This window comes from Acinetobacter sp. NBRC 100985, from assembly GCF_000241225.1.
Taxonomy (GTDB): Bacteria; Pseudomonadota; Gammaproteobacteria; order Pseudomonadales; family Moraxellaceae; genus Acinetobacter; species Acinetobacter venetianus.
Map to the genome: position 1 here is coordinate 1 of NZ_BAEB01000028.1, position 57,671 is coordinate 57,671.

At 38.9% G+C, this 57,671-nt stretch carries 52 protein-coding genes, 1 pseudogene and 1 riboswitch (1 of these 54 running past the window's edge); of the genes and pseudogenes, 18 read left to right on the plus strand and 35 right to left on the minus strand.

The window, feature by feature from the left end; all coding sequences use genetic code 11:
• Window positions 1–13 precede the first annotated feature (13 nt).
• The 12 genes from lpxA to rimO all read right to left on the minus strand — a co-directional run bounded on the left by lpxA (window position 14) and on the right by rimO (window position 12,343).
• On the minus strand, window positions 14–802 hold the full coding sequence (gene lpxA, locus ACT4_RS10835) for an acyl-ACP--UDP-N-acetylglucosamine O-acyltransferase (RefSeq protein ID WP_007482212.1): 789 nt from the start codon (window positions 800–802) through the stop codon (window positions 14–16).
• Entirely contained in the window at window positions 799–1,284 is a 486-nt protein-coding gene (fabZ, locus tag ACT4_RS10840) for a 3-hydroxyacyl-ACP dehydratase FabZ (protein WP_004879353.1), read from the minus strand. The genes lpxA and fabZ overlap by 4 nt, the downstream gene beginning before the upstream one ends.
• A gap of 6 nt (window positions 1,285–1,290) precedes the next feature.
• The gene (gene lpxD, locus ACT4_RS10845) at window positions 1,291–2,361 is read right to left on the minus strand and encodes a UDP-3-O-(3-hydroxymyristoyl)glucosamine N-acyltransferase (protein ID WP_007482215.1); all 1,071 of its coding nucleotides are present in this window, start codon (window positions 2,359–2,361) and stop codon (window positions 1,291–1,293) included.
• A gap of 3 nt (window positions 2,362–2,364) precedes the next feature.
• Entirely contained in the window at window positions 2,365–2,853 is a 489-nt protein-coding gene (locus ACT4_RS10850; protein ID WP_007482218.1) for an OmpH family outer membrane protein, read from the minus strand.
• A gap of 41 nt (window positions 2,854–2,894) precedes the next feature.
• Entirely contained in the window at window positions 2,895–5,405 is a 2,511-nt protein-coding gene (gene bamA, locus ACT4_RS10855; protein ID WP_007482220.1) for an outer membrane protein assembly factor BamA, read from the minus strand.
• A gap of 32 nt (window positions 5,406–5,437) precedes the next feature.
• Window positions 5,438–6,793, minus strand: a complete 1,356-nt coding sequence (gene rseP / locus ACT4_RS10860) for an RIP metalloprotease RseP (protein ID WP_007482222.1) — start codon at window positions 6,791–6,793, stop codon at window positions 5,438–5,440.
• A gap of 5 nt (window positions 6,794–6,798) precedes the next feature.
• Entirely contained in the window at window positions 6,799–7,995 is a 1,197-nt protein-coding gene (gene ispC, locus ACT4_RS10865) for a 1-deoxy-D-xylulose-5-phosphate reductoisomerase (protein ID WP_007482223.1), read from the minus strand.
• A complete protein-coding gene (locus tag ACT4_RS10870; RefSeq protein WP_007482225.1) occupies window positions 7,996–8,820 on the minus strand; it encodes a phosphatidate cytidylyltransferase in 825 nt (274 codons plus the stop codon).
• Window positions 8,821–8,823: 3 nt separating this feature from the next.
• Window positions 8,824–9,573: a polyprenyl diphosphate synthase gene (gene uppS, locus ACT4_RS10875; RefSeq protein WP_007482227.1), complete on the minus strand. Its 750-nt coding sequence runs from the start codon at window positions 9,571–9,573 to the stop codon at window positions 8,824–8,826.
• A 4-nt stretch (window positions 9,574–9,577) separates the two neighbouring features.
• On the minus strand, window positions 9,578–10,132 hold the full coding sequence (gene frr / locus ACT4_RS10880) for a ribosome recycling factor (protein ID WP_007482228.1): 555 nt from the start codon (window positions 10,130–10,132) through the stop codon (window positions 9,578–9,580).
• A 75-nt stretch (window positions 10,133–10,207) separates the two neighbouring features.
• A complete protein-coding gene (pyrH, locus tag ACT4_RS10885) occupies window positions 10,208–10,936 on the minus strand; it encodes a UMP kinase (protein WP_007482231.1) in 729 nt (242 codons plus the stop codon).
• A 63-nt stretch (window positions 10,937–10,999) separates the two neighbouring features.
• Window positions 11,000–12,343: a 30S ribosomal protein S12 methylthiotransferase RimO gene (gene rimO / locus ACT4_RS10890; protein WP_004879334.1), complete on the minus strand. Its 1,344-nt coding sequence runs from the start codon at window positions 12,341–12,343 to the stop codon at window positions 11,000–11,002.
• A 328-nt stretch (window positions 12,344–12,671) separates the two neighbouring features.
• On the opposite strand from rimO, the gene glnL reads away from it, so the two are divergent.
• From glnL to ACT4_RS10915, 5 genes are all read left to right on the plus strand, one after another.
• Window positions 12,672–13,781, plus strand: coding sequence for a nitrogen regulation protein NR(II) (gene glnL / locus ACT4_RS10895; RefSeq protein WP_004879333.1), 1,110 nt, complete (start codon window positions 12,672–12,674; stop codon window positions 13,779–13,781).
• Window positions 13,768–15,264: a nitrogen regulation protein NR(I) gene (gene glnG / locus ACT4_RS10900; RefSeq protein WP_007482233.1), complete on the plus strand. Its 1,497-nt coding sequence runs from the start codon at window positions 13,768–13,770 to the stop codon at window positions 15,262–15,264. The genes glnL and glnG overlap by 14 nt, the downstream gene beginning before the upstream one ends.
• Before the next feature lie 148 nt (window positions 15,265–15,412).
• On the plus strand, window positions 15,413–16,054 hold the full coding sequence (locus ACT4_RS10905) for a TetR/AcrR family transcriptional regulator (protein ID WP_007482236.1): 642 nt from the start codon (window positions 15,413–15,415) through the stop codon (window positions 16,052–16,054).
• Window positions 16,055–16,167: 113 nt separating this feature from the next.
• A complete protein-coding gene (argF, locus tag ACT4_RS10910; RefSeq protein WP_007482237.1) occupies window positions 16,168–17,088 on the plus strand; it encodes an ornithine carbamoyltransferase in 921 nt (306 codons plus the stop codon).
• A 152-nt stretch (window positions 17,089–17,240) separates the two neighbouring features.
• On the plus strand, window positions 17,241–17,765 hold the full coding sequence (locus ACT4_RS10915) for a protein tyrosine phosphatase family protein (protein WP_019384376.1): 525 nt from the start codon (window positions 17,241–17,243) through the stop codon (window positions 17,763–17,765).
• On the opposite strand, the gene ispF is transcribed toward ACT4_RS10915, so the two are convergent.
• Window positions 17,753–18,244 (minus strand): 2-C-methyl-D-erythritol 2,4-cyclodiphosphate synthase, encoded by a 492-nt coding sequence (ispF, locus tag ACT4_RS10920; protein ID WP_007482241.1) that lies wholly within the window; start codon window positions 18,242–18,244, stop codon window positions 17,753–17,755. The genes ACT4_RS10915 and ispF overlap by 13 nt on opposite strands.
• Before the next feature lie 98 nt (window positions 18,245–18,342).
• On the opposite strand from ispF, the gene ACT4_RS10925 reads away from it, so the two are divergent.
• Window positions 18,343–18,990, plus strand: a complete 648-nt coding sequence (locus tag ACT4_RS10925) for a hypothetical protein (protein WP_007482243.1) — start codon at window positions 18,343–18,345, stop codon at window positions 18,988–18,990.
• Between the two features lie 48 nt (window positions 18,991–19,038).
• On the opposite strand, the gene ACT4_RS10930 is transcribed toward ACT4_RS10925, so the two are convergent.
• From ACT4_RS10930 to ACT4_RS10945, 4 genes are all read right to left on the minus strand, one after another.
• The gene (locus ACT4_RS10930; protein ID WP_007482246.1) at window positions 19,039–20,283 is read right to left on the minus strand and encodes a D-amino acid dehydrogenase; all 1,245 of its coding nucleotides are present in this window, start codon (window positions 20,281–20,283) and stop codon (window positions 19,039–19,041) included.
• A 184-nt stretch (window positions 20,284–20,467) separates the two neighbouring features.
• A riboswitch (glycine riboswitch) is annotated at window positions 20,468–20,557 on the minus strand.
• A 135-nt stretch (window positions 20,558–20,692) separates the two neighbouring features.
• Window positions 20,693–21,184, minus strand: coding sequence for a hypothetical protein (locus ACT4_RS10935; RefSeq protein ID WP_026094090.1), 492 nt, complete (start codon window positions 21,182–21,184; stop codon window positions 20,693–20,695).
• Window positions 21,185–21,296: 112 nt separating this feature from the next.
• Entirely contained in the window at window positions 21,297–22,691 is a 1,395-nt protein-coding gene (fumC, locus tag ACT4_RS10940) for a class II fumarate hydratase (RefSeq protein WP_007482250.1), read from the minus strand.
• 153 nt (window positions 22,692–22,844) lie between these two features.
• Entirely contained in the window at window positions 22,845–23,852 is a 1,008-nt protein-coding gene (locus tag ACT4_RS10945) for an SDR family NAD(P)-dependent oxidoreductase (protein ID WP_007482252.1), read from the minus strand.
• 66 nt (window positions 23,853–23,918) lie between these two features.
• On the opposite strand from ACT4_RS10945, the gene tusD reads away from it, so the two are divergent.
• The 4 genes from tusD to ACT4_RS10965 are packed head-to-tail and all read left to right on the plus strand — an operon-like array spanning window position 23,919 to window position 25,326.
• Window positions 23,919–24,287, plus strand: coding sequence for a sulfurtransferase complex subunit TusD (tusD, locus tag ACT4_RS10950; RefSeq protein WP_007482254.1), 369 nt, complete (start codon window positions 23,919–23,921; stop codon window positions 24,285–24,287).
• A 43-nt stretch (window positions 24,288–24,330) separates the two neighbouring features.
• Window positions 24,331–24,681 (plus strand): hypothetical protein, encoded by a 351-nt coding sequence (locus ACT4_RS10955; RefSeq protein ID WP_007482256.1) that lies wholly within the window; start codon window positions 24,331–24,333, stop codon window positions 24,679–24,681.
• Window positions 24,682–24,689: 8 nt separating this feature from the next.
• Window positions 24,690–24,974 carry a hypothetical protein gene (locus tag ACT4_RS10960; RefSeq protein ID WP_034604997.1) on the plus strand — a complete coding sequence of 95 codons (285 nt, stop codon included), beginning with the start codon at window positions 24,690–24,692 and terminating at the stop codon, window positions 24,972–24,974.
• Window positions 24,975–25,014: 40 nt separating this feature from the next.
• On the plus strand, window positions 25,015–25,326 hold the full coding sequence (locus ACT4_RS10965; protein ID WP_007482261.1) for a TusE/DsrC/DsvC family sulfur relay protein: 312 nt from the start codon (window positions 25,015–25,017) through the stop codon (window positions 25,324–25,326).
• A gap of 9 nt (window positions 25,327–25,335) precedes the next feature.
• On the opposite strand, the gene ACT4_RS10970 is transcribed toward ACT4_RS10965, so the two are convergent.
• Entirely contained in the window at window positions 25,336–26,199 is an 864-nt protein-coding gene (locus ACT4_RS10970) for a DMT family transporter (protein WP_007482263.1), read from the minus strand.
• Window positions 26,200–26,319: 120 nt separating this feature from the next.
• On the opposite strand from ACT4_RS10970, the gene ACT4_RS10975 reads away from it, so the two are divergent.
• On the plus strand, window positions 26,320–27,720 hold the full coding sequence (locus ACT4_RS10975) for a PLP-dependent aminotransferase family protein (RefSeq protein ID WP_007482265.1): 1,401 nt from the start codon (window positions 26,320–26,322) through the stop codon (window positions 27,718–27,720).
• A 1-nt stretch (window position 27,721) separates the two neighbouring features.
• On the opposite strand, the gene ACT4_RS10980 is transcribed toward ACT4_RS10975, so the two are convergent.
• From ACT4_RS10980 to ACT4_RS11015, 8 genes are all read right to left on the minus strand, one after another.
• Entirely contained in the window at window positions 27,722–28,204 is a 483-nt protein-coding gene (locus tag ACT4_RS10980) for a helix-turn-helix domain-containing protein (protein ID WP_007482267.1), read from the minus strand.
• Window positions 28,205–28,382: 178 nt separating this feature from the next.
• Window positions 28,383–29,612 carry a molybdopterin molybdotransferase MoeA gene (locus ACT4_RS10985; protein ID WP_007482268.1) on the minus strand — a complete coding sequence of 410 codons (1,230 nt, stop codon included), beginning with the start codon at window positions 29,610–29,612 and terminating at the stop codon, window positions 28,383–28,385.
• Window positions 29,612–30,535 carry a bifunctional molybdenum cofactor biosynthesis protein MoaC/MoaB gene (gene moaCB, locus ACT4_RS10990; RefSeq protein WP_007482269.1) on the minus strand — a complete coding sequence of 308 codons (924 nt, stop codon included), beginning with the start codon at window positions 30,533–30,535 and terminating at the stop codon, window positions 29,612–29,614. Before moaCB ends, ACT4_RS10985 begins: the two co-directional genes overlap by 1 nt.
• Window positions 30,536–30,551: 16 nt before the next feature.
• Window positions 30,552–31,088 (minus strand): molybdenum cofactor biosynthesis protein MoaE, encoded by a 537-nt coding sequence (locus ACT4_RS10995; protein WP_007482270.1) that lies wholly within the window; start codon window positions 31,086–31,088, stop codon window positions 30,552–30,554.
• A gap of 3 nt (window positions 31,089–31,091) precedes the next feature.
• Entirely contained in the window at window positions 31,092–31,343 is a 252-nt protein-coding gene (locus tag ACT4_RS11000; protein ID WP_007482271.1) for a MoaD/ThiS family protein, read from the minus strand.
• A gap of 27 nt (window positions 31,344–31,370) precedes the next feature.
• Complete coding sequence (gene moaA / locus ACT4_RS11005) at window positions 31,371–32,390, minus strand: GTP 3',8-cyclase MoaA (RefSeq protein ID WP_374750108.1); 1,020 nt, start codon at window positions 32,388–32,390, stop codon at window positions 31,371–31,373.
• 269 nt (window positions 32,391–32,659) lie between these two features.
• Window positions 32,660–34,936, minus strand: a complete 2,277-nt coding sequence (locus ACT4_RS11010; protein WP_007482276.1) for a molybdopterin-dependent oxidoreductase — start codon at window positions 34,934–34,936, stop codon at window positions 32,660–32,662.
• 18 nt (window positions 34,937–34,954) lie between these two features.
• Window positions 34,955–35,830 carry a MaoC/PaaZ C-terminal domain-containing protein gene (locus tag ACT4_RS11015; protein WP_007482278.1) on the minus strand — a complete coding sequence of 292 codons (876 nt, stop codon included), beginning with the start codon at window positions 35,828–35,830 and terminating at the stop codon, window positions 34,955–34,957.
• Between the two features lie 324 nt (window positions 35,831–36,154).
• On the opposite strand from ACT4_RS11015, the pseudogene ACT4_RS11020 reads away from it, so the two are divergent.
• Window positions 36,155–37,485: pseudogene (locus ACT4_RS11020) on the plus strand (D-serine ammonia-lyase).
• Window positions 37,486–37,491: 6 nt separating this feature from the next.
• Here ACT4_RS11020 and ACT4_RS11025 read toward each other — a convergent pair.
• The 5 genes from ACT4_RS11025 to ACT4_RS11045 all read right to left on the minus strand — a co-directional run bounded on the left by ACT4_RS11025 (window position 37,492) and on the right by ACT4_RS11045 (window position 46,538).
• On the minus strand, window positions 37,492–38,118 hold the full coding sequence (locus ACT4_RS11025) for a molybdenum cofactor guanylyltransferase (RefSeq protein ID WP_007482284.1): 627 nt from the start codon (window positions 38,116–38,118) through the stop codon (window positions 37,492–37,494).
• Window positions 38,115–40,895 (minus strand): nitrate reductase, encoded by a 2,781-nt coding sequence (locus ACT4_RS11030; RefSeq protein WP_007482286.1) that lies wholly within the window; start codon window positions 40,893–40,895, stop codon window positions 38,115–38,117. Before ACT4_RS11030 ends, ACT4_RS11025 begins: the two co-directional genes overlap by 4 nt.
• A gap of 85 nt (window positions 40,896–40,980) precedes the next feature.
• Window positions 40,981–42,600, minus strand: a complete 1,620-nt coding sequence (gene nirD, locus ACT4_RS11035) for a nitrite reductase small subunit NirD (RefSeq protein ID WP_007482289.1) — start codon at window positions 42,598–42,600, stop codon at window positions 40,981–40,983.
• Between the two features lie 11 nt (window positions 42,601–42,611).
• Window positions 42,612–45,158 carry a nitrite reductase large subunit NirB gene (nirB, locus tag ACT4_RS11040; RefSeq protein WP_007482290.1) on the minus strand — a complete coding sequence of 849 codons (2,547 nt, stop codon included), beginning with the start codon at window positions 45,156–45,158 and terminating at the stop codon, window positions 42,612–42,614.
• A gap of 27 nt (window positions 45,159–45,185) precedes the next feature.
• The gene (locus ACT4_RS11045) at window positions 45,186–46,538 is read right to left on the minus strand and encodes an MFS transporter (RefSeq protein ID WP_007482292.1); all 1,353 of its coding nucleotides are present in this window, start codon (window positions 46,536–46,538) and stop codon (window positions 45,186–45,188) included.
• Window positions 46,539–47,057: 519 nt separating this feature from the next.
• Here ACT4_RS11045 and ACT4_RS11050 point away from each other — a divergent pair.
• The 5 genes from ACT4_RS11050 (at window position 47,058) to accC (ending at window position 51,704) form a co-directional block, all read left to right on the plus strand.
• Window positions 47,058–47,648 carry an ANTAR domain-containing response regulator gene (locus tag ACT4_RS11050; RefSeq protein ID WP_004879286.1) on the plus strand — a complete coding sequence of 197 codons (591 nt, stop codon included), beginning with the start codon at window positions 47,058–47,060 and terminating at the stop codon, window positions 47,646–47,648.
• Window positions 47,649–48,686: an ABC transporter substrate-binding protein gene (locus tag ACT4_RS11055; protein WP_007482294.1), complete on the plus strand. Its 1,038-nt coding sequence runs from the start codon at window positions 47,649–47,651 to the stop codon at window positions 48,684–48,686. It begins immediately after the preceding gene.
• A 739-nt stretch (window positions 48,687–49,425) separates the two neighbouring features.
• Entirely contained in the window at window positions 49,426–49,875 is a 450-nt protein-coding gene (gene aroQ, locus ACT4_RS11065; protein ID WP_004879281.1) for a type II 3-dehydroquinate dehydratase, read from the plus strand.
• A gap of 27 nt (window positions 49,876–49,902) precedes the next feature.
• Window positions 49,903–50,322 carry an acetyl-CoA carboxylase biotin carboxyl carrier protein gene (gene accB / locus ACT4_RS11070; RefSeq protein WP_004879279.1) on the plus strand — a complete coding sequence of 140 codons (420 nt, stop codon included), beginning with the start codon at window positions 49,903–49,905 and terminating at the stop codon, window positions 50,320–50,322.
• Window positions 50,323–50,339: 17 nt separating this feature from the next.
• The gene (gene accC, locus ACT4_RS11075) at window positions 50,340–51,704 is read left to right on the plus strand and encodes an acetyl-CoA carboxylase biotin carboxylase subunit (protein WP_004879277.1); all 1,365 of its coding nucleotides are present in this window, start codon (window positions 50,340–50,342) and stop codon (window positions 51,702–51,704) included.
• A gap of 47 nt (window positions 51,705–51,751) precedes the next feature.
• Here accC and ACT4_RS11080 read toward each other — a convergent pair whose 3' ends face one another.
• Complete coding sequence (locus ACT4_RS11080) at window positions 51,752–52,222, minus strand: hypothetical protein (protein WP_004879275.1); 471 nt, start codon at window positions 52,220–52,222, stop codon at window positions 51,752–51,754.
• Window positions 52,223–52,425: 203 nt separating this feature from the next.
• Between ACT4_RS11080 and ACT4_RS11085 the strand changes: the two genes are divergently transcribed.
• A complete protein-coding gene (locus tag ACT4_RS11085) occupies window positions 52,426–53,916 on the plus strand; it encodes an amidase (RefSeq protein ID WP_007482299.1) in 1,491 nt (496 codons plus the stop codon).
• Window positions 53,917–53,923: 7 nt separating this feature from the next.
• Here the strand turns inward: ACT4_RS11085 and ACT4_RS11090 are convergent, their stop codons facing one another.
• From ACT4_RS11090 to ACT4_RS11100, 3 genes are all read right to left on the minus strand, one after another.
• A complete protein-coding gene (locus tag ACT4_RS11090; protein ID WP_007482301.1) occupies window positions 53,924–55,090 on the minus strand; it encodes an MFS transporter in 1,167 nt (388 codons plus the stop codon).
• A 169-nt stretch (window positions 55,091–55,259) separates the two neighbouring features.
• Entirely contained in the window at window positions 55,260–56,465 is a 1,206-nt protein-coding gene (locus ACT4_RS11095) for an amino acid aminotransferase (protein ID WP_007482303.1), read from the minus strand.
• A gap of 121 nt (window positions 56,466–56,586) precedes the next feature.
• Window positions 56,587–57,671, minus strand: partial view of an amino acid permease gene (locus ACT4_RS11100; protein WP_007482305.1) — the 3' portion only. 304 nt of this gene lie beyond the right edge of the window; the window shows 1,085 of its 1,389 coding nt (coding positions 305–1,389); the start codon falls outside the window, past its right edge; it ends in the stop codon at window positions 56,587–56,589.

Here is a 57,671-nt window from a genome sequence, read left to right on the forward strand (position 1 = left end):
ATTTTAGAAAATCTTAGCGTACGATGCCGCGTGTAGACTTTTCTAGAGAATCGATAAACAGCTGAGCTTCAGGCGTGCTTTCTAAAATTTCATTACGAATTTGCTCGATTGCCTGCTCGGTTGTTAGGCCAGATTTATAGATCAACTTATAAGCTTCTCTAAGACCTTGAATAGTATTTCGAGACCATCCTTTGCGACGCATGCCCTCTATATTCATGCCAAAAGCACGTGCTGGATTACCTGATGCCATCACATAGGCAGGAACATCTTTAAGGATTAAAGCCGCGCCACCAATCATACTGTAAGAGTCAATACGACAAAATTGGTGAATACCAGCATTACCGCCAACAATCACGTGATCACCAACATTTACATGTCCAGCTACACCAACATTGTTTGCAAAAATATTGTGGTCACCAATGTTACAATCATGTGCAATATGGGTATTCACCATTAATAAATTATGGCTACCAATCTTTGTAATGCCATGATCCTGAACTGTACCTCTATGCAAAGTACAATGTTCACGAATAGAGTTATTATCCCCTATTTCTAACCACGTCTCTTCACCTTGATATTTTAAATCTTGGCAAATTTCCCCAATACTCGAAAATTGGAAAATATCATTATTTTTTCCAATTTTCGTAAAGCCACCAACTACAACATGCGAACGTAATTTTGTTCCTGCATCAATACTTACATTTGGCCCAATAATACAATACGGCCCAATTTGTACATCAGATGCGATTTCTGCAGATGCGTCAATAATTGCTGTAGGATGAACTAAATTTTGACTACTCATGTCTGCTCAATTTTCTGATGGGAAATAATAATCTCAGCTGCCGCTGCAATTTTGCCGTCAACACTAGCAGTACAATTGTACTTGTAAATGCCACGTTTTTGCATAACAAGCTCAGATTTTAAGATAAGCTGGTCACCAGCAACAACCTGTTTCTTAAATCTTATTTTTTCTGCGCCAGCAAACAAGAACAATGAACCAGCTTTTGGCTTCTGATTTGTTAATACAAAACCTAAAATACCAGAAACCTGAGCCAAAGCTTCAATAATCAATACACCAGGCATAATCGGATAAGTTGGAAAATGCCCCTGTAGAAACTCTTCATTAATAGATACGTTTTTATAACCGACAATGCTATTTTCAGTTACTTCTGTCACTCTATCAACTAACAAGAAAGGATAGCGATGAGGTAAATATTCACGGATAGTTTGGATATCCATTGGTAATTCAGGCATCGTGAATGCTGGAAATGTTGACTCAGTCATAATAAATTATTTACGTAACTTAAGGGTTGATTCAAGGGACTCTAATTGAGCTTGCATATGATCAAGCCTTTTCGTGAGTTGGGTCAATGGCACATCTGCTAATTGTCTCAAGCGTACAACCGTCCTTTTCCAATGACTATTTTCAAAGAGTCCAATTCCTGAAGAATAAGTTCCAGCCTCAGAAATATTTTTTGTGACCATTGACATTCCAGTAAGCGTGACATTATCCGCGATATTTAAATGCCCTGCAACTGCACTACCGCCTCCGATAATACAGTTTTTGCCAATACGAACACTTCCAGCGATAGCACAGTTAGCGGCAATCGCAGTATTTTGACCAATTTGAACGTTATGCGCGATTTGCACAAGGTTATCAATAATTACGCCATCTTCAAGAATAGTATCGTCCAATGCACCACGATCAATACAACAATTTGAACCAATTCTGACATCATTACCGATTAAAACTGAGCCAAGTTGTGCTATTCGATGCCATTTACCTTGATACGGAGCAAATCCAAAACCTTCTGAACCAATTGAAGTATTTGTATGTATACGAACACGATCCTTTAACTTGGCTTCACCTGTAATCGACACATTTGCATCAATAAAACCATCTTTGCCCACTTCGACGTTGTCATCAAGAAAGACGTTCGCTTGAATAATTGTATTATTACCAACAACACAATTTTCGCCAATAACAACATGATGTCCAATATATGCATCGTCAGCAATAATCGCAGAAGGATGTATCTTTGCAGTGCTTTCAATACCTCGTTGAGATATTTTTTTGTCGAATACATGGGTTAATGTGGCAAACGCCAAATAAGGATTATTAACAACAATAAAGTTTTTCTTACTGCCTAATAATTGTTTTAATGATTCAGTAACGATGTAAACACCAGCTTGACTTGCTTCAGCTTGTGCTAAGTATTTTTCACCATTTACAAAGCAAATATGATGATTGTGAGCTTTTTCTAGACTTGCTAAATTAAAAATTTGAAAATCTTTTTCACCGAAATACTCACCTTTTACAAGGTGAGCGATTTCTTCTAAACGATAACTACGTCTATTCATTGATTATTTCATTGCATTAACCTTTTGAATCATTTTATCAGTTAAATCATACTGAGCGTCAGATGCAATCGTAGAATTTTTATTCAAAATAAAATCTAAATTATTTTCTTTACGTAATTGTTCTGCTGCTTGCTTTACACGATTCTCAAAAGTTGTGTTCATCGCTTGTAAACTAGACTGAACTTTAGTCTGTAAACCCTGCTGAGTAGAATTAAATTCATTAACTTTAGCTTGGTATTGCGCAGAAAGCTTTTGCAAATCAGCTTGATTAGCTGATTGGGCTTTTTGTTGCAAACCTTCAATTTCTTTGCCCAACTGCTCTAACTTCGTTGAAGTTGGTTTTACTGTTTGACCTAAACTTGCGTTTTGTTGCTTAAGATAAGTACTACTTTCTACAACTTTAGCGAGATCGACAACAGCAATACCACCTGCATTCGCAGCTACTGAAACCGTTAGACCTAAGCCAATCATAAGCATTGTTAATGTTTTCATTGTTTCATCCTTTTATATATTTTGAAAACCTAGAGTCGTACTTAGAAAGTACGACCAATTTCGAATTGAATAGACTTAGTATCATCGCCTTTCTTATCGTTAAGCGGATATGCATAACTCAGTGATAAAGGTCCAATCATCGTAATCCATGTAAAACCAACACCTACGCTATAACGCATGTTGCCGAAGTCAAATTTATAGTTATCTTTACAATATTGTTTGATATCAACAGTATTATCATTAACTAGAATATCACCTTGTGGTACATCACACTGTGTATCAAAAACTTGTGCACCTTCAGCAAATAATACAGGTCTAACCTGACGAGTCCAATCCCCTTTAAATGGTAAAGGTAGAGCAAGTTCCGTACCGAATTGAACAAGCGCATTACCACCAACTTCCTCTGGTGATGGATCATTTTTGCCCGTTTCTTGGAAGATTAAACTTGGATATTTTGGTCCGAGAGTACTATTATCATAACCACGAACAGAACCATATCCACCCGCATAGAAGTTCTTATAGAATGGCAAGTCATTACCAAATCCTAACTTACCATAGCCACGTAATACAAATCCTTTAGGCAATGATTTAAAAGCTTGTGCATCATAGGTAAGTTTTTGATAATCAACATCACTTCCAGGTAAACCAACTTCCAATCCAACGCGATGAGACATACCCGAAGTTGGGAAAATTGGACGATTCAAAGTATTGTAAGACCAACCTAGGTTTAAAGTATAGGTTAAGAAATCACCTTCAAATGCACTTGGATAGGTTTCCTCCTTCCCTTCATTACATTTCCCTGTATATTTATTATCAATCATTTCCAATTCATCTTCAGGGCAATATGTACTTGTTCCTGTTGCTTTTCCGCCATTTGCTAACAGATAGTCACGAATATATGTCGAAACACTCGGACCTGTTCTAACTTTAGTTTTATCGATACCAACAGAAGCACTTAAACTTTGATTTTCATCAATTGGATAACCAAAGCTTAAACTACCACCTAAACTATCCGTCACATAATTGTTAACGTTATAGTCTTCATTCAGTTTTGTCTTACGATAGTAAACATTATATCCACGACTCACACCATCAATAGTGAAGTATGGGTCTGTTACACTCAGGTTATAATAATCTTGTGTTTCAGAACGAGATAAATCAACTGCTACTCGATTACCAGTACCCATAAAGTTTGTTTGACTCAAACCTGCTTGGAATGTGATACCACCATTTTGAGAGTAACCTACTGCAAGCGTTGTGGTACCAGAGTGCTGCTCTTCAACATTAACATTTAAATCAACTTGGTCTGGAGAGTTCGGCACTCGAACTGGTTTTACATCAACAGTTTTAAAGAAGCCTGTCCGCTCTAAACGAACTTTAGAAAGATCAATCTTCTCGTTACTTGCTAACGCACCTTCCATCTGACGCATTTCACGTCGTAAAACTTCATCAGCAGTTTTATTATTACCTGTAAAGTTAATACGACGAACTGTGACTTGCTGACCTGGATTAATGTAGTAATTAAGATCAACAATTCCTGTTTGATTATTAATCTGAGGAACTACATTTACTTCTGCATAGTAATAACCAGCATTTCCGTATTTACGTAGTAAAAGTTGCTTAACAGCATTCACTTTTTCTTGCGAATAGGTTTCACCATCTTTATAAAGTTTAAGTACTTGTAACTCTTCTGGTTTATAAAGTGCATCACCTAAAAACTTTGTTTCACCAAACTTAAACTGACTACCTTCATCAACAGAAACTTCAATAAAGATATGTTTTTTATCTTCACTAATATTCAGTTGTGAATTGATGATATTGAAATTGATATAACCTTTATTCAAATATAGCGCACGCAATGCCTCTAAACTTGCAGCCATCTTTTCGCGAGCATATCGATCATTACGCGTAACAATCGATGCCCAACCGCTTTCTTTCACAGCAAAAGCTTGTTTAATATCAGCATCGCTAAATACAGTATTACCGATGATATTGATATCAAACACTTTCGCAGGCGTACCTTCGTTGAAGTTTAGTTTTAACTCCACGCGGTTATTTGGGCGAGCTATAGTTTCTACTGTTACATCAGCATCGTAACGACCTTGCTGTGTATACTGTTGCTCAAGTTCAGTTTCAATAATCTGTAATGCAGATTTTTTGAATACCTCACCCTCAGCAATACCCATTTTCTTTAAGCCTTGTTCCAAAGCTTCCTTTGGAATAAGTTTATTGCCTTTGAATTCAAGCTTTGAAATGATTGGGCGTTCAACTACTTTAAAGACTAAGACATCATTCTCTTTAAAAGCTTTAATGTCATCAAATAGGCCTGAAGCATATAAAGTGCGAATTGCTTCAGCGATCATCGGATCGCTTACTCTATCGCCACTATTTATTGGTAACATTGAATAGATGCTTGCAGGTGTTAAACGTACAAGGCCATCAATTCGTATATCTCGTGCAAGAAACTCATCTGCTGCGTATACTTGTTGTACCGCTGCCATCGCACTAACAAGTGCTAAAGGCATTAATAAATGTGTGTGACGCATGCCCATATATTTTCCAGTAAGTTAAATTCCATTTGCGCTTATAAACGCATGAAGTCATTGAATAAAGCTAAAAGCATCATGCTACCGAGCAGTACCATACCAACTTTTAAACCAAACATCTGTATTTGTTCAGAAACAGGTTTACCACGAATTGCTTCAATAAAGTAATAAACTAAGTGACCGCCATCCAGCATTGGGATCGGCAATAAATTTAAGATCCCTAGGCTCACACTCATCAGCGCCATAAAAGAGATAAACGTTTGCCATCCCATTTCAGCACTTTGTCCAGCAACTTTAGCAATCGTTATTGGACCAGATAGATTATCTAAACCAATCAAGCCTCTTACCATTTTTACGATCGAGTTTACAATCATACCTGAGAGCTGCACTGTTTTATCAGTCGCAACACCTAAAGCTTCAAGAGGTGAATATTGAATCGTTTGTTTATATTCTTGTGGAATAGTAACTTTACCAACATCACTTTTTACACCCAGAACACCCGTTGTATTGCCCATATTGTCACGTTGACCTTGCGGCATAACTTGTAAATGCACAATCTTATCATTGCGCATTACATCAATATTCAACAATTTTTCAGGTGAACCTTGTACAACTTCAACTACATCAAACCAGTCTTTCATCGTAACACCATTGATTGCTACGATTTTATCACCCTCTTTCATCCCTTGACGAATTGCAGCACCATCCGCACTTAACTCTTTTACAACTGCGGGGATAACAGGACGATAAGGTAAAAAGCCCAATGCATCTAGAGGTGATTGACTCTGATCTTTAAGAAAATCTTTAATCGGTAAATTAACTTGTTTTTCAGTACCCGCACGATCAACTAAAACAGAAACTTGCCCAGTTTCCCCCACACGGTTTACAAGCGCGTAGTTAAGTTTTTCCCACGTTGGGGTCGTCTGACCATCAACCTCTAAGATCTTATCGCCAACTTTCAAATCAACTTGAGCAGCAGGTGTATTTGGTAGAACTTTACCAATACGCGTGTTCAACTGATCTTGGGCTGGTAGAAACAAAATCCAAAAGAGAAAAATAGCGAAAATTAAATTAATTAGTGGCCCAGCAGCGACAATCGCAATACGTTTCCACGGAGATTGCCTATTGAAAGCGTATGGTAAATCTTGTTCAGCGACATTGCCTTCACGCTCATCTAGCATCTTGACATAGCCACCAAGTGGTAGAGCTGAAAGCTGATACTGAATACCAGATTTTTTAGATTGCCATTTTAGTAAAGTAGGACCAAATCCGATCGAATAGACTAAAACTTTGACACCTAATTTACGAGCTACCCAATAATGACCAAACTCATGAATGGCGATGAGAGGACCCAACAACAAAATCGCAGCAACGATCATGAACAATGCATTCATACGATTTAACCTCCCACTTCCATAACATACTGCTCTGCCACCTGTCTTGCGATCATATCAGTATGTAAAATGATGTCTATATTTTCTGCTTTAGCATTTTGTACAACTTGCAAAGTATTTTCGACAACTTGTGGAATTTCTGTAAATCTAATTTTATTATCCAAAAACGCAGCCACTGCTATTTCATTAGATGCATTTAAAATTGTTGGTGCTAAACCACCTGCTCGCATTGCTTGACGAGCTAAATTAAGCGCAGGAAATTTAATTTCATCTGGCTTTTGAAAATTTAATTGCGCTGTTTCAAACAAGTCCAAAGCAGGAACATGTGTTGTTAAACGTTTCGGCCAAGCCAATGCGTGCGCAATCGGCGTACACATATCTGGGTTACCCATTTGAGCCAAAGTTGATCCATCCACATATTGCACCATTGAATGAATAATACTTTGTGGATGAACAACAACTGTAACAAAATGTTCTGATATTGAAAACAAATGACAAGCCTCTATTAATTCTAGGCCTTTGTTCATTAAAGTTGCAGAATCAACCGAGATTTTTTGCCCCATAGACCAGTTTGGATGCTTACATGCTTGTTGAGGTGTTACATCTTTTAATTGTTCAATTGAGTGATTAAGAAATGGGCCACCAGATGCAGTCAATAATATCTGAGAAACACCGAGTTGCGGTTGTCCTGTTCTTTTTGCATCTAAATAGTTATGCGGTAATGATTGAAAAATTGCATTGTGTTCAGAATCTACAGGTAACAATAACGCCTTATGCTGTTTTGCCGCCTGCATCATAATGTCACCAGACATCACTAAAGCTTCTTTATTTGCAAGCAATACTCGTTTACCTGCTTTTACTGCTGCGAGCGTTGGCAACAAACCAGCCGCACCAACGATTGCAGCCATAACAACATCAACATCAGGATGTTCTGCAATTGCTATTAATCCAGCTTCATCAGTCAAAATTTCAATTTGTTTGAGATTTTCTTTATTTAACTTTTGTTTTATTTCAAAAGCTTTTTCATTCGGTACGACGACAATTTTAGGATGATATTTTTTGCAGATTTCTAAAAGTTCATCTAAACGACTATAAGCAGACACTGCAAAAACAGTGTACTGGTCTGGGTGTTGTTCCAATACTTTTAATGTACTTTGACCAATTGAACCTGTAACACCCAATATACAAACAGCTTGAGTCATTTAAAGATCTACACCAATAAGTTTTAATATGTACATACCCGCGGCAAAGATAGGTGCAGCGGCTAGTAATGAGTCGATTCGATCTAATACACCACCATGCCCAGGAAGCACTCGGCCTGAATCTTTGATACCAGCTCGGCGCTTAATCATTGATTCAAATAAGTCACCTAACACTGAAGCAAAAACAGTGATGATTGAAAGAATTAAAAATAAGATAAGCTGTACTGCGGTTAAATTCAAATAAGAATATTGAACAATCATCATAATGATTACAGTTGTCGCAATACCACCATACAAGCCTTCAACTGATTTATTTGGGCTAACTGTTGGTGCTAGCTTCTTCTTACCAAATTTACGGCCAACAAAATAAGCGCCACTATCAGCCCCCCATACCAATAGGAATAAATACATCAACCACCACGGGGAGCTATGCCAGACTGCATATAAGGCTGTAACTGCCGCAGAGATTAAAATAAATCCAATGATATACAGGGAAACATTGTACCAATTATCGGATTCAGGGAAATTTTTAACCCAATAAATGCTTCCAAGCCAAGTGAGAATTGATGCAGCCCATAAAAGCAAAGCTACATCATCAAAAAATAATGCTAGCGTCGAAACTGCTGCGACACATCCACCATAAATCCAAGCTTTTGGCTTTGAAACAACTGATGCCGTTCTAGGCATAAGCTTAAACCACTCATACCCAGCAACCCCAGCTGCTAAAATCATAAGCACAAACATTGGATAATGTGATTGCGTTGCAAACATGCAACTTAAAACAACAGCAACTAAAACCAATGCGGTAACAATCCGCTCTAACATTTATTAATTCTCTATTTTCGCTTGTTGAATCTGTTCAGAAGTTTTACCGAAACGTCTTTCACGTCCTGAAAAAACGTTAAATGCATAATCCAACTCTTGCACTGTAAATTCTGGCCACAAAGTATCGGTAAAATACAATTCTGCATATGCAGCTTGCCAGAGCAAAAAGTTAGATAAACGATAATCACCACCTGTACGAATTAATAAATCGACGGCAGGAAGATCGTTTAGACTGACATACTTATCAAATAAATCAACATTTATCTGATTGGTTTCAAGCCTGCCAGCGAGAGCCTCTTCTGCAATGCTCTTCGCAGCTTGAGCCATATCCCACATACCACCATAACTTACGGCAATCGTGAGTGTCATCGAATCAAATACTGCTGTTTTTTGCTCTGCATATTCCATTAACGCTCTCAATTTCGTCGATAAACGAGAACGATCGCCAATGAAACGCAACGCAATATTAAACTTTTCCATCCGAGGTAGTTGCTCATGAATTGTCTCTTCCAACAATTGCATTAACAAATCCACTTCGTATTGTGGTCGGTTCCAGTTTTCACTTGAAAAAGCAAAAACAGTTAAAGCACGAACACCGACTTTTTTACAATGTTCAACGATAGGATCTAGGACATTTTTGCCCTCGCGATGCCCATCGCCTTTTTGCATTTGCTTTTTTTTAGCAAAGCGATTATTGCCATCCATGATGATGGCAATATGCTGAGGAAGATTTTGCTCTTCTGATAATGTCATATCATTAGACTTTCATTAATTCCGCTTCTTTCGCTGCAAGACGCTTATCAACTTCTGCAACATATTTATCAGTGATTTTTTGGATATCATCACCAGCACGACGCTCATCATCTTCAGAAATTTCTTTTTCTTTCAACAATGATTTGATATCACCTAAAACATCACGACGAATGTTACGAATTGCAACTTTCGCATTTTCAGCTTCAGAACGCGCCACTTTCTGCATATCACGACGTGTTTCTTCTGTTAATGCTGGAAGTGGAACACGGATCGAGTCAGCAGTAATTGGGTTCAAACCCAAATCACTTTCACGGATCGCTTTATCAATGGCTGAAACCATTGTACGTTCGAAAGGTTGAACAATAAGCGTACGAGAGTCTTCTACACCAACGTTTGCAACTTGGTTTAGCGGAACATCAGAACCATAGTAAGGAACCATCACACCATTTAAAATTGATGGGTGCGCGCGTCCAGTACGAACTTTTGCAAAACCTTGCTCTAAAGAGTCAAGTGTTTTCTGCATACGCTGTTCGCTATCGTTTTTGAGATCGTTAATCATATGATCTTCCTTACTTATTCATTAGGTATTACAAAATATTTAGCGTAGTATAAAGAGCTTTCAGGCTCACGTACATTAGTTCGTAACGTGAGTCCCTTCTTTTTCACCCATTACAACAGAAAGTAATGCGCCTGATTTATTCATATCGAATACTTGCAATGGCACATTATGATCACGACACAAGCAAATTGCTGTAAGATCCATAACGCCAAGCTTTTCATCAAGCACTTGATCGAATGTTAAGTTATCGTACTTAACAGCATCATCATATTTGCTTGGGTCTTTATTATAAACACCATCAACTTTAGTTGCTTTCAAGATTAAGTTTGCTTCAATCTCGATACCACGTAAGCAAGCCGCAGTATCTGTTGTAAAGAATGGATTACCTGTACCTGCAACAAATACGCACACCTCACCTTGGCTTAAATGGCGAATTGCATCACGACTTGAGTATGACTCAACAACTGTACCAATTGACAATGCAGACATTAAACGAGTTTTAATGTTACGACGTACCAATGCATCACGCATCGCCAAGCCATTCATCACTGTAGCTAACATCCCCATCTGGTCACCCGTTACACGACCAACCAAACCATCTTTTTGTAATTGGCTACCACGATATAAGTTACCACCACCTACAACAATACCAACTTGCACACCTAAACCAACTAAATGAGCAATTGAAAGTGACATTTGATCTAATACTTGGGCATCAATACCCATATCTTTATTACCAGCTAAAGCTTCACCAGAAAGCTTTAGCAAAATTCTTGCATAACGTGGATTTTTAGAAGCTGACATACCTTTACTCCAAACCGACCAATCTCAAAATTTTCTTAATCTAATAAAATGAATAATTCAACATCAAGCAGATTTAATCTGAATTAATTTCGCAAATAAATCGTATTCATCCGCGTCAGTAATTTCGACCTCAAGCAGATCACCCGCTTTAATCACACTCTTATCAATATCTTCAACAAAAACGTTACCATCAATTTCAGGTGCGTCAGCATAAGAACGAGCAACTGCTACTGGGAACTCTTCTTCTAAGCTATCAACAAGCACCGTCATTTTCTGACCAATACGTTTTTGTAGTTTTGCTGCGGAAATAGCTTGCTGAACTTCCATAAAACGTTCATAACGCTCTTGCTTGATTTCTTCAGGCACATGATCAGGAAGATCATTCGCTGTCGCACCCTCTACAGGTGAATAAGTAAAGCATCCAACTCGATCCAGTTGAGCTTCTTTCAACCATTCTAATAAGATTTGGAAATCTTCTTCAGTTTCACCAGGAAAACCAACAACAAAAGTAGAGCGAATCACCAATTCAGGGCATTTTTCACGCCACAATTTGAGGCGCTCTAATGTATTCTCACTATGCGCTGGTCGCTTCATCAATTTTAAGATGCGTGGACTGGCATGCTGAAAAGGAATATCTAAATACGGTAAGATTTTACCTTGCGCCATTAAATCAATCGCAGCATCAACATGTGGGTATGGATAGACATAATGTAAACGAACCCAAATTCCAAGTTGACCGAGTGCTTCACACATGTCATAGAATTTAGTTTTTACAGGTTGTCCATTCCAAAAATCCAACTTGTATTTCGTGTCTACACCATAAGCTGACGTATCTTGAGAAATCACTAGAATTTCTTTTACACCAGCACGTTTGAGTGCCGCCGCCTCATCCAACACTTTACCCACTGGGCGAGAAACAAGATCTCCGCGCATACTTGGAATAATGCAGAATGTACAACGATGATTACAGCCTTCTGATATCTTTAAATATGCATAATGCTTCGGTGTCAAACGGACACCTTGCTCAGGAACTAAATCAATAAATGGGTTGTGCTTTGGTGGTGCTGGTACATATTCATGTACAGCTTCCATTACATCTTGATAGGCTGCCGCACCTGTTACTTTTAGAACATTTGGGTGCATTTGACGAATCTTGTCTTCATCTTTACCTAAACAGCCCGTGACGATAACACGGCCATTTTCGCTCATGGCTTCACCAATCGCGTCTAAAGACTCTTGTACTGCAGATTCAATAAAACCACAGGTGTTAACAACAACCAAATCTGCACCATCATAATCTGATGCAACTTGATAACCTTCAGTCTTTAACTGAGTTAAAATTCGTTCAGAATCTACCAATGCCTTAGGACAACCTAAAGATACAAAACCGACTTTGGGGGTCTTCATGAATCTGCGCTCCACTAGAATCGGCGTATTGTATGTCTTTTCTTGGCTTACGCATAGCAGCAAAGACATCTCTTTGTGTAATGCACCAAAATACAACCAATATTTTAAATAAAATTCAACACTGCACCATTTTGAATCATAATAAAATATAGAAATAACCCAATGTATGTGAAAAATACCGTATAAATTAGACATTCTACGAATAAGTTATTGAAATTTAGCCAATACAAAGTTGGCTTATATTTTGCATTAAGTACAATCTATAAGTTAATGGCTATTCATTTATATTGATATTAATTGCGCCATTTTAAAACAGGACGATTCACAAATGGATCAACACAACACTATCGACTATCGACTACTTGTAGATAATCTGACGACTGCCATTTTATTGGTCGATAGTAATCTTAATATTTTTTATTTAAATTCTGCTTGTGAAGCATTATTTGATATCAGTTTGCTTCGCGCATCGGGCCAACCTGTACTCAATTTACTGCATGCACATGATGATACATTTAATACACACGAAGCATTAATCAATACATTACAAAGTGGACAACATTATACGCGACGAGAAGCTGTAATTAACGTGAACTTCAAACCAATTCATGTTGACTATACCGCCTCGCAATTAAATGCAGGAAAAAGCTACCACCCCTTACTTCTCATTGAACTCAATCCGATTGATCGTATGTTGAAAATTTCCAAAGAGGAAAATTTGGTTCAACAACACCATGTAGCTCGCCAATTGGTTAGAGGCGTTGCACATGAAATCAAGAATCCTTTAGCTGGTATTCGTGGCGCAACTCAACTTTTAGCACGTAGCTTGGGTGATGAAAGTTATCGAGAATTTACCGACATCATTATCAATGAAGTTGACCGCTTGACTAACTTAGCTGACACGATGCTCGGTTCGCGGCAATTACCTAGCTATGAACATGTTAATGTGCATGAACCACTAGAACGCGTTCGCTCACTTATTGCTAATCAAACCAAAAAGAAAATTAAGATTACTCGAGATTATGACCTTTCATTACCAGATGTTATGGCTGATCGTGATCAACTCATACAAGTCATGCTCAATATCAGCGTCAATGCGGTTCAAGCAATGACTGAGAATAAAGATTACTTTACCGACTCAGAGCCAGAATTAACATTAAGAACACGTATTCAACGTTTAGTCACTATTAATGGTGCTCTGCATCGCTCAACAGTACGTATTGATATAGAAGACAATGGCCCTGGTGTGCCAGAAAGTATTTTAGAGTCAGTATTTTATCCGCTCGTCACTGGGCGAGCTAAAGGAACAGGTCTAGGCCTAAGTATCGCTCAAAACATCATGCATCAACATAACGGAATGATCGAGTGTCAATCCGTTCCTGGAAAAACCGTATTTAGCTTATATTTACCTTGGGAGTCAGACCGTGTCACGAAATAAAATTTGGGTAATCGATGACGATCGTGCCATGCGCTGGGTACTCGAAAAAACTTTCAAAGAAGAAGGTTTTGACGTTACCAATTTTGAAGAAGCACAAACGGCACTTGAGCGTTTACATGATGATGCACCTGATGTCATTTTAACTGACATCCGCATGCCTGGGATTGATGGTTTAACTTTTCTATCCAAAGTTAAAAATACACATCCAGACCTACCTGTCATTATTATGACAGCGCATTCAGACCTTGAATCCGCTGTATCAAGTTATCAAACAGGTGCTTTTGAATATTTACCAAAACCTTTTGATATTGATGAAGCATTAGCACTGGTTAATCGTGCAATTTTGCATATCAATAAGTTACAACAACAAGAAGCAACTAAAGCAGCATCACCATTGCAATCAACCGAGATCATTGGTGAATCTCCTGCTATGCAGGAAGTTTTCCGTGCGATTGGACGTTTATCACAATCTCATATTACTGTGTTAATTAATGGTGAATCTGGTACTGGTAAAGAATTAGTTGCACATGCTCTACACAAACACTCACCTCGTCGTGCCAAACCATTTATTGCACTCAATATGGCGGCAATTCCTAAAGACCTGATTGAGACAGAATTGTTTGGGCATGAAAAAGGTGCTTTTACTGGAGCAAATACACAACACCAAGGGCGTTTTGAACAAGCTAATGGCGGTACCTTATTTCTAGATGAAATTGGTGACATGCCATTCGAAACTCAAACTCGTTTACTACGTGTGCTTGCAGACGGTGAGTTTTATCGTGTTGGCGGGCACATTCCAGTCAAAGTTGATGTTCGTATTGTTGCTGCAACACACCAAGATTTAGAAAAGCTAGTCAATGAAGGACGCTTCCGTGAAGACTTATATCATCGTCTGAACGTGATTCGCATTCACATTCCTAAACTTGCGCATCGTAGTGAAGATATCCCAATGCTTGCGCAACACTTCTTGGCACGTGCGGGTAAAGAGTTAGGCGTTAGCCCTAAAATCTTACGTACCGAAACGACAGATTACATGCAGCAACTTCCTTGGCCGGGCAATGTTCGCCAATTAGAAAACACCTGCCGCTGGTTAACTGTCATGATCACAGGTCGTGAAGTTTATCCAGAAGACTTACCTGCTGAACTGAAACAAGTTTCATTACAAAAAACTAATAATGATGCCTCAGCAGCAGCCCCAAACAGTGCAGCAATTGTAGATCGAATTGCAGTACATCATTGGGATGAGTTACTTGGTCAATGGGCTGTTCAAAAATTAAAAAATGGCGAAATGAAAATTTTAGATATTGCCACTCCGATGTTTGAACGTACTTTAATCAATGCAGCTTTACAACAGACTCGTGGTCGTAAACGTCATGCCGCTGAGCTTTTAGGTTGGGGGCGCAACACCTTGACACGCAAACTAAAAGAGCTCGGCATGGACTCAACAGAGGATGATGAAGACGAAGAAGTTCGCTCTGCATAATTACAGCCATTAAATATAAAAAGCGAGTAAATCATTTACTCGCTTTTTTCTTATGGAGATGTTTTGAAACATACAAAAACGTGATAGCCATACAAAAGATATGGTTTTTGCTATACTAACATCACTCCCAATATCTCAAGCGTAAATAATGACTGAACTTTGTTATCCAAGCTGTGCCAAACCTCAAACTCGTCGTGGTGAAGAACGTCGTCTTGCACTTTTGCTTTGTGCTACCGATTTGTTTTTAGAACGAGGTTATGACGCTGTGTCTTTGGATGATATTGTTAATCATGCTGGCGGCTCTAAAGCATCGATTTATAAATATTTTGGTAATAAAGAAGGTCTTTTCACTGCGATTTGTGAATATCGTCGTGAACTTTTTTTCGCTGGTGTATGTTTTCCATTTGATCCTGAAAGAATCAATTTAAGAAACTATTTAACTCAAACACTACAACGTTTCTACCAACACATTATCTTGCCTGATAATATCGCTTTTATGCGTATGTTCACCGAACAATCACAGAAGGACATGCAACTCGCTCAGTATTTCTATGACAAATGTGCCTTAAATATCCAAGACACTATTGCTTTTGCTCTCGAATATGCCCATGCAAAGAATGAAATCTATTGCTTGCAACCTAAATTCTCCGCAATGATGTATTTTGGTATTTTACGAGATGTAGAATGGCGCAACTTGATGGGGTTAGATGTCCCAGAAAATGATGCTGAAATATTTGATTATATTAATTATTCTGTCGATTTGTTTTTAAAAGCCCACCAAAAGGTCTAATTCTTTTGCATTTTTTTGGGTGTATAGTATAGTAGTCAATTCATTTTTTGTTCACCACCCATTAAATAACAATTAATTATTGTTTTTATTCAATAATTATTGTGGGAGTAATTATGGCGCTTCGGCATTTCCTAACTTTACGTGACCTATCCTCTTTAGAACTGCAACGCATTTTAGATCGTGCTCACGAGCTCAAACGCATGCAGCATAGCAATACGGTATTTCAGCCTTTTGTTGGCAAAGTTTTGGGAATGATTTTCGAAAAATCGAGTACACGTACTCGAATTTCATTTGAAGCTGGTATCTGCCAATTTGGTGGTAGCGCTATTTTCTTATCTCCTCGCGATACCCAGCTTGGTCGTGGCGAACCGATCGAAGATTCAGCACGTGTTATTTCAAGCATGCTTGATATTGTGATGATCCGAACTTTTGGTCATGACATCGTAGAGCGTTTTGCTTCTTATTCTAAAGTACCTGTGATTAATGGTCTGACCGATGACCATCATCCATGCCAACTTTTAGCTGACCTACAAACTTATCAAGAGCATCGCGGTAGTATTGAAGGCAAAACAGTTGCTTGGATTGGTGATGGCAATAATATGTGTAATTCATATATTGAAGCTGCACATATGATGGGCTTTAAACTGAAAATTGCTGCGCCTGAAGGTTATGAACCAAAACCTGAGTTTTTAGCTGAATTTGCTGATTGTGTTGAAGTGTTCAACAAAGCTGAAGATGCCGCTGTAAATGCCGATTTAATCGTTACTGATGTATGGGCAAGTATGGGACAAGAAGAAGAGCAAAAATTACGTGAAAAAGCTTTTGCTGATTTCCAAGTAAACGAAAAGCTCATGAACTTAGCTCACCCTGACTGTTTATTCATGCACTGCTTACCTGCACACCGCGGTGAAGAAATTTCAGAAAATATGCTAGATCACAAAAATGCAGTGGTTTGGGATGAAGCTGAAAACCGCCTTCATGCACAAAAAGCCCTGGTGGAATTTTTGCTCAATGAAAATCTAAAAAAAGACTGATTTGTGCATTAAAAAACAGCATCTTCTGATGCTGTTTTTATTTATAAAATCTAAATTGAACACTTAAATAAAAAGACTTATATTAGCAACAGCTTTTACAATAAATTTCTCATAATATGAGAACTGCAACCCACTATGGTACAGCGGACGTTATGACTTCACTTGAACAAGCACTTTCTCAAATACCTAGCTTTTCTCTAGTTCACGAGCATCTATTTACCTCAGCTCAACCCACCGCTGAGCAGCTTCAACAGATTAAGGAATATGGTTGCAGCACAATTATTAACCTTGCAACCAGCAAGTCTGAAAACCATTTATCCAAACAGGATCAAATTTGTTTAGATTTGGGTCTAAATTACATTCACATTCCGATTGACTGGAATGTGCCATGTTCTGAGCAATGTTTATTGGTCTTAGATCTAATTGACCATCTTGTACAAAATGAAATCGTTTGGTTGCATTGTGCCAAAAATATGCGTGTAAGCAGCCTAATGTATTTATATCGTCAATTTTATATGAATTTAGATATGCCAGCCGCACAAGAGCTATTGCATCAGATTTGGGAACCAAATGAAACTTGGACGGGTTTAATTCATAGCATTACTTTACAACTGCAAGGTCGTAAAGCAACACAAGAATTACAACAATCATTGATCAACAGTAATCATTTCGCTTGATGTGAAACCAATACAGTCGCGGTTGCCAATATCCCTTCTTGGCGACCTGTAAAACCCAACTTCTCTGTTGTTGTGGCCTTAATGCTAATTTGAGTGATATCAACATCAAGTACATCAGCAATACTTTGGCGCATTTCTAAATTATGTTTAGCCAATTTGGGACGTTCACACGCAACTGTGATATCTGCATTATTTAAATGATAACCACGATCCAAAATCAACTGATAAACATGTTTGAGTAAAACACGGCTATCAGCACCTTTAAATTCAGGGTCTGTATCAGGAAAATGTTGCCCAATATCTCCCAACGCTAAAGTCCCCAACAATGCGTCACATAGCGCATGTAATACGACATCACCATCTGAATGTGCCTTTAGACCATGCGTATGTGGGATTTTTACACCAGCTAAGGTAACAAAATTACCTTCTTCAAATGCATGCACATCAATCCCTTGACCAATACGAATATGAGCAACCATATGATTTTCCTTTTACAATATACTGAACTAATCTTGTATTCAGGCTTTCTATTTCGCTATAGTACATTGAGCAAATTAGACTGAAAGTATAAGTGATTATGCTGTTTAACACTGTAAGAAATCAATTAAAGAAATCTGGTTACATCCTAACATTGAGTTGTTTTTGCTCAACATTTGCGTTTGCAGCTTCGATCGAATGTTCAAATCATAATATTGAACTAGGTAAATTATGCTCTAAAAAATACGACGAGCAGCGCGCACAGTTAAATACCAAGTTCCTAACCGCTTATTTAGTGACAGATGCTCCTTTACAGCTATTGCATGACACACAAACACTTTGGCTAAACCAAATAAGGCTGTGTAAAACCAAATCATGTTTTCAACAGCAATTTGATGCACGTATTGATGATTTGAATTTTTTCACATCAATGAACCAAACATTGACACAGCATTATTTAAAATATGAACATGGCAAAATTGCAAAACAACCTGTGCATTTAAAAGTTCATCAATTAGATAAAGACAAATTAAAAATTGAAGGTTTGGCTTATCGCAACCCGAATAATCGAATCGAAACTCAGACAATTTCACTTTTGTCATACAGCACACCAAGTGAAAAAAATGAAATTATCGACAATGAAAAAAAATGCCAGTATCAATTTGACTATCAAAAAGCATTGTTGGTTGTGAAAACAAAACAAAAAGGTTGTGAACGTTTCACAGGTATTTACCGTCCATACGATTAACCTTTTATAGAAAAATAAAGCCGATGTTCTCACATCGGCTTTTTATATTTAACTTGGGAATTTTTGAGTAATTTCTTGGCTAATGATCACCGCTGTTGCAGCAGATAATGTCCAACCAAGATGACCATGACCAGTATTATAGAAAACTCTCGATTGTTTACCTTGCTTAACAACTGGCAGCATATTCGGCATCATTGGGCGTAAACCTGCCCAAGGAACTGAATGCTCTGTTGAAATATCAAAATTTTGATTTACCCAATTAATCAAAGGCTGGATTCGGTCTGCGCGTATATCACGGTTATAACCATTGAATTCTGCCGTTCCTGCAACACGGAAACGATCAGCACCAAGACGAGACGTTACGATCTTTGCACTTTCATCCAATAAACTCACCCAAGGTGCATTTTGTACACTGCGTTCATCTTTCAACTGGACTGTAATTGAATAGCCTTTTACAGGGTAAACATTGACACTATCACCAAGTAAGTCAGCAAGCTGATAACTGCCTACGCCACCACAAACTAAAATAACATCTGCCTCAATTTGAGTCAGTTGATTAGTATCTGGATCAACATTTTCCGAACTGTTTTTACAATCAACAACCACTTTATCTTGTAGAAACTTCACATCAACAACATCTAAACCAAAACGATATTTGACACCATATTGTTCCGTTTTTTCAGCAAGTCCAACAGAATATTTATGAATATCGCCCGTAGCATCACCTGCCGTATAGTAACCACCGTAATAATTACCCGTTAGATTAGGCTCAATCGCTTTCATTTCTTCAGGCGTAATCGCATTTCGCTCTAGTTTCCCTTCAACTAAAACATCATTTACTCTTTTAGCGATTTCAAAATCTTCTTTGGTATGGTACATGTGCAAAATGCCACGTTTTTCCAAATCAAAGGAAATATTTTCTTTCTCAGCAATTTCAAAAAGACGTTGTCTAGCTAACAGAGCTAAACGAACTGTTTCGATTGTATTAACTTTATAATCTTTAATATGAGTCAAGAACTCAACCAACCAACGGTATTTGTGCACACTAAACGATGGATTGAGCAATAATGGTGCATCTTTTTTACTCATCCACTTAATACCTTTCAGTACCGTAGATTTCTGGTTCCAAACTTCAGCATTACATGCTGATAATTGACCACCATTTGCAAAAGAAGTTTCCATTGCAGGGAACAAATGGCGATCAATAACGGTCACCTCATATCCCAATTTAATTAATTCATAAGCCGACGTTACACCTGTAATCCCCGCACCAACTATCACAACATGAGGCATAGCAAACTCCTAGAAATGCATAACATTTCTTAATGCATAGCCCCATCTGTCATGGTACCTGAGAGTTTCGGCAAATGATTACCAATTAATCATCGAGCCATCCCCTTCGGTGAGTGTTACACGTAGAAGACCTTAGTTTATGAATAAATTCCTACGTATAGCGCACTACTCTCCAGATTGTATTTCTATTATTACAGTCCTTCTGCCTGAGAGTTTCCGGGGTCGTTGCTCCTTCGGCGAGTTCTTTGCAGAACCTCTCTCCCGCAATAATATTTATATCCATATAAGCAATATATATGCCGTCTCAACATTCCAACACTAAAATCTTGTAATTGTTTGTAGGTCAAGACTTGCTCTATATTATCAGTGAAATAATAAAAAAGCAGGTTAAATAACCTGCTTTTTCAAATTAAAATTTACATTGTAAAATTTGATCTGATAGTTGACCTTTCCAAAGATCACGTAAGGTTGGTAAATAGAATTTTTCACCAATCATAACCAGTTCCGCATCAATAAGCGCATGAATCTCATGCATCAAGATATAATCCAAAGCAATCAATGATAATTGCTGATGTTTTTGAGAAATTTGCTTACGTTTGATTTGTGCTTTTTTAACCAAGTCATTCGCAAAGTTCTTATCTTTATAAGCTGTAATTGCGCTCAAACGAAGCTCGATAATCCCCCAACCTTCTAATAGTTTTTTAAATGTTTCAAAGTCTTTTGACGTTGCTTCCCACGTCACATTCTCCAAGTTATTGTCCTCTGGTAAAACAGGTAACAATAAATCCGCAGTACTTGGGAAAATTTTCTTTAAATTCAACAGAAACTTAACAGGATTTTCGTTTGGAAGATCAGCAAACTGGATGTTAGTTTTAGTATCTGTTAAATAGATATTCAGCATAATGAAGCAACAATCAAATAAATCAAAAGCATATTGTACGCAGTTCACTTTATAAAAACTACTCATAAAAAATCCCTCTTTAAAAGAAGGATTCTTTGTTCAATGCTAAGGCTTACTTACTATTTGGAGAGACCATATTTTCAGGTTTGACTACCTCATCAAATTGCTCTGCTGTCACCAGTCCAAGTTCAACCGCAACTTGTTTTAATGTCTTATTTTCCTTATAAGCTGTTTTAGCAACTTTGGCCGAGTTTTCATAACCAATTACTGGATTCAGTGCTGTTACCAACATCAATGAGTTATGTAAGAAGTAATCAATTTTCTCTCTATTCGGCTCAATACCCACCGCACAGTGATCATTAAAGCTATTGCACGCGTCACCAAGCAACTGAATGGATTGTAATAAGTTATATGCAATGACAGGCATGAAAACATTAAGTTCAAAATTACCTGATGCACCTGCAACGTTAATCGTAGTGTCATTACCTAAGACTTGAGCAACAACCATTGTCATTGCTTCGCTCTGAGTAGGATTGACCTTACCAGGCATAATACTCGATCCAGGTTCATTCTCAGGAATACGAATTTCTCCAAAGCCACAACGAGGGCCGCTCGCCAACCAACGAATATCGTTGGCAATTTTATTTAAACTCGCAGCCAGTGTTTTCAACGCACCTGAAGCAAAAACAGCGGCATCACGCCCCGCTAATGCCTCAAATTTATTGGGAGCAGTGACAAATGGTAAACCCGTAAGCATTGCAAGTTGCTCTGCTGCTTTCACTGCATAATCAGGATGCGCATTCAAGCCCGTACCCACAGCTGTACCACCCAAAGGCAACTCATATAAACCAGCCAATGCTTGATTTAAACGCTTCAATCCATGTTCTAGCTGAGATACGTAGCCGCTAAACTCTTGACCTAGAGTCAAGGGCGTCGCATCTTGCAAATGTGTGCGACCAATTTTAACAATGGCGTCAAACTCTTCAGATTTTCGCTGTAAAGTTTCTTTCAGCTTCTCAACAGCAGGAATGAGTAACTCATTGATTTGCAAACTAGCAGCAACGTGGATTGCCGTTGGGAAGGAATCATTGGTTGATTGCGCCCGATTGACATGATCATTTGGATGTACTGGTTTTTGAGCACCGAGCGCTTGACCTAGTTTTTGATTCGCAATATTTGCAATCACTTCATTGCAATTCATATTGCTCTGCGTACCAGAACCTGTTTGCCACACGACCAATGGAAATTGTGAATCCCATTGTCCAGCAATCACTTCTTCAGCGGCGCCCACAATATATTGACTTAGATCTTCAGGAAGTTGTTTCAGCTCCGCATTAGTTATCGCAGCAGCTTTTTTTACCAAACCCATTGCACGAATCATTGCGCGCGGTAATCGCTCTTGCCCTATTTTAAAGTTTTGTAAGCTACGCTGAGTTTGAGCGCCCCACAAAGCTTCATCAGGGACTTCAACTTCACCCATTGTGTCATGTTCAATACGCATTTGCATAAACAACCTCTGCTCTATTTGGTTGAAAATATTTTGGGCTGAAGCAAATAGATGCTTTGGCTAATCAATATCCATTAAAAATTTATTGGAATATTTAATAGATAGTTATTATCCTAATTAAACCACGCATTAATGTAAATAAGAATCATTATCTTAATTACCTTTTAATGTATTCAAATAAAAACGCCACTCATCTTCAATCATCTGACTTAAAGGCCTTTTTGGTGACCAATTTAAAATGCGTTCGGCTTTTTCAATTTTTGCACCTAGTTGAGCCAGTTCCTGATGTTGATAAACTGCAGGTTGCACGCGTACTTCAGTTTGAGTTACTTTTGAAACTTCATCCAAAAGTACCTGTATTGAAGTCATTTGATCATGTGCAATATTGAAGTTTTCCAAACAACCTTGCTGTGTCGTAAACCAATTCAATGTTGCTAATACAGCATCACAAACATCGAGGACGTGTAAAAAACTCCGCTCAACGGTACCATCATCCGTCTCTGCTTGATTTTGTAATTCAATACAATCACGTTGCATGGCTGCAACTTGTAAAGCCAAAGGCACAATATTTTTAGGAAGTTGAGTAACATATTCACCCAATACGCCATGCTCAAATGCGCCGACGATATTGGACAAGCGAAGATTTACAATCTTCCACTCATGATCAACTCTATAGGTATCCGCGATAATATTTTCTACCATTTGTTGCGTACGAACATATGGATTTGGATAGTTATAATTAAATTCAGTTTCTTCAGTCAGTTTAGCATCAGATTTTCCATAAACGGCTAAACTAGACAGATTAATGAGTTGTCTAACTCCCATTCTCTGCATTGCACGAAGTAAACTCATAATACTGCTGACATTGTCATTGTAGTACTCAAGAGGTTTTAAGTTAGACTCTTCTAGTGATTTAAAACTCGCTGTGTGAATCACGGTATCAATTGAATATTGTTCAAAAACTTTATTTAAGGCAGGCGTATTTCTTACATCAAGCTTCGCAAATGGAATATACATTCCAGAAATATATTCTAGACGTTCCAAGGTCTGCAAAGTCGAATTGGCTAAATTATCAACAATGACGATCTCTTGACCGCGGGCCAATAGACTCAAAGCAATATGCGAACCGATAAAGCCTAAACCACCTGTCACCAAAATCATTGTATACTTACCTTCTTTTTAATATATCCATCATCGTTTTGTCTTCGCGACCATAGTGAATGTTCAATGAGTACACTACTATTAATTACCTCAGCACCTACTTCGATTATGGCTTGGCATGCATTTGGTTTAGCACAAGCACTGCAAAATAAGCATGAGGAATTTCGTGTCTTCTTTTACCAAGACGGTGTTCATGTTGCGAATGATTTACAGTGGTATCCTGATGATCAACGCAACTTAAAACAAGAATGGCAAAAGCTCGGCATTCGACTCCCTGTCTGTGTCAGTGCTGCCCTTGCACGGGGTATCACTGATGCCAGCAATGCACAACGTCATTCACTTCAACACCACAACCTAGCTCAAAGTTTTGAGTTGGTTGGACTTGGAGAGCTTGCTGATGCTGTGCAAAGCTGTTCTCGTTTAATTCAATTTTAATTCAAGTTTTTTAATAGAGTGTTGCTTTAAAAAGGTAAATTGTGTGAAATCTGTACTCGTCATCCTAACGCAGCCCAATTTAACTAGTTTGCAGATCAATGAAAGTTTGTCAGCAACTATGGTTTTAGCAACCTTTGGTATTTCTGTCAAAGTATTATTGAAAGATGCTGCACTCAGTTTATTGGACAATAAATTAGAGTTCGATCAATTGAAATTCGCGTTTAAAATCGCTGCCAATATGGTCGAAAGTTTTGAATTTTACGACCTAACGCCAATATTAGTTGAAACTAAAAATCAGGCACTACCAATCGTAAAAAATACTGATCAGGAAATTGAATTTATCAACATTCAACCTGAGTTGATTCAATCATTTGACCATGTTTTATATTGGTAAGGTCATTTATGCAAAAGTACACTCTTTTTCTTGTTCAAGCACCCTATGCTAATTTAGATAAAATTTGGAATGAGTTGCCTTTGATGGCTCAAGCCAATGATTCTATTGTTGTAATGGGTGAAGCATTACTTCACATTCCTGAGAATATCTTGGCTACTTTTTCTCATATCTACTGTTTAAGTAACGAACAAAACCTACTCAATGACTCAGTAAAAGATCGAATGAGCATTATCGAATATTCGCAATTTGCAAATTTAGTTTTACAATTTGAGCGTTCTATTTCTTTGAAATAGAGAAATATGAAGTTAATTTAAAATTTACTTAGGCTATTTTATGCGATTAGAATTGGATCAAGATGGTCATTTGGTGGATTACACCATTTGGAATCAAGAAGTTGCACAAGAACTCGCTAAATCTTTGGATTTGAAATTAACAGAATGGCACTTTGAGGTGCTTAATGCTGTTCGTCAATTTTATCAGCAGTATGGTCATTCGCCAGCAACTCGTCCGTTGATCAAGTTTTTAATGAAAACTGTGAGTCCTGAAATCAACAATGCCGTGCTGCAACAAAGATTCAATACAGGTTTAGTCGCTCGTCATTTAAGTCGACTTGCTGGTGTGCCTAAACCTGCAAATTGCTTATAAATATCATATTCAAGCAAATTTCTTTGCACAAGCAACACAAATAATGACTGCAACAGTTATCACAAACATTGCAACACTCACTTGCTCATGTAAAAGGACAGCTGCGATTGCAAGCCCAAAAATCGGTTGAAGCAGCTGCAATTGACCAACCGTTGCAATGCCGCCTTGTGCCAAGCCTTTGTACCAAAAAAAGAAACCAATCAGCATACTAAAAATCGATACATAAGCTAAACCCAATTTTGCCTGTAGCGGAATTAACTCGAAATTGGTGGGTAAATACAAATATGAGAGTAATAACATGATCGGAAGTGTTATTAACAAAGCCCAACAAATCACTTGCCAACCACCTAAATGCTTTGACAACTTCCCTCCTTCTGCATAACCAAAACCGCAAAGTAAAATCGCCACTAACATGAAAAAATCACCATAGTTAAATGACCAACTTTGCGTTTGAAACAACATAAAAGCAAAAACAAGAGAAGCACCGAAAATAGCAAATAACCAAAAGATTAAACTTGGTCTTTCGCCACTACGTATGACACCAAAGATAGCCGTAGCTAAAGGCAACAAACCAATAAAAACGATGGTGTGCGCCGCACTCACATACTGTAAAGCAAGTGCGGTAAAGAGTGGAAATCCGACAACAACACCTATCGAAACATATAAGAGAGAAAGCCAGTCTTGCCTTTCGGGTAATTTTTGTCGAGACAGTATGAGGAGAAATAATGCTAAAACACCAGCTATAGCCGCCCTCGCAGCAGTTAAAAAAGTCGGGCTCATATCCATCACGGCAACTCGAGTAGCTGGCAAAGACCCAGCAAATATCACTACGCCAACAAGCCCATTCAACCAACCGTCACGCATCGCTTTCATATATATTCTCCAGACCTATATGGAGAATTTAAACTGTGATAAGGTAATTGCACCATACACAATACAGTACAATATTAAATAACTGTATTGGTATATAAACCAATACAGTTGAGATCATTGATGAAAAATACAAAAATAGATTTTGTGGTATCGCATATCAACGAACAAATTAAGACGCGGTCATTAACCACAGGTTCACGGCTTCCTTCCGTGCGTGCTTTAGCCAAAACTCTGAATCTATCTATCTCAACAATCGTCGAAGCATATGAAAGACTCGCTGCCAAAGGTATGATTGAATCCAAAACAGGTTCTGGTTTTTTTGTCTCGGCACCTTTAGCTCCTTTATCTATCTCAGAAATCCATCCTAAAATAATCGACAGAACGATTGATCCACTTTGGATTTCTAGACAATCTTTAGAAGCGCAACACAATGTTTTAAAGCCGGGCTGTGGTTGGCTACCAGACGACTGGATGCCACACGAAAATATACGCAAAGCCATCAGAACGGTTTCGAAAACCCATGCCAATATCCTGACAGATTACTCAACACCGCTTGGTTTAAAGTCACTTAGAGAATTAATTTCTCGCAGAATCTTGAACAAAGGCATTGAAGCATTGCCTGAACAAATCTTACTGACGGATTCAGGTACACAAGCAATTGATTTAATTTGTCGTTATTTTCTTAAACCAAATGATGTGGTTTTAGTCGATGATCCTTGTTATTTCAATTTCCATGCTTTACTCAAAGTTCATCAAATTCAGATCATTGGTATCCCATATACTCAAACTGGGCCTGATTTAGATGCATTTGCAGAAGCAATCCAGACCCATAATCCTCGGCTCTACATCACCAACTCAGGTATACACAACCCAACAGGTGCTGTATTAACACCAACAACTGCATTTCAAGTTTTAAAATTGGTTGAGAACTCTAATCTCATTGTAATTGAAGATGATATTTTTGCTGATCTTGAATTAAATCCAGCCCCTCGTCTTGCCGCCTTGGATGGTCTTTCTCGTGTGATACAAATCGGTAGTTTCTCAAAAACATTATCTGGTTCTGTACGGACTGGCTATATCGCGAGCAAATCAGAATGGATTGATGATTTGACTGATATTAAAATTGCAACCAGTTTTGGGGGTAATCATCTATCCGCTGAAATTCTGTATATTGCACTTACAGATGGAAGTTATCGTAAATATTTAGAGGAGTTAAAAATACGGCTTGCAAAAGCGATGGATTTTACCATTAAAAATTTAGAAAAATTAGGAATTCAGCCTTGGCTTAAACCTCAAGCAGGCATCTTCTTATGGTGTGAATTAGATAAGCATTTAGATAGTTCTCATATCGCACAAAAATGTCTTGAACAAGGTGTTATTTTAGCCCCCGGAAATGCATTTAGTCAGAGTCAGCAATATCAAAACTTTATCCGCTTCAATGTTGCACAATGCCAAAATCCAAAAATTTTTGAAGTCCTATCTCATGCTATAAAACATGAAATAGAACAATATCCATTATAAATTAAGCTGTTTTTTGCTTTTGCTCAACAAAGGCAAAATATCCTGGACCAGCGGCTACGCGCACATCTTGAACATGAATCTGATCATTACATTCGGAGCAAACTACTTTAGGATTAATTTTTTTTCCACAGCTTTTATGAGTAAATTCAAGCGGCTTCCCCATTCCTAAATCCATCCATTTATCCGCCCACTGCACCATCGCAAGGATAATTGGATATAAATCCAAACCTTTTTCAGTAAGTTGGTATTCAAAACGTTCTTGGCGTTGTACATAAGGAACTTTGACTAAAATTTCATGTTCTACTAAACGCTTCAAACGCTCAGAGAGAACATGCCGCGTCAATCCTAAGCTACGTTGAAAATCATCAAACCGGCGTACACCCATAAAAGCATTCCGCAGAATTAACATTGTCCAACGATCACCCAAAACTGAAAGTGTTCTCGCGACAGAACACGGCTGATCACCAATTTCTTCCCATTTCATTATTATCACCTGATTATTTTTAAAGTTTTAAAAAGACATCTTCCATGTCTTGAACCGTAATGTTTAGAATCTAAACAATATAAAATATACACTAAACCACCTTTGCTATCAGATGCAATATTGGTACTTGGCTAAAAGTGCCAAAAATGTATCGATTCGATAACTTGATGGAAATCAATCAGCTGATAATAAACAATCCAGATAATTCACGACCTGCTTCTAGCTTTTCATTTGCTGGAATTCGCACCAAACAGTTTGCCTGCATCAAATTACTGAGCATATGTGATTGCTGCTTCGCTAAACTTTTCAGCTTTAACTGGCCTTGTTCAAAATAAGCATGCATTCTTAAAAATCGTTCACGCGCATCCGACTTAAGATCGTGGGTTAAAATACCGCTAAACCATGGTATGTCGTGTCGTTGATTTTGCAACGCATCAAGTAAAACTTTGCCATAAACCTGCATTGAAACGTAAACCGCAGCAGGATTCCCCGGTAAACCTAATAAATAGCAGTGGTGTAGATTGTGCTTATATTCAGCAAAAAATAGTGGTTTCCCCGGCTTCTGCTTAACTTTCCAAAAAATTTGCTCGAACCCTGTTTCAAACGCACATGGCCGAACAAAGTCGTAATCACCGACAGAGACACCACCTGTGGTAATAATCACATCGAATTGCTGTTTTAAACGTTCAAAACACTGAGTCACCAATGAGGCTTCATCAGCAATATGTAAGATTTCAACCTCTAGCCCATAGTCTTTAAACCATGCTTTTAAAAGTGGACCATTGGCATCAAAGACTTTACCTGCTTTGAGATCATCTGGTGTTTCAGCGACTTCATCACCCGTGATCACCACAGCCACTTTAGGGATTTTAAATACATTGAGTTGTTGAACACCTGCCATGCTTAAAGCAGCTAATCCACCAATATTGATTTTCTGGTCAACTTCAGCAAGTGTTTGTTCAAGCTGAACTTCTTCACCAGTAAAACGAATATCTGCTTGTGGCTTGATGTGTTCAACTAAACGAATTTTTTGATCCGACTCAATCGCAACAATCTCTTGTCGTGCAACATGCGTCGTCCCCTCTGGCACTTTACCACCCGTAAAAATACGAATCGCCTGCCCATCTAAAAGCCTATGTTCAACATCGCTCCCCGCTTTAATTTCCCCAATAACATGAAATACTTCGTCTTGAAGTTGCTCAGCAGTCGTGTGTAATGCATAACCATCTACTGCACTTTGCGAAAAACTAGGCAAATCAACAGGTGAGACAACATCTTGAGCTAAGTAGCGATTGAGACATTCCCCTAAAGGTAATGTCTCTGTCATTAATGCTTCAGGTGTTGATTGCATCAACGCAAGTGCTTCATCGATGCTAATTAAACCTTTCTCAGCACCACATCCTGACATTATTCATATCCTCCTGGATGCGGTAGATCACGGCAAACATCAAAGATATGTACCAAAGCAGGTAAAATGGCAGCCATTGATTCACTTGCACCACCACGACTTCCCGGTAAAGTCACAATCAATGAACGATCAATAAATCCTGCAACTCCACGCGACATGGCAGCATAAGGGGTACGTTTTTGTCCAAATGCACGCGCTGCTTCCATCAAACCATCCAATTTACGTTCGAGTAATGGTTCTAATGTATCTACAGTAATATCGCGTTTACCAATCCCTGTACCACCAACAGTCATTACGCAAGCATAGGATTTTGTTAACTCTAAAACTAAATCTTTTAATTGTTCAGATTCATCTGGCAAAATTTGATAATGAATCGGATCAAAACCCGCCTCAGTCAAGGTTTCAACCACAGATTTGCCAGCTGTATCAGGTTTACGTCCCGCAGCAACGGTATCAGATAACACAATGACTGCCGCAGAAACAGGTTGACGTAGCATCCGTTTAAAATGTGATTTTCCGCCTTTTTTCTTAAGCAATTTACATTGATCTAGGCATAACTCATTAGGTTCACAATGCGGTTTTAACATATCGTAAATCGTTAAACCTGCAAGACTCGCCGCTGTCAGTGCTTCCATCTCAACGCCTGTTGGCCCAATCGTTTCAACAGTGGCTAAAATCACTACATGATCATCTTGCAACGTATAATCAATATCCGCACGGTAAATCGGTAACGGATGACAAAGCGGAATCAGCTCATCTGTTCTCTTTGCCGCCAAAATACCTGCAATACGTGCTGTTTTAAGTGCATCACCTTTTTCGGTATTTCCATCGCGAAGTAACTGAATACAATGTGGTGGTGCATATAAAATTGCTTGTGCTTCCGCAACACGATAACTTTCGGGTTTCATCCCTACATTTTTCATTTTTACTTCCTAAGACTTAATCGTGTGTATGCTCATGTGCACAATGTTCATGGTGATGATGTTCATGTTTTGCACTTTTTTCTTCTTTAGCTGATGAAGAACTTACTTGCTCGGTTGCATCTTTCCGAATACAGCAACCTTCAACATATTGGCTCGTTCCATCCATGAAAAATTCTTCTTTCCAAATCGGAACTTCATGCTTGACACGTTCAACGGCCTCTTCACAGGCTTGAAACGCTTCACGGCGATGTGCAGCATATGCAATTGCAATAATCGCTGTTTCACTTACGTCCAAATAGCCAATACGATGAATCACGCGAACATAAGAGACTTCTGAATATTTAGCTTTTACGTCTTGTTCGATTTCACGAATCATTTTTTCAGCAACAGGCGTATAAGAGGTATATTTCAATGCCTTAACGGCTTTACCTTCATGGTGATTGCGTACTGTGCCAATAAAAACATCGACACCACCACATTCAGGAAAATCTTGAATCGGATCAAAACTATCCAAGCTTAAAGCCTGATCTTGGACTCTGGCGAACTCACGCATTTTTCATCCTCCAGCTACGGGTGATAATAAAACAAGGGTACATGATGTCGGCAATGAAACTTGTCTTGTCACAATATCTTCACCAATTGCACATGCACATTTTTCCATAGCATGTGCTGCATCAGGATATAATCCAACGATATGTGTTAAAACATCTTGAACCTGTTGATCTGCTGCAAACTCAAATGCAAGTGCCTTTGGTAACAAGCGCTCAATCGCGCCAAAAGCTTCAATTTTGATTTCAATGGTTTGCATATTTTCCTTAGACCACCTTTTTTTTAACTAACCGCCCAGCATGTGCATACTGATTTTACGTACTTGTTGATTCTGTATTGCATGATAACCTTTTGCCTTATGCCAAATATAAGGCTTAATCTGCTGATCAAGTTGTTGAAACGTCTTTTCTTTGATCGCTCGCTGTAGATAAGGTTTGATATTTAAACCTTGTTGAGCAAATAGACAATTATACAATTCACCTTGAGCCGTTAATCGAATCCGATCGCAGTCACCACAAAATGAATGGGTAATCGTTGAGATAATACCTATTGTATATTGGTCATCTAAACGGTATTGACGCGCTGGCTCATGCTGTTGTTGCAAAACATGAATGTCATAATGAGGTTGTAACTGCGCCAAAATATCGGCTTCACTCACCACAGCTTGATCAGTCCAATGTTGATCGCCATCTAAAGGCATAAATTCAATAAAACGCAGTGGAATGTTCTGTTGTTTCGCCCAATTCACCATTGGCAAAATCTGATCTTCATTTTGCCCTTTGATCAGCACACAATTAATTTTAAATGGTAGCCCCACACGTTGCGCTGCTTGGATACCACTCAACACAGGTGCTAAATCTTTTTTCGTAAGTTGTTTAAATTGATCAGCATCCAGACTATCCAAACTAATGTTTAAATCATCCAAACCTGCTTGTTTCAATTGTTCTGCGTATTTCGCCAGATAATGACCATTGGTCGTGATCGAGATTCGCTTTAAGCCAATTGCTCTTAGGCTTTGTAAATCACGAATAAAATGAACCACACCTTTACGCATCAAAGGTTCACCACCTGTAATACGGATATTTTCAATGCCTTGCTTAACCATATATTGGCAAAAGACCAACAAAGCCTCAAAACTCAATAAATCTTGTTTTTTCATCCATTCTGGATGCTCAGGCATACAATAAACGCATTTGAAATTGCATCGATCAGTTACAGAAATCCGTAACTTACGCTTAATACGACCATACTGATCTTGCAAGATCGGTAACATCGTTTCAGGGCTCTCATGCTTCATCATATGCACTCATTTTGGGAACACTTTTCTTCGTCTAAGCACAAGTAGCGTGCATTCTTGTTCTTTGCCCAAACGTAGAAGTTTTAATATAGCAATAATTATTCCAGTATTAAAAGCCAGTTAAGTTCTCAGTAGTTTATTCGTTCAAATAGACAACTCTTTCAATCTACTCATGAAAATACACAATGTCTTGAGTATTTTTGTTGTATTGACATTGCACCACTTTAGATCATAAAAATGAAAATTAGGAATAATGTGGTGCAAAATAGTCAACTCACTTAAGCATCTAACCGTTCTAATCGAACAGGTACATATTTATGATATGGTGTCTTCGACAATGGATCACAATGCTTTGCCGAGGTTAACCGATTCAGTTGTGGCCCAATTGATTCACCATCACGGTAACGAATTCCATAACCATGAGGCAATGACACCACACCTTGACGCATTCCTTCATCTAACTCAACAACGACTTGAATGTTTCCATGTTCAGATACGCATTGCAATGCATGACCTGTTTCCACACCAAAATCAGCAGCATCATGAGGATTCATTCTCAAACGCCCTTCCGCATCCACTTTGCGCCAAGCAGGATCACGATAAATTTGATTGGCATTATAACTACGGCGTTCGCCTGCCAATAAAATAAATGGGAAACTATCACTCAATTTTGCAGCTTGCTGTTTTAACTGAGCCAGCTCAATCAACATCTCAGGAATAGCCAAACGGATTTTTTTATCTTTGTACGCAATCAAGTTCCAAACGTCATCGTATTCATGTTGAGATAATACAATCCCTGAACGTTGTTTCAAAATTGCTTGAAATAGTTTCACACCTAGATTCAAACGATTACCTTGATAGCCGGCTTGTTTCACAGCCTTATAGTGCTGAGCAGCGTATTGCATACATAAAGGTAATAACAAAGCAGTTGATGCAGCATCGTCAGGCAATGTTTTACCTAAGGTTCGATAAACAATTGAAGCGGCAAAAGGAATCTGTTTCTTATTTTTTGCAAAGCTTGCTGCCAAAGCAGTGAAATAAGCAAGAAAAGCTGTTTTGTCCGAATCTTTTTCAGCAATTTTGCTTAAAATTGGAAATTTTTTAGGAATGACCTTCATTGCTTCTAATAAGCGCGTATAAATCTCTGCTTCAGGTAAGGTATTCCCTTGTGGTTTGAATAAAGGATGACGTAAATGGAAACCATTTTTAGGAAATTCTAAGTTAAATCCCGTGAACTCCCATTTCTCAAACTGGCTATGCGCAGGCAAAATATAATGCGCTAAACGTGCTGTTTCAGTCATTGCAACATCCACAACCACCAACAAATCTAAAGACTGAAACGCCTGCTCATATGCTGCCGTATCCGCATAAGTAAGTAATGGGTTGCAACTATCGACAAACACCGCACGAACACGCTGATCACCCGCTTTTAAAATTTCATCTGGCAAAATGTTCGGTGGAAAAAATCCAGAGATTGGGAACATTTTATGATAAACCGTACGGCGATATTTAGGATTTCGCTCATCGGTATTGGTGAGAATTGGGACAAACATCGTGTGTAAATTATTAGTGCCTTGTTTGCCAAAATTCCCAGTCAATAAATACAAAAGCTTTTCTAAGTAACCATTCAAAGTGGTATTTAAAGTGTGTTGAATCCCTAAATCAATCCGCACACAGCCACTTTTGGCTTTGGCAAAATCACGCACGATTTGATAAATCAGTTCTACGGAAACATCTGCTTTTTGAATATATTGTTCGACCGGAACTGCAAGAAAAGCTTTCTTTACTTCTTCAAAGCCATGCGTATGTTGTTGAATAAATGCTTGATCATATAACTCTTCACGCAACATGATCGCAATCATGGCAGACATTAAATAAGAATCTGTTCCAGGCTTTAATTGAACGTGAATATCTGCCTGTTTTGCAGTTTCGGTGACACGCGGATCAAACACCACCATGGTACGATTTGGATCTTTCTTAATATGTTTTAGCGTATCTCGTGCATTTGGAATGCCATGTGCTTGAAACGGATTTGTCCCAATAAAGAGCACATAATCTGCATACTCAACATCTTCAGTGGTATGACATGCCTGACTACCAAACAACCGACCATTGACCCAAAAATCACCTGTTTTCTCTTGCGCCAAAGAGTTATACGCATAAAAACTTTTCATAGCATATAGCAATTGACGACCATAAGCAGCACCCAAATGATTGCCCTGACCACCGCCACCCACCGATGCAAATGCAGTTCCACCATAGGTATTTCGTATATGGACAAGCTGATCAGCAATTTCTTGAATCGCTTGTTCCCATGTAACCTCTGTGAATGAACCATCTGCCTGTCGTTTTAATGGTGAGGTTAAGCGATCAGCATGTTGTTGATAATGCTGTAATCTCGCGGCTTTCTGACAAATATAACCTTGGGAAAAATGATGTTGTTCATCCCCCTTAATTTTTTTGAATTGATTATTTTCAATTTCGACACTTAAACCACAATTTCGTGAGCATAGGATGCATGCTGTCACATCTTGTCTAACGGCTGAGTTTGTCATTTTTATTTCCCCAATTTTTTATTGAAATTGTCCCATTAAACAAATCTGGCCTTCAGAACCAACAACTCGAACAAAGCATTGATCTTGCTCCGTACTGATCTCAACTTGATTATGCCTAGACGGCAATTTCACAGGTTTTAAAAATCGTATATTGATTTGTTTTCTAGACTCAGGCAGAAACTCAAAACTACGAGCAAATACGCCAAAACCATGCAAAACTTTCTGACCAAAACTCGATAGTTTTGCAAGTGGCCCAACCCAGTGTATTGGATTGAAATCACCCGTTAATAGCGCAAATTTAAAGCCATCATCAGCTGTTGCTGACCATTCCCCTAAAGTTTGCCAATTTTTTTGATCTATCTTCTCAATACGTTTCATCTTTTTGAAATTTGGCAAAATAAATGCCATATGCAATACGGCTTCAATCAACTCTGGTTCGATGACTGTCCCTGTTTTGATCTGCACCGAAACTCTAGCGAGACCATTGCGTTCGTCAACCTGTGAAATTTTGGCTTGAACCATGAGCTTTTCATTTCGAGGAAGCTCACCATGTATCGTCAAACTTACCCCTTGATTGATCACTTGGCTCAATGGATAACTGGTTTGCAATAATAATCGTGTCGCAAACGATAATCCCCATTGTGAAACCATATGCGCGGGGATTGAGTTGTTATATTTATTAGGTGATGCACCACTCCATTGAATATAGTGCTCAATCAATTTAGTACTTGGTGGATCAATAATTTCCGTAATCGGAGCTAAAGCTTGCCAATTCACTGTGGCTACTTTCTTTTTAGCAATACTTCGCAACCCGATCTTACCCAATCCTACTAGCGTTGCTTGATGTTCAAACAGAAATTGCAGAGGTATCTGCTGATAACGTAAGGCGACCATTTGGCGCTCCTGTTGATTTTATTTTTCTAGCATTCTTATTTTGATCAATCTTAATATAGACATGAACAGAAAATAAGAAGCACAATGTTAAACATATTAGTTCCAAAATAGAACTTATAAATTTAAAGGTCAATAGCTCTTATCAGAAATTCATAAAAACAATGTATCAATCAAAAATGCACTTCATACAAAATAAGCGCTTTTAAAACGTGAAAAATCACTATTCTTGGTTTAATCTCAAGGATATTGAAAAAAGGCTTTGAAAGAACAAAACTCCTTCAAGCTTACATCACTATTGGTTAAATAAATTTCAAGAGAAAATGAATGGATTCAAAGCAAATTCAAGACCTTATTAATCAGCATCCTATCATCAAAGATTTGATTGAACTCAAAGAAACTGTTTGGTTTAATCCTGAATTCACAACACTGGCTGAAGGCTTACCATTTGTTGGTCTAGCCAAAAAAGATATTGATGATGCACGAGATCGTTTAGCACGCTTTGCACCCTACTTGATGGCTGTATTCCCAGAAACGAGTACGACAAATGGCATTATCGATTCAGAACTGACTGCCATTCCAAATATGCAAAAATATCTAAAACAGCATTTTAATCAAAACATTCAAGGTACTTTATGGCTAAAAAAGATAGCCATTTACCCATCTCAGGATCAATCAAAGCACGTGGTGGCATTTATGAAGTGCTTTATCACGCAGAACAGCTTGCACTAAAAGCAAATCTACTCAATCTGAATGATGATTATTCAAAACTGAATAGTGATGAGTTTAGAACCTTCTTTAGTCAATACAGCATCGCTGTTGGTTCTACTGGTAATCTTGGGCTGTCCATCGGAATTATGAGTGCAAAATTGGGCTTCGATGTCACCGTTCATATGTCTGCTGATGCACGCCAATGGAAAAAAGACAAATTACGCTCACATGGTGTCACTGTTGTGGAATACCAGCAGGACTATGGCATAGCTGTACAAGAAGGTCGAAAAGCGGCGTTAAAAAATCCAAATTGCTTTTTTATCGATGATGAAAATTCAAAAACATTGTTTTTAGGTTATGCCGTTGCTGGTGAGCGTTTAAAACAACAATTGACTCAACAAGGAGTCATTGTTGATCAAACACACCCTCTATTTGTTTACTTACCTTGTGGCGTTGGTGGTGGGCCTGGTGGCGTTGCTTTTGGTTTGAAAATGGCTTTTGGAGATAACGTTCATTGTATTTTTGCAGAACCCACTCATTCACCGTGCATGTTACTCGGCGTAGCAACAGGTCTACATGATGAAATTTCAGTTCAAGATATCGGTATTGACAATGTCACAGCTGCGGACGGATTAGCTGTAGGTCGTGCATCAGGTTTTGTTGGTCGAGCAATGCAACGGTTATTGGATGGTTTTTATACATTGGATGACCAAACCATGTACAACCTGCTTGGGATGCTCAATCAGTCTGAAAGTTTAAAGCTAGAACCTTCTGCTTTGGCTGGAATGCTTGGCCCAGTTCTGGTTCATTCACATTCAGACTATATTGATTTACATCAATTTACTGAGCAACAACTTCAGAATGCAAATCATATTGTTTGGGGTACTGGCGGTGGGATGGTACCAGTAGAGGAAATGCAAAAATACCTTAGCAAAGCTTCTGCATAATCTCAATTAAGGACTAAATATCTGTTTAAATGCTTTCATTTGACGATATTGTTGCAACTCATCCAAAGAGTTAATACTGTGGCAAAACAAGCTTTGTTTTTGGAATGCCACAGTTTGCGCATGCAACTGCTTGAAACAATCACGCAAACTGAGTTTATTCACTGCAATTTGTTGTTCTAAAACAGCAAGACTTTCCCTTTTTAAGAGACAAAATGGATAAAGTGCATCACCATTCATAGAAACGTAAACTGCCGCTGCTTGCGGGTTTTTCTCTAACATCCGATGCAATTTAGTCAAAACTTGATTCGGAATATAAGTGACATCACATGGTATAAACAGCGCGTGATCCGCTTGTACATGTGACCAAGCACTTTTCATTCCCATTAACGGGCCAAAGAAACCATTTTGATCATCAGAAAAACACTGAATATCAGGTTCTATGCTTTTATAAATCGAATTGTCTCTATGACTATTCACCCAAATATGTTGGACTTCTGGTTTGAACCTTTGACAAATTTTGGAGAGCTGAATCTGATCATCAAACTGTTGCAACAGCTTGTTCATCCCATTCATACGACGTGCTTGCCCTCCTGCCAAGATCACTAGATCAGTAGCAGGAAAATCGATATTCATGCCTCAGCCTCCACTTGACAGGTTTTAATCAAACCGCGAATTTCTGGTAAACATGAACCACAATTTCCACCTGCTTTTAGACATGCAGTCACTTGTTTCTCATGTGTCATATTTTGCGTTTTAATTGCTTCAATAATTTTGTTTTTTCCAACTTTAAAGCAACTACACACCAATGGACCATCATTATTAGCTGCAGACATTGGCATGCCTGCAAGCAAAGCTTTGCGATGCAAGGCACTCAAGCGTTCACGTTTAAATAAACTTGCGACCCAATCACGATCAGGCAACATATCGGATGGCGCAATATAGAGGCTTGCAATCAAAATACCATCTTTCAGAATCACACTATGGCTCATCTGAGCAGAAATATCCTCAATACTCAACCATTCATAGGTTTCATCAATAAAGGGTAAAAAACTTTTCAGGTTTTTCTGCGTTTCATCAAAGTGATGACGATCAGCAATTTCATAACGTAAAGCTTTAGCAATCTTTATCTTAGCCCACCAAGCACAGCTATTCAGTGAAGCTTTAATATGATGCTCAAAACCATCACGAACATAGAGTACACCTTGCCAAGTCGTATGGAACGGTTGAATCGCAACAGGTGTGTGTTTGAATTCAGGTTCACCCGAAATGGCATCGACCACTGGATTGACCACTTTGCCAATTCTAGCATCTGAAGCGACTTGCTCAGTCCAATGAATCGGTGCAAAAATTTGACCACGGCGCACACCTTGCGCCAACGTCACCCGTAGCACGCAACTGCCCCATTCTGAACGCACTTCAACGAGTGCTTTGTCACGGATACCAAATTTTAAAGCATCATTTGGATGGATTTCACAAAATGGTTCTGCACGATGTGTGGTTAAGTTTGCTGATAATCCTGTACGGGTCATGGTATGCCACTGATCACGAATACGACCTGTATTGAGAATAAGCGGATAATCTTCCGAAATCGAATGAACAGGATCAATCGCAACCGTTGGAATCAATTTCGCCTTGCTATTTTTATGACTAAAACGACCTTGATCAAAAAGTTGCTCGACAGCAATACTTTGTCCTTTTTCCCATACAGGCCATTGTGTCGGTTGCAAATGGTCGTAGGCTTCAACTGATAGCTCAGTTAAACCTTTTAAATTAAAATAGCGAAAATTTTCAACTTGATCACGCTGATCAAGGCTTGCATTTTGAAACGCCGACAAAGCTGCATGTTCATTAAAAATGTCACAAGCATTATTAAAGTCAAAGCCTGTAAATCCCAGTTTTTTCGCAACCGCAGAAACCGCCCACCAATCCGCTTTGGCTTGTTTCGGCGAATCTAAAAAGGCACGTTGACGTGAAATACGGCGCTCAGAATTGGTCACCGTGCCATCTTTCTCACCCCAACCAAGTGCTGGTAACAACACATCTGCATACGCTGTGGTATCAGTTTCGGCACAAATATCAGAAACAACCACAAACTCGCATTGGTCTAAGGCACGTTTCACTTGATCCGCATCAGGTAAACTCACCACAGGATTGGTTGCCATAATCCAAATGGCTTTAATTTTGCCACTTTCAACTGCTTTGAATAAATCGACCGCTTTCAATCCTGCATGTGTTGCAATGGTTGGACTTTGCCAAAATTCTTGCACAAGGTTTTGATGCGATGGGTTTTCCAAATCCATATGTGCCGCAAGCATATTGGCTAAACCACCAACTTCACGCCCGCCCATGGCATTCGGTTGACCTGTCATTGAGAATGGCGCTGCGCCCAACTTACCGATTTTCCCCGTCAGTAAATGGCAATTAATAATGCTGTTTGCTTTATTGACCCCTTGAGAAGATTGATTCACGCCCATCGAAAACAGCGTGACTACTTTTTCTGTTTCAGCAAATTTCTCAAAAAAGAGTTGTAATTTTTCAGCTGAAATCCCTGTACGTTTTACAATACTGTCGAAATCTTGTTCGGTTGCGCTTGCGTCTAATAGTGCTTCTAAACCTTCTGTATAGGATTCAACAAAATGATGATCAACATAATCGTTCTGATACAAGTGCTGCAACAAACCATTAAATAAAACAACGTCTTGCCCAGGTAAAATTGGCAAATGTAAATCAGCTTGCTCACAAGTACTGGTAAAACGTGGGTCGACAACCACAATAAATAAATCTGGATTTTTATTTTTAGCCTGCATGATGCGTTGGTACAACACAGGGTGACACCATGCTGTATTAGAGCCAACTAAGACCACCATGTCGGCATATTCAAAATCTTCATAGCTGGCTGGAACGATATCTTCGCCAAAAGCACGCTTATGCGCTGCAACTGCAGAAGACATACATAAGCGTGAATTGGTATCAATATTGGCAGTGCCTAAATATCCTTTAACAAACTTATTTACCACATAATAATCTTCAGTGAGCAACTGCCCAGAGACATAGAAGGCAACGCTATCACGACCATATTGATCAATACATGCCTGAAATTGTGTCGCAATTTTTTCCACCGCAGCATCCCAAGTGGTTGCTTCACGGTGATTTTTACGTCCAAACATTGGACTCAATACACGTGTTTCTAAACCTAAAGTATCAGCTAAACGACTACCTTTAATGCAAAGTCGACCAAAATTAGATGGATGTTCGGCATCACCAGACACTTGAACCGTTGTGCCATGTGCTTTATGTTGCACCTCAACATTGACACCACATCCCACGCCACAATAGGGACAAGTCGTTTTTGTAATGATTTTTTCTACATGATCGGAGCGACTGTGTTCTAAATTTTGAATACTGTTCATGACTGCCCCTCTACCTATTTTCATCTCTGACTGCGTTTCGTATTCGATTTCAGCTTAGGGGATGACTCCCCTAAGCTAAAGATGACTAACCTGCTTTTTTCATTGCAAAATCTTTACCAAACAACAATTTATTTCTAAAACCTGAAATCGGTGTTTGATCGGCAATCAGATCGGCATACCACATACCATCTTCTGTATCACCAAATAGCACCGCACCGATCACATGATCTTTCTGAATGATAATTCGTTTGTAAATTTGACGTTTTTCATCGTTCAAAATGATGTCTTCATAATCTTCTTTCGGCTCAAAATTTCCTGCCGAGAACACATCCACACCACTGACTTTTAACTGTGTCGGTACGGTTGGAGACTTGAACGTCAAGCTGCCATGCTCTGCAAGATGTGTTGCGCAGATAAATGCTTGTCCCCACAACGGTTCAACCAAACCAAAAGTTTGATTACGGTGTTCAATACATTCACCTACCGCGTAGATACTTGGGTCAAAAGTTTGCATGGTGTCATTGACTAAAATACCACGGTTACAGCGTAAGCCTGCACTTTGTGCTAATGCAATATTTGGACGAATACCCACCGCAAACACCACTAAATCAGCGTCTAGTACTGTACCGTCTTTCAAACGAACTTGGCTGACATGACCATCTTTACCGATCAAAGCTTCAGTATTCGCTTCAGTCATGATTTTAATGCCTTTTTGCTCAATGCTATGACGTAACATGCCACTCGCACGGCTATCAAGCTGACGCTCCATAATACGATCCATCAGATGTAGTACTGTCACGTTCATACCACGTTGTACTAGACCATACGCAGCTTCAAGGCCGAGTAAACCTCCACCAATCACCACTGCATTTTTCTTGCTTTGGCTATACTCGATCATGGTATTGACATCATAGATATCACGGAAGCTAATCACACCTTTTAAATCCACGCCTTGGACTGGTGGAATAAATGGTGATGAACCTGTTGCAATAATCAAGCGATCATAATCAACACTTTCACCTTGCTTTGTATGTACAATCTTACGGGTACGGTCAATTTTCACCGCAGGATCATCCGCAATAAATTTAATCCCTTTGTCGCTATACCATGCATGTGGATGCAACATAATGTCATCAATGGTTTTTTCACCTGAAAGCACTGGTGACAACATGATACGGTTGTAATTACCCCATGGTTCTTCACCAATAACGGTCACTTCATAACGATCAGGTGCCATATCTAACAAGTCTTCAAGACAGCGCATACCTGCTAAACCATTGCCAATCAACACCAATTTTAATTTATCTTGTGATGTTCCATTATTGGTGATGTAAGTCTTTTGTGGTGTCGGGTTGACCCATACACGACCATTTTCAATTTTGGTCGGGAACACTAAAAGTTTTTGATCTTTATCTTCCAAACAACGCCCAGTTGCTAGACTGAAATGCTGTTTATAAATCGGTGACGCAATCACGCGCTCACCCTGTAGATCACCAATAATACCGCGAGCCATAACATTCGCTTGGCTGAATGGATCTTTATTACTCAATGCGTAGATACGGTTTTCATTTCCAACACGGAATAAAGCAACGGATTGCCCTTCAATCAAAGCACCGACACCTGTATTCGGTGTAATATCGCTCAAATGGCATACATCTACCCACTGATCATTTGGAAGCATATTCATATCTTTTAAATTGGTCATTTTGATTCTCCTTATGCTTCAACCATTGGGATACGATCAACTGAACGTTCAGCTTCATTTAATGGACGAATTTGATCACGTACTTCTGTAAATTGAATGTATGGATCGGCTTGTTGTTCTGCACTTGCATTGATATAAGTTTGGAAACGTTTACGGATCTCAGGATTTTCAACGGCAGTACGCCATTCATCTTGATATGTTCCAATCACGTGAGACATACGATTTTCAAGTTCTTCAGCAAGTCCTAGAGAATCTTCAACAATCACCGCTTTGAGATAATCTAAGCCACCTTCCATATTGTCACGCCATACGCTGGTACGTTGTAAACGATCTGCGGTTTGAATGTAGAACATAAAGAAACGGTCGATATAGCGAATCAAAGTTTGAGTATCCAAGTCAGAAGCCAAAAGCTCTGCATGACGCGGTTTCATACCACCATTACCGCAGACATATAAATTCCAACCTTTTTCAGTTGCAATCACACCAACATCTTTACCTTGTGCTTCAGCACACTCACGAGTACAGCCTGACACCGCCATTTTCAATTTATGAGGTGAACGTAAGCCCTTATAACGATTTTCTAATTCAATCGCTAAACCGACAGAATCATCCACACCATAACGACACCACGTACTACCGACACATGATTTCACCGTACGTAATGATTTACCGTAAGCATGACCAGACTCAAAGCCAGCGGCATTTAACTCTTCCCAAATAAATGGTAATTCATGTAGTTGCGCACCGAATAAATCGACACGTTGACCACCTGTAATTTTGGTGTATAAGTTATATTTTTTGGCAATTTGCCCCACGGCGATCAGGCCATCTGGTGTGACTTCACCACCCGCCATACGCGGAACAACTGAATAAGAACCATCTTTTTGAATGTTCCCCAAGTAGTAGTCGTTACTGTCTTGTAGACCCGCGTGGCTTGGTTCTAATACAAAGTCATTCCAGCATGATGCTAAAATATTGGCAGTCATTGGCTTACAAATATCACAACCTAGACCATGACCATGTTGTTGAATCAAATCATCAAATGTTTTGATTTCATTGACACGTACTAAGTGATAAATCTCTTGACGTGAATATGGGAAATGCTCACACACATGGTTATTAACGGTTACACCTTGACGTTGTAACTCAGATTTTAAAACTTGTGTCACCAACGGCGCACAACCACCACATGCTGTTGCAGCTTTAGTACATTTCTTTAAAGCACCGAGTGAAGTTGAACCATCACAAATCGCTTGGCAAATATCCGCTTTAGATACGTTATTACATGAGCAAATCGTTGCACTGTCTGGAAGTAAATCAACGCCACTACCGCCTGCTTTCGCACCAGAATCAGCAAAGCCTGGCATGATCAAGCTTTCAGGTGTTTCAGGCAGTGCCAAACCATTCAACATCATTTGCAAAAGGTCGTTATATTCTTTCGCATCACCAACCAGTACAGCACCTAACAGTTTCGTCTTATCAGCATCAACAACAATTTTCTTATAAACCAATGCATCTTCATCAGCAAAGAAATAGCTTAATGAGTTTGGTGTCATACCGTGCGCATCACCAACCGAAGCTACATCTACGCCCATTAACTTCAATTTAGTGCTCATATCGGCACCCGCGAAGCTATGTGTTTCTTCGGCAAGGATATGTTTTGCTGCGATACGGGCCATGTCATAACCCGGCGCAACTAAACCATAAATTTTATTATCCCAAAGCGCACATTCACCAATGGCATACACGTTGTCATTTGAAGTTTGGCAATAATCATTGATTTTAATACCACCGCGCTCACCAATTGCTAAGCCGCTAGAACGTGCCAACTCATCACGTGGACGAATACCTGCTGAGAATAAAATCACATCAGTTTCAAGTTCACTGCCATCAGCAAACTTCATCACATGCGTTGCTTCACTACCTGCCTCAATCGATGAAGTCGCTTTTTGAGTGTGAACTTTAACACCTAGGTTTTCGATTTTACGACGTAAAACTTTACCGCCTAGATCATCGATTTGAACAGCCATTAAACGCGGTGCAAACTCAACCACATGCGTTTCTAAGTTTAAATCGCGTAATGCTTTTGCTGCTTCTAGACCGAGCAAACCACCACCGATTACCACACCTGTTTTAGCATTCAAACTCGCTTCGCGAATTGCGTCTAAATCTTCAATGGTACGATATACAAAACAGTTTTCGCGATCATTACCATCAATTGGAGGAACGAAAGCATAAGAGCCTGTTGCTAAAACCAACTTATCGTAACTAATCACATCACCCATGCTAGTCGTGATCGTTTGATCTGCTGTATCAATGGCAATTGCTTTTGTATTTAGTCTTAAATCAATGCCATGTGCATCCGCGAAATCGAAACGAGCAAGTGACAAATCTTTTGCTGATTTACCAGAGAAGTATTCAGTTAAATGTACACGATCGTATGCGATACGTGGTTCTTCAGCGAGAATTGTGATTTCTAATTCATCATCAGCTTTTTCTAAGATGGCTTCGATGAATTTATGCCCCACCATACCGTGACCAATCATCACTAATTTCATTGTGTTTCTCCTAAAATCTAATCTGGGTTAAGCTGCGCTGTTTTGTTCTGTGCCGCGTTCTAACACTGCTTGTTCGAATAAGCGTTGTTCTTTTTCTTTATGCTCTACCGAAAATCGGATCAGCATGACAGAACTCGCTGCTACCACCACCAAGCCACCTAAAACCATTAAACAAGTTTGAATATCGGGCATTCCTTTCAATAAGAAACCTGCTGCAACTGCTCCCACGTTTCCACCTGCCCCGATAATGCCTGCAACACCACCAAGTGCTTCACGATCAATAAAAGGAACCAATGCATAGGTTGCACCACATGCCATATGGGTAAACAGTGCAAATATAGTCATGCTCAAGATTGCAAGTGCTGCGCTATTCATATGAGAGAACAGCATGAGGAATAAGCCTTCGCCTAAAATGAGAAGGAATAGAACTTTAGTACGTCCATCCAAACCTTTTTTAAGTGCGACTCTATCTGAAAGGATGCCGCCAAGCGCGCGAGCAAATAGTGCAAGTAAACCAAAGATACCCGCCGCTAGACCTGCTTCTTTTAAACCAAAACTGAAATGATCTACGTAGTACATCGCAATAATGTTATGAATAAAGATTTCTATGCCAAAGCATGCTGCATAAGAGAAGAAAAGAATCCATACACGATAGTTACGTGCTGCATGCATCAAGATTGCAAGACCACCTTTTTTGTCGCTACCCACCACAACACCTTGGGCACGAAGCTCTTTGTAATCACCTTGAGGGCAGTCTTGAGTAAATTTCCAGTAAAGTACACCGACAATCAGCATCATCACACCCGGTACAAGCAGTGCAATTCTCCAACCCATCGCTTGCTCAACACCAAACATCACCAATGCAGAAAGCAATAGCGGCATAATCGCTTGTGTCGCACCACCACCCGCATTACCCCAACCTGCTGACGCAGCATTTGCAGTGCCCACAACATTTGGGGCAAACATGACACTGGTATGATATTGAGTAATTACGAAGCTCGCGCCAATTGCGCCGATGAGTAAACGGAAAAATAAGAACGACTCGTAGCTATTCGCTGCTGCAACACCAAAGACAGGAATACTGCCAATCAGTAATAAAGCGGTATACGTTTTACGTGGGCCATATTTGTCACACAGCGGTCCAACAATCAAACGAACAAGAATCGTGATCGCAACTGCTGCAATATTGATATTCGCGATTTGATCTTTGGTTAAATGAAATTCACCTGCAATGACTGGCATCAACGGTGCGCAAGCAAACCAAGCAAAGAAACAAACAAAGAATGCAAGCCAACTGAGGTGAAACGCTCGCATCGCTGGTGCGGAAAAGCTAAAGAGCTTAATTGATGTGGCTTTTTTCGCCGATAAATCTAAAGACATTGCCATCTCCCATACTGAACGTATACTGCTTTGTCGACACATCAAGCTGTGTTAACAAACCGATCAGATCGGACATCGTTGGCCGTCTTACAATTTTAAAAAGTCGTCTTTGACTGAGATTAAATAAGCAAGTGTTATGCCAATTCATGATTGATTTTTAATTAAAAAATTAAATCATTGTTTTTATTATATTTTAATAAAATATCATGGTTTCTATAAATCCTAAAATATGCTTTAACATCATGCACTATGAATAATGGCCTGTTTTATTGCATCCTCACCTATGCTTCAAAAAAACTCTTTTTTTGCACCATAAAGATACACAATCCATCTTTTAAGGATTCCAACATCGATTTTCATTTCATCCTAACCCGAGCAGCGATACAATAAAGCGCATAAACAACAAGTCTATAAAGGAATTGCACCGATTAAGAATTTCTTTATGGCACTAATATTGCTTCAAAAACAATGCTTACGGCACATTCATGTGCTCATATCTATAGATTGACCTTTATACTTATGCCGAAACTCAAAATCGCACTCATTGACGATGATCAGGCTCGAGCGGAATACATTAAGACCAGTTTAATTCAACATGACTTTGATGTAGTTGCTTGCTTTACACTCGATCACCTGAATATTTTTAAATTAGAACATCTTCAAGCAGACGTAATTCTGCTTGATATGGATCACCCACATCGTGATGTCATTGAAAGCTGTGTGAGTAACTTTGACTTACCTACTGTCCTCTTCACCAAAAACACAGATAAAGATACCATCAAACAAGCTGTCGATGCGGGGATCACAGCCTATATCGTTGATGGTATCGACCCAAGTCGTTTGCATACCATTTTAGATATTTCTATTGAACAATTTAAAAAGCACAAGAAACTCGAATGTGATCTCAGAGATGCAAAAACTAAACTTGCAGATCGTAAAGATGTAGAAAAAGCCAAAGTTCTACTCATGCAATTGCATGGATTGACTGAAGACACTGCATTCCAGTTACTACGCAAAAATGCAATGAGTCATCGTATGACGATTGGTGAAATGGCACGTCGTCTGCTTGATGCCCAAGAATTGTTAAATAATCAAATAAAGGATGAATAGATGAGCCATTCAGTTGAATTAGGAAACTTAGAAAAAACCGAATTGCAACTTGGTTATATTCCTTTGCTTGATTGTGCCGCGTTATTGTGGGCAAAACATCGAGGCTTTTTCCAAGAAGTTGGGCTAGAGGTCACATTAGTCAAAGAAGCATCATGGGCAAGTCTCCGTGACCGTCTTGCCTTTGGCTTATTAGATGCTGCACATTGTTTATCCGCAATGTTACCTGCTGCTGCAATCGGTGCAGATCAAATTGGCATCCCTTTACAAACACCTTTAGTTTTAAGTGAAAACCGTGCATTTATTAGCTTAAGTCAAAAACTATGTTTTGAACTCGACATACAAAAGCAAGACTCTGCACAAGTTACTGCAAACAAATTGGTTGGTTATATCAAACAGCAAAATCCAGTGTCTTTAGCGCATGTATTCAAACATTCGATCCATCATTATTGTTTGAGAGAATGGTTAGCACTTGCTGATGCAGAACTTGCCCATACGATCAAAGTGAAAACCTTACCACCTCCGTATATGGTTGAAGCTCTGAGTAATCATTTAATTGATGGCTTTTGTGTAGGAGAACCTTGGAATACTCAAGCTGAGTTACAAGGTCTCAGCCATATCGTTTGTTCAAGTCAACAAGTTGCGCCAAATGTCGCTGATAAAGTACTTGCTGTGACTCAAGAATGGGCTGCTCAGAATCCAAATACACTCATTGCATTAAGCAGCGCCATTTTGAAAGCTCAACGAGAACTTCAAGTCTTAGAGGATTTCAGTCCTGTTTGGGAGCTTTTGACAGAATTTGATGTCATACAATTCAATTGCTCAGCTGATGTACATGTTGAAAAGTTTTATACCATCCAAAATATCATTCGGAATTTTGTGCAAAATACGGCTGAACCTAAAAACAGTGATTTCGAATGGCTTTTTCAACAAATGCAAAAGTGGAACAGTTCAAATGACCGAGCAGCATCCTATGAAATTCAAGCATCTAGTTGTCTTTTGCTAGATACTTACACTGCTGCAATTTCAATGACAAAATAAAAAAAGCTGTCTGTGTAAAAAGACAGCTCAAAAATTAAGAATGACGTGCATTCATCATCAACAAGTCCTGAGTAATAATGATTTTAAATGATTAAACTTAACTTTTTCAGACAATTTTATGTCATTAATCGCCACCCGAAATGACACAATTCATGCTTTTTTGCCAATCGCTAAGCACAGCAAATTGAATAAAGAGCAAACAACGACCTGAATCGAAAATGATTAACAATAAAGACTTGTATAAACCATAAAGACTATAAGGATATTTCATGTATTCGAACGCAAATAACAGAATGACTCGTGTAAAACTAATGCTTACTCGCCAACAAGAACCATCGACTAAAAACATAAAAAACAGTTATTTATGCTTAAATTATTCGACTAATTACCTATTCCATTTTTTTTACAAAATGAATAATTTAGTCCACTAGTTAGTACGTCTAATCATCACTAAAAATAGCGATTCATTTTTTTTGACTTCCGAGTTACACAAATCACCTCTACGAAATAAGGGATTTCAGTTTAAAATATTCAAAAAGCAAAATATCTAAAAATTTGTCATTTTTTAACATTGCCAATTCCTTGCAAAGTTTTCATTATATGCACCATGCTTGGTATGCAAATTTCTTCACTGATTAAAACAAATTATAAAAAAAATGCAGAATTTTGTGCCATAATAAGCAAACTTTGCAGACATCTTGCAAAAAACTTTTGCAGATTTAAAATTGGAGCAGGCTGAATGAGCTCAACCATTTTGGTGATTCACGGACCGAATTTGAACTTGCTAGGAAAGCGCGAACCAGAGGTATATGGTTATCTCACTTTAGATGATATTAACCAACAACTCACTGCTCAAGCTCAAAATGCATCTTTAACCCTAGATACTTTTCAAAGCAATTGGGAAGGTGCGATTGTAGATCGCATTCATCAAGCGCAAAACGATGGGGTAAAATTTATTATTATCAACCCTGCTGCGCTAACACATACCTCAGTTGCTGTACGTGATGCCCTTCTCGGCGTTGCGATTCCATTTATTGAAGTTCATTTGTCAAATGTTCACGCACGTGAGGCATTTCGTCATCACTCATATTTATCAGATAAAGCCATCGGCGTGATTTGTGGCTTAGGTGCTAAGGGTTACTCCTTCGCACTCGATTACGCTATCGAAAAAATTCAATCTTCTAACTAATTTATACATTTGCAGGAATGCTCACTCATGGATATCCGTAAAATCAAGAAACTCATCGACTTGATGATTGAATCTGACTTACAGGCGATTGAAGTTAAGGAAGGTGATCAATCCATCTCATTAACTCGTCCAACACCAGTTTATGCTGCTCCAGTCGCTGCTGCTCCTACAGCTACAGCGCCTGCTGCACCTGCTGCAAAAACACCACGTGGCGCAGTAGAAACCTCACCAATGGTTGGTGTGTTCTACGCAGCTCCAAGCCCTGGTGAAGCACCGTTTGTAAATGTAGGTCAAACTGTTTCAGCGGGTGAAACGCTTGGTATCATCGAAGCAATGAAGATCATGAACCCAATTGAAGCAACTCAAAGTGGCGTAATTGAAGAAATTCTAGTGAAAAATGGCGAAGTCATTCAATTTGGTCAGCCACTTTTCCGCTACCGTGCTTAATCAGTTTGGGGATTTCTATGTTGCAAAAAGTATTAATTGCAAACCGTGGTGAAATCGCTTTACGCATTACGCGGGCTTGCAAAACTCTTGGCATTAAAACTGTTGGTATTTATTCTGATGCCGATAAAGACTTGATGCATTTACGCTTTGTTGATGAAGCAGTATGTATCGGGCCGGGTGCAAGTAGCGAAAGCTATTTAAATATTCCTGCAATTATTACTGCTGCAGAAATTACAGGTGCTGATGCCATCCACCCGGGTTATGGTTTCTTATCTGAAAATGCTGAATTTGCTGAAATTGTAGAAAATTCAGGTTTTATTTTCATTGGTCCACGTCCTGAACATATTCGCCTTATGGGCAATAAAGTATCAGCGATTATTGCGATGAAAAAGGCAGGTGTACCGACAGTACCTGGATGTGACCATGCCGTAACGATCAATAATGCACTTGCTGAAGCCAAAGAAATCGGCTTTCCATTAATCGTTAAAGCAGCCGCTGGTGGTGGTGGTCGTGGTATGCGTATTGTTGAACGTGTCGATACGCTTCTCGAATCAGTTCAAGCCGCTCAACGTGATGCTGAGATGTGGTTCGGTGATGATACCGTGTATATGGAACGCTTCTTACAGAAGCCTCGCCATGTCGAAGTACAGGTATTAGGTGATGGTAATGGTCACGCGATTCATTTATATGATCGAGACTGTTCTTTACAACGTCGTCATCAAAAAGTGTTAGAAGAAGCGCCTGCACCAAACCTACCAGAACAAGCACGTGCAGATATTTTAGAAGCATGTGTAAATGCTTGTAAATTGATGCAATATCGTGGTGCAGGTACGTTTGAATTTTTATTTGAAGAAGGTGAATTCTTCTTCATTGAAATGAACACGCGTGTTCAGGTTGAGCATCCAGTCACTGAAATGGTGACAGGTGTTGATATTATTGAACAGCAACTTCGTATTGCTGCTGGTTTAGGCTTAGAACTTGAACAAGATCAAATCGAAGTTAAAGGTCATGCGATTGAATGCCGTATTAATGCAGAAGACCCAACGACCTTCTTACCTTCACCCGGTAAAATCGAGAGCTTCTATGCTCCAGGCGGTGCTGGCATACGTTTAGACTCTCATATTTATCAGGGTTATAGCATTCCGCCATACTACGATTCGATGATTGCTAAATTGATTTCATATGGTAAAGATCGTGAAACATCTTTATCTCGTATGCGTCAAGCTTTAGATGAAATGATTTTGACCGGTATTAAAACCAATATTCCATTACACAAAGACTTAATCTTAAAAGATAAAAACTTTTGTGAACAAGCAATGGATATTCACTATCTAGAAAAACATTTGCTCAAACAGCTCGAACCACAAGCTGAGAAAGCATAAATAAAAAAGCCTCTTAATTTAAGAGGCTTTTTTATATCTAGAAAATATTATGGTAAAACTCGGCGTAACGTTGCAAAGCACTTGTCGCCTTTTTCATTGGCACAGAAATCAATCGTATGCTCATTTTCCCATTTCACGAAATATTGTGAAACTTCACCAGTTTGATCTTGCTGTTGACCTGAACAATCAACTTCATTGTTGTCATATTTGATCTGTAAAATCAGAGCTGGTAATCGCTCTTTATGATCGTCAGAAGGTTGATAATCATAGAGACCATAAGTCCATTCTTTACCGCTTTTGATAACGACATCGCTCATACCACGGAAGTTATAGTACTCTACACATTTTTTATTATTTGCGATTTCCATTCCCCACAGCCCCATAATTTCAGGTCGAGTAATGACGCGAATTGCATTTGCCTTAGCTGCTTGTTGCGCTGTTGCTGTATTTGTCACTGTCTCTGCCATCGTCCATGTCGAGCAGGCACATAATAATCCAATAATATAAATATTTTTCATAGATTTAATTAAGTCGTCTTCTAAAACGTTCCATGGCCTTAACTTAGCATATTTTTTAAGAAAAACACTTAATCATAACCATATAAACACAATATTTTTGTCGGACGATTTATTTGATTGTGATCTAATTTTTTTAAGGTATTCTTGATGATTAAAATTATTTCTTTGTACTTTATAAAAATTTAGCTGAAGGGATAGAGGCTATGAAATTTTCTGAATACATCCAATACGACGGTTTAGGTTTAGCTCAGTTGATCAAGCAAAAGCAAGTTCATCCTTCTGAGTTATTGGAAATCGCATTAGAACGTACAGCTCTAGTTAACCCAAAGCTTAATGCAGTCATTATTCCAATGTATGAGCAAGCAAAACATCGTGCTCATCAATCTAAATCAGGTATGTTCGCTGGTGTTCCCTTTCTGGTCAAAGACTTATTTCAAGAATATCAAGGTATTCCAACCTCGTACGGAAGCCAAGCACTCAAAAATATAAACTATACACCTGATTTTAATGCTGAAATTGTCAATCGTTGGGAAGAAACAGGTATTATTACATTCGGCCGTACCAATACGCCTGAGTTTGGGATCAAAGGCATTACTGAACCTGATGCTTGGGGTACTTGTCATAACCCTTGGAACTTAAAACATAATAGTGGTGGCTCTTCTGGCGGTTCAGCATCGGCTGTTGCTGGTGGTTTAGTTCCAATTGCAGGCGCTGGTGATGGTGGCGGTTCAATTCGTATTCCAGCATCTTATTGTGGTTTATTCGGTTTGAAACCGAGCCGAGGACGTACGCCTTGGGGGCCACAATATAGTGAAGCGATGCATGGTGCTGCAATGCAGCACGTCTTGAGTAAAACGGTTCGAGACTGTGCGGCTATGTTAGATGCAGTACAAGGTCCAGAACAAACTTCGCTATTTAAAATTGAAGCACCAACCCAGAAATATTTAGATGTCATTCAACAAACACCTAAAAAATTAAGAATTGCATTTAATACTGCATCACCGATTGGCACTAAAGTATCTAAGGATGCGATTCAAGCCGTTCATCAAACAGCAAAGCTTTTGGAATCATTGGGACATATTGTGGTTGAGGATCGCCCACAAATTGATGGAATGGCATTAGCAAAAGATTTTGTCACAACTTGGTTTAGCCAATTCTCTTATATGCAAGCACAAATTAAGCAAATGTCAGGTGCAACAGATCATGATTTTGAACTTGACTCTGTTGCCTTGGCTGCTTTTGGGGCTAAAACCACTGCAACAGAATATATTCATACTTTGAATAATTGGGGACACTACAGTACTCAAATGAATCTTTTCTTTGAGCAATATGACTTATATTTAACACCAACCACCGCTTCGGTTGCCCCGAAAAATGGAGAAGTCGCAACCCCTGCTTGGCAAAAGCCAATTTTAAAAGGTCTATTAAAAGTCGGAAAAGCACATTATCTAGCTCAAGGAAAGCTTGTTGAGCAAATGGTGAGAGATAATTTAAGCTGGGTTCCATTTACGCAACTTGCCAATGTAACGGGTTTACCTGCTATGTCTGTCCCACTCTATTGGAATAAAAATGGCTTACCTTTAGGAAGTCAATTCATTGCACCTTTTGGTCGAGAAGATCGTTTACTGCAACTTGCTGCTCAGCTTGAACAGGCACAACCTTGGATGCCAGAATATCAAAAGATAAAAATCTAAATGATCATTAGGCTGTTGTTTCAACTTGATTCGGCAGCCAAATTACCAACATCAAGCCCAATAGCACGACGATACTCGCACAGAGAAATATCGTCGAGCCTGAAAAAATCTGCCAATAATGTCCCGCTAATAAACTACCTGATGCGACGCCTAATCCCCACATCGTGCTATAGAGTGCTTGACCACGTCCCTGCTGTTCTGCTGAAAAGTTTTGGAATATAACTTTCATTGCAATCAAATGGAATAAGCCAAAACTAAATGCATGTAAACATTGTGCAAGAAGTTGTCCTATAAAATTAGCTTCAAGCATTCCCACTAAAAACCAACGCAAACTCGTAAGTAGCAGACAAATGATAACCAGTGATCGCCATGAGAATCGAGTAAAAAAGACTTTTTGAGCGATCGCAAACATGACAATTTCAGCAATAACGCCTGTCGCCCATAATGAGCCGATCTGTGTAGTACTAAACCCAATTTCTTTCAGAAAATTACTATAAAAACTGTAAAATGGTGCTTGTGAAAAAAGCAAAATAAATTCAATTGTGAAAAATGCCGCAATCATCGGCTTTTTTAAAATCGGCAATAACGGTTCTAATTTTCTTTGTGAGCTTGGCGCATGTTCTGGCTCTTTAATGCTAAAAGACCATAAAAAGGCTAAAAATGAAACGGATAACAGTAAAATCGGTAACATTGAAATGGGAATAATTTCTAACAATGCTCCTATCGCAAATACACCTACAATGAAACCCACAGAACCCCATTTACGTACTTTTCCATACAGCTCAGCTCTCTTTTCGCCTAACCAAAATAAAGTAACCCCTTCAAATTGTGCCAAAATTGCATTTTGAAAAAAGCTAAAAATCAGCATCAGTAAAGCCACGGATTGAAAACTATTTGGAATAATAAAAATTGCAAACCAAATACAGGCTTCCATCCAAGTTGCAACTCGAACCAAAAGCATTCTTTTACCTGATTTATCTGCAACCCAACCCCAAATAAATGGCGCAAAAAAACGAGTAATGATTGCAATCGAAGATAAAATACCGATTTCTTGATAATTAAAACCTTGATCTTGTAGATAAAGATTCCAATAAGGCATGAACGTGCCAACAATTGAATAGTAGAAAAAGTAAAAACCACCAAGTCGGGTTTTAATATTCAATGATTGCAACAATTTAAGAAACCCTTTGGTGGCTTAATGCCAAGCTGAAAAGAGATGAGATATTTTTATAATTCTATCTTATTTAAACATTGAGTTCTTAACTCTAGATAGAGAATGATCAATACTTTTTCTTTATTTTTATAAAAAAATAGAGCCTCTCGGCTCTATTTTCTTGATGGTATCAAGCTGACTTCGCCAATACTTCAGCCATTGCTTTGGCAACTTTATAAACATTGTTCATGTTTAAACCAGCCACACAAATACGACCACTACGAACTAAGTAGATCGCATATTCTTCACGTAATGTATCGACTTGTTCAGCCGTTAAACCTGTATAGCTAAACATCCCTTTTTGATTCACAAGGTAGCTAAAGTCACGATCAGGTAAGGCTTTAGTCAACTCATCTTTTAAGATGCTACGCATTTTAATAATACGCTCACGCATCTCTTTGACTTCGCCCTGCCATTGTTGGTTGAGATCGGCGTCATTGAGTACTTGATCAACCAACCATGCACCTGTTGTTGGTGGGCTAGAGTAGATACGACGTACTGTTGCTTTTAACTGGCCGAATGTGCATTTTGCGGCTTCAGCATCATCACATACGAAAGTTAAACCACCAACACGCTCCCCATACAGTGAGAAAATTTTAGAGAAAGAGTTGCTGACAATAAAGTTCAAGCCCGCTTGGTCTAAAGCACGGATTGCATAAGCATCTTGCTCCATACCATCGCCAAAGCCTTGATAAGCGATGTCGAGGAATGGAGTCAGATTACGCTCTTTTAACACTGCAATCACTTGATCCCATTGTGCTGGATTTAAATCCGCACCTGTTGGGTTGTGGCAGCAAGGGTGTAATAACACGATGCTTTGTTCTGACAAAGTTTTTAATGTTGACAACATACCATCAAAATCAACACCACGTGTTTTAGCATCAAAATATGGATAGAAGTTGCTCTTGATGCCAGCGCCGTTGAAGATCGCAACATGGTTATCCCACGTTGGTTGGCTCACCCAAACTTCTGAATTTGGAAAATAAGTTTTTAAGAAATCTGCACCGACTTTTAATGCACCTGAACCACCCAAAGTTTGAATGGTAGCAACACGACCTTGTTGAATTGCCGGGCTGTTTGTACCAAACAATAATGCTTGAATCGCATCACGGTATGGTTTGAAGCCTTCCATTGGGAGATAAAGTTTGGTTTTATCTTTTTTAGCCGCAATACGTTTTTGAGCTTCGATAATGGTATCAAGCTGAGGAACGATACTGTCTTCGTTATAGTACAAACCAATACTCAGGTTAACCTTTTCAGCGCGAGAATCAGCATTAAACTGTTCCATTAAAGAGAGGATTGGATCGCCTGCATAAGGTGGGATATGTTGAAACATTAACAATGTCCTTTTTTGAACGGTCATCACTTCCACCGTTCTTTTATAACAAAAGATAAAAAGAAAATAGGACTGAGGATAAACTCAATCCTATCCAAAATTTAGAGTGAAAATCTAAAGCTTATACATCAGCATTATATGCAACGCTTGGTTGTGCATTTTTCAACTTACGTTGCTTCATGTAATAAGCAAACATTAAGCACAGAATCCAAGCTGGAATCATCATCACCGCAATACGCATATCCGCAGTCAATGACATCACTACAAGAATACACAACATGAATACGATGCAAAGGTAGTTACTAAATGGATAAGCAATACTCGGAAACTTAGTCGTTTGCCCTTCTGCTAACATCGCCTTACGGAACTTCAAGTGTGTCCACGAAATAACAATCCAGTTAATTACAATCGCTGCAACCACCAACATCATTAGCAAGCCAAAGGCTTTATCAGGGAACGCATAATTCAACAGTACACAAAGCACCGTCACAAAAGCAGATACATATACGGCGTTGGTTGGAATACCGCGCTTATTAATTTTCTTTAGAAACTTAGGTGCATTACCTTGCTCAGCCAAACCTAATAACATACGACTGCTGCAATAACTTGTGCCGTTATAAACCGACACAGCAGCAGTTAATATTACAAAGTTCAAAAGCGTCGCAACACCTTGGCTGTCTAATGAAGCAAAGACCATCACGAATGGACTACCGCCCTCTGCCATTTGATTCCATGGGAAAAGTGCAAATAAAACAAACAATGTCGCAATATAGAAAATCAAAATACGATAAATAATTTGATTTACAGCTTTAGGTAAGGTTTTGTCAGGATCACGTGCTTCGGCAGCCGTAATACCAAATAGTTCGATACCACCAAAAGCAAAAATGATCACAGCCATTGCCATGACTAAACCTTCTACACCAAATGGAAAGAATCCACCGAGTGCCCAAAGATTGCTGATGCCTGCTTGAGGTCCTGCTGTTCCTGTCGCAAGTAAATATGAACCGAAGGCAATCATCGCCAAAATTGCAAGAATTTTAACAATAGAGAACCAAAATTCCATTTCGCCAAAGAATTTGACGTGTAATAAATTGATACCGTTAATCAAAATAAAGAAGGCTAAAGCTGAAGCCCATGTCGGGATTTCTGGCCACCAATATTGTATATAAAGCCCAATTGCACTTAATTCGGCCATACACACTAAAA

What these genes read in the sequence shown, in the direction of transcription:
- rimO (WP_004879334.1), bottom strand. Translation starts at nt 12,343, where the DNA reads ATGAAGACCCCCAAAGTCGGTTTTGTATCTTTAGGTTGTCCTAAGGCA.
- ACT4_RS11055 (WP_007482294.1), top strand. Translation starts at nt 47,649, where the DNA reads ATGAGCCATTCAGTTGAATTAGGAAACTTAGAAAAAACCGAATTGCAA.
- nirB (WP_007482290.1), bottom strand. Translation starts at nt 45,158, where the DNA reads ATGAAATTAGTGATGATTGGTCACGGTATGGTGGGGCATAAATTCATC.
- ACT4_RS11080 (WP_004879275.1), bottom strand. Translation starts at nt 52,222, where the DNA reads ATGAAAAATATTTATATTATTGGATTATTATGTGCCTGCTCGACATGG.
- ACT4_RS11085 (WP_007482299.1), top strand. Translation starts at nt 52,426, where the DNA reads ATGAAATTTTCTGAATACATCCAATACGACGGTTTAGGTTTAGCTCAG.
- rseP (WP_007482222.1), bottom strand. Translation starts at nt 6,793, where the DNA reads ATGAATGCATTGTTCATGATCGTTGCTGCGATTTTGTTGTTGGGTCCT.
- ACT4_RS10960 (WP_034604997.1), top strand. Translation starts at nt 24,690, where the DNA reads ATGCAAAAGTACACTCTTTTTCTTGTTCAAGCACCCTATGCTAATTTA.
- ACT4_RS10850 (WP_007482218.1), bottom strand. Translation starts at nt 2,853, where the DNA reads ATGAAAACATTAACAATGCTTATGATTGGCTTAGGTCTAACGGTTTCA.
- ACT4_RS10965 (WP_007482261.1), top strand. Translation starts at nt 25,015, where the DNA reads ATGCGATTAGAATTGGATCAAGATGGTCATTTGGTGGATTACACCATT.
- glnL (WP_004879333.1), top strand. Translation starts at nt 12,672, where the DNA reads ATGGATCAACACAACACTATCGACTATCGACTACTTGTAGATAATCTG.
- ACT4_RS11015 (WP_007482278.1), bottom strand. Translation starts at nt 35,830, where the DNA reads ATGGTCGCCTTACGTTATCAGCAGATACCTCTGCAATTTCTGTTTGAA.
- aroQ (WP_004879281.1), top strand. Translation starts at nt 49,426, where the DNA reads ATGAGCTCAACCATTTTGGTGATTCACGGACCGAATTTGAACTTGCTA.
- ACT4_RS10985 (WP_007482268.1), bottom strand. Translation starts at nt 29,612, where the DNA reads ATGTCAGGATGTGGTGCTGAGAAAGGTTTAATTAGCATCGATGAAGCA.
- accB (WP_004879279.1), top strand. Translation starts at nt 49,903, where the DNA reads ATGGATATCCGTAAAATCAAGAAACTCATCGACTTGATGATTGAATCT.
- ACT4_RS11000 (WP_007482271.1), bottom strand. Translation starts at nt 31,343, where the DNA reads ATGCAAACCATTGAAATCAAAATTGAAGCTTTTGGCGCGATTGAGCGC.
- ACT4_RS11010 (WP_007482276.1), bottom strand. Translation starts at nt 34,936, where the DNA reads ATGACAAACTCAGCCGTTAGACAAGATGTGACAGCATGCATCCTATGC.
- ACT4_RS10980 (WP_007482267.1), bottom strand. Translation starts at nt 28,204, where the DNA reads ATGAAATGGGAAGAAATTGGTGATCAGCCGTGTTCTGTCGCGAGAACA.
- ACT4_RS10970 (WP_007482263.1), bottom strand. Translation starts at nt 26,199, where the DNA reads ATGAAAGCGATGCGTGACGGTTGGTTGAATGGGCTTGTTGGCGTAGTG.
- ACT4_RS10915 (WP_019384376.1), top strand. Translation starts at nt 17,241, where the DNA reads ATGACTTCACTTGAACAAGCACTTTCTCAAATACCTAGCTTTTCTCTA.
- fabZ (WP_004879353.1), bottom strand. Translation starts at nt 1,284, where the DNA reads ATGACTGAGTCAACATTTCCAGCATTCACGATGCCTGAATTACCAATG.
- ACT4_RS10905 (WP_007482236.1), top strand. Translation starts at nt 15,413, where the DNA reads ATGACTGAACTTTGTTATCCAAGCTGTGCCAAACCTCAAACTCGTCGT.
- nirD (WP_007482289.1), bottom strand. Translation starts at nt 42,600, where the DNA reads ATGACCAATTTAAAAGATATGAATATGCTTCCAAATGATCAGTGGGTA.
- ACT4_RS11025 (WP_007482284.1), bottom strand. Translation starts at nt 38,118, where the DNA reads ATGAATATCGATTTTCCTGCTACTGATCTAGTGATCTTGGCAGGAGGG.
- bamA (WP_007482220.1), bottom strand. Translation starts at nt 5,405, where the DNA reads ATGGGCATGCGTCACACACATTTATTAATGCCTTTAGCACTTGTTAGT.
- fumC (WP_007482250.1), bottom strand. Translation starts at nt 22,691, where the DNA reads ATGCAAATGCGTATTGAACATGACACAATGGGTGAAGTTGAAGTCCCT.
- tusD (WP_007482254.1), top strand. Translation starts at nt 23,919, where the DNA reads ATGAGTACACTACTATTAATTACCTCAGCACCTACTTCGATTATGGCT.
- ACT4_RS10975 (WP_007482265.1), top strand. Translation starts at nt 26,320, where the DNA reads ATGAAAAATACAAAAATAGATTTTGTGGTATCGCATATCAACGAACAA.
- moaCB (WP_007482269.1), bottom strand. Translation starts at nt 30,535, where the DNA reads ATGAAAAATGTAGGGATGAAACCCGAAAGTTATCGTGTTGCGGAAGCA.
- ACT4_RS11050 (WP_004879286.1), top strand. Translation starts at nt 47,058, where the DNA reads ATGCCGAAACTCAAAATCGCACTCATTGACGATGATCAGGCTCGAGCG.
- ACT4_RS10870 (WP_007482225.1), bottom strand. Translation starts at nt 8,820, where the DNA reads ATGTTAGAGCGGATTGTTACCGCATTGGTTTTAGTTGCTGTTGTTTTA.
- argF (WP_007482237.1), top strand. Translation starts at nt 16,168, where the DNA reads ATGGCGCTTCGGCATTTCCTAACTTTACGTGACCTATCCTCTTTAGAA.
- uppS (WP_007482227.1), bottom strand. Translation starts at nt 9,573, where the DNA reads ATGACATTATCAGAAGAGCAAAATCTTCCTCAGCATATTGCCATCATC.
- ispF (WP_007482241.1), bottom strand. Translation starts at nt 18,244, where the DNA reads ATGGTTGCTCATATTCGTATTGGTCAAGGGATTGATGTGCATGCATTT.
- frr (WP_007482228.1), bottom strand. Translation starts at nt 10,132, where the DNA reads ATGATTAACGATCTCAAAAACGATAGCGAACAGCGTATGCAGAAAACA.
- ACT4_RS10935 (WP_026094090.1), bottom strand. Translation starts at nt 21,184, where the DNA reads ATGCTGAATATCTATTTAACAGATACTAAAACTAACATCCAGTTTGCT.
- ACT4_RS10925 (WP_007482243.1), top strand. Translation starts at nt 18,343, where the DNA reads ATGCTGTTTAACACTGTAAGAAATCAATTAAAGAAATCTGGTTACATC.
- ACT4_RS11030 (WP_007482286.1), bottom strand. Translation starts at nt 40,895, where the DNA reads ATGAACAGTATTCAAAATTTAGAACACAGTCGCTCCGATCATGTAGAA.
- ispC (WP_007482223.1), bottom strand. Translation starts at nt 7,995, where the DNA reads ATGACTCAAGCTGTTTGTATATTGGGTGTTACAGGTTCAATTGGTCAA.
- lpxD (WP_007482215.1), bottom strand. Translation starts at nt 2,361, where the DNA reads ATGAATAGACGTAGTTATCGTTTAGAAGAAATCGCTCACCTTGTAAAA.
- pyrH (WP_007482231.1), bottom strand. Translation starts at nt 10,936, where the DNA reads ATGTCAGCTTCTAAAAATCCACGTTATGCAAGAATTTTGCTAAAGCTT.
- ACT4_RS11095 (WP_007482303.1), bottom strand. Translation starts at nt 56,465, where the DNA reads ATGTTTCAACATATCCCACCTTATGCAGGCGATCCAATCCTCTCTTTA.
- accC (WP_004879277.1), top strand. Translation starts at nt 50,340, where the DNA reads ATGTTGCAAAAAGTATTAATTGCAAACCGTGGTGAAATCGCTTTACGC.
- ACT4_RS10995 (WP_007482270.1), bottom strand. Translation starts at nt 31,088, where the DNA reads ATGCGTGAGTTCGCCAGAGTCCAAGATCAGGCTTTAAGCTTGGATAGT.
- lpxA (WP_007482212.1), bottom strand. Translation starts at nt 802, where the DNA reads ATGAGTAGTCAAAATTTAGTTCATCCTACAGCAATTATTGACGCATCT.
- ACT4_RS10945 (WP_007482252.1), bottom strand. Translation starts at nt 23,852, where the DNA reads ATGATTTTGGTGACAGGTGGTTTAGGCTTTATCGGTTCGCATATTGCT.
- ACT4_RS10930 (WP_007482246.1), bottom strand. Translation starts at nt 20,283, where the DNA reads ATGCCTCATGTTGTGATAGTTGGTGCGGGGATTACAGGTGTAACGTCG.
- ACT4_RS11045 (WP_007482292.1), bottom strand. Translation starts at nt 46,538, where the DNA reads ATGTCTTTAGATTTATCGGCGAAAAAAGCCACATCAATTAAGCTCTTT.